Here is a 54,143-nt window from a genome sequence, read left to right as displayed (position 1 = left end):
ACAGTAGTCAGGAGTCAGGATAAGAATTCATAATTATTGGTTATAATACAGAATTGAACGTCGTTAAATAGCTGATTATATTATCCTAAAAAATTGATTTTATCAATGATAATGACTCATGGCTTCTGGCTCGAAGCTCCTTAAATCTACCGACACCTGAGTTCTATCGAAATCACGTTGAATAGTTAAAAGTATGAGACAATTTTAGCCATAAGCAATCCAGGTTTTCTGGTAATAGGAAACTAATTTAAAATCTATCGATCTGTTACATAAGACTGGGGAAGGATCAGCTAAGCAAAGCGATGCCAAATAAAAGCACACCAAATAAAACCACAATCAAACCAGTATCCGTGCAGAAGCAGTTTCCCTTGACTACTGTAGGGGCACTTGTTGTCAATCCTAGTAGAAGAGTGTTAATTGTAAAAACTACTAAGTGGAAGGGTTTATGGGGTGTACCGGGAGGTAAAGTAGAATGGGGCGAAACCCTAGAATCGGCACTTCTAAGGGAGTTTCGAGAAGAAGTTGGTCTAGAGTTAACCCAAGTGAGCTTTGGGTTGTTACAAGAAGCGGTGCTAGACTCTAACTTTGTCCGAGAAGCCCATTTCATTATGGTCAACTACTATGCATTCTCTGCTAGGGAAACGATAACGCCCAACGAAGAAATTGAGGAATGGGTATGGGTTACTCCCCAAAAGGCAATGGAGTATCCCCTCAATACCTATACTCGCGTGTTGATTGAGGATTATCTGCAAAGGCAAATTGATTAAGTCTGCCACATATAGAATTTTTATTTGGCAATATTGCCTCAATTAATCCTAGATAGATTTTACTGATTTTTGTAGGTTTCTCAGAGCGGCAATTACTTGGGAAAACCTACTAGCGAAGTATCAGACAACAACTTAACTCCAGAACAGTCTAGCTTTTGAACCAGTTGAAAAATACTCTGTCCCGAGACTGGTTCTACCCAATCAGGAGCAATTTCTACCAAGGGAACTAGCACAAAAGCTCTCTGTCTCATACGCGGGTGAGGGATTTGGAGCTCAGGTGTCTGTAGAATCAAATCATCAAATAAAAGTAAATCTAGGTCTAGGGTTCGTGGTCCCCAATGTTCCTGACGGACTCTACCAAACTCTTGTTCAATTCCTAGCAGAGTCTCTAGCAATTTCTGGGGACTTAGTTGCACCTCCAAAAGGGCACAACCATTGAGATAATCAGGTTGTGGCGGTCCAACTGGTGCAGTTTTATACCAACTAGAGCACAATTTTACGGTAACGCCTAGGGTTTGGTCGAGTTTTCTGAGGGCAGCTTCTAGGATGGCACGAGAGTCACCCAGGTTACTGCCAAGAGCGATCGCGCTCAATGAAAGCTTTGTGGTTACCAATTTTCCGGAGTTATAGACCATCGACCTTCATCGGTTAACACAGCAGCTTTAGACCACGCCTCAATGGGACTGAGTATCACTTATGTTGCATTCACGAGAAGATTCACCCTTCCCAAAGTGGTTTAACCCATTACCTGTTCTATTGTATGGGGGTTTTTGAGACTCCCCATGCCTAGAAGGCAGGGGATTCTAGTTTCAACCACGTTTCTTGCAACGCCGTTACGCGAAGCGTCTGTTGGTGTGTTCATTCCTTTTTATTGTTACTCAATCATGCTTGGGAGCATAAACTTCACGAGCTTTTTTCGTACCCGATAACCCCTTCTTCTTTTTGTAAATTTTGCGTTGGGAGCCTTTAATATCTTTCTCGGCTGTATTATGACTGTTCAGGTCTTTGGAAAATCCATATTCACTACATAATTGAGTATTGTAAGTGGTGTTGCTTTTTCTTAGGAACACCGGGATGGTCGAGCCAGTATCTAAGTACTTTATTGCGCACAAATTGAGATGTCCGAATAGCTTCATCTATTGCTTTAGCTTGAGTTTTTTTGACTACAGCCTTGTATGCCAGTACCAACATGCTTGCTTTACCTCCTTGTTTGTGTTAACTTACTCATGATATACCTTATGCACTTCACAGTGCGGAAGGTAAATTAGAAACTTGGGGCTTGTGGTCTCCTGTTTTTGGTCAGAAAGCTTGTTTTCTGGTTTGATAATAGAAATCATCTAAGTAACACAATGGACTTAAGGGGAAAAGTGGCCCTTATAACTGGGGGTGGCATTCGGGTAGGGCGTGCTCTTGTTATCGCTCTTGCTAAAGCTGGGTGCGATGTCTTTATTCATTACGGACGCTCTGCTGATGCAGCTGCTGAAGTCAAAGCCGAAGCAGAGTCCTTGGGAGTGCGAGCTATTACCTACTCCGCTAATCTCGCCGACCCCGTGGCCACAGACACTATTATCCCTCAAGCAGTTGAAACCTTTGGAAAAATCGACATCCTGATTAATAGCGCTTCTATCTTCCCAGAAGAAGATCTATTTGCCCAGACTGATGTCGCTTTGTGGGATAAAATTTTTGCCATTAACCTTCGTGCCCCCTTCCAACTCAGTCAAGAGTTTGCCAAGCAACTTCCCCAAAATAGGAATGGCAAAATTATTAATATTAACGATGCTGGTATTGCCAAGCCAGATACTAACCATTTTGCCTATCGAATTACCAAACGGGGCTTGTGGGATATGACAAAAATTATGGCATTGGAATTAGCCCCCCGCATTACAGTAAATGGTTTAGCGCTGGGACAAATTCTCGAACCTCCAGGTGACCCAGACCCTCAAGCCTTTATGGAAAATTATGCCCGTAAGTTTATTCCATTAAAAATCCCTGGAAATACCAAAGTAGTGACGGACAGCGCCCTGTTTTTACTCGAACAAGATTTTCTAACGGGTAGCACGATTACGCTGGATGGTGGTCAATATATTTAGTATATAGCGGTTTTTAAGCTAGTAAGGTACAAGTTTTTGGGTTTATAGGGAGCAGGGAGCAGGGACTTCGGAGCAGTAAAGTCAGAAGAAAGAAAAGGTAAAAAATCCTGTGTACCTCATTAGGCTAAAAACCGCTATATCACGAATCACAAAGCTTCTCTAGGAGCTGAGACATTGCTGTACTTGTGAATTTTGTTTAAAGTTTATATGAAAATTTAATGAAGAGTTGGTAAAGTACTTGTGAAACTATTGATAACTACTAAACTGATTATATGAGTTTAGTAAAAATGTTATGAAAACTTGACAACTCTATCTGGCTGGTTAACTTCAATCTGGCGACTTAACTTCAATAAGATTTTCTAAAATTTTATTGAAGTTCCCTTAAAAACCGTGAATTTATTGTGAAAACAACTTGACAGCACCAATTTACTTCACATAGGATTATTCCGGAGATTGTCCATGGGTTTACTGGTAAGGAATATGTAGAAAAGCTTTGAAGTTTTAAGAAATATGTAAAGATATTGAGTTTTCAGCGGAAAAAACTCATAATTGATTTCACGAGCTTTTCATGAAGTTACCTAAAAAAGGGCGAACAGCCTCCCGGAGCAAGGGTGACCATCAAATTATTACTTATTACCTGGATTAGCTGGGATGGCTTAGGTGGCATAAAACGGCAAACACTTGTTGGATGCCACAGTACTCCTAAGTCAACTCCTAAGTCAACCCCAGGGAACACTACTGGAACTATCACTAGGTCAAAAGGGAGAGCAGAGTCTATGTGAATACCCAGAGTACTGTTTGAACAATCAAGACTCGTGCCAATCAAATGGGGCCGAAGACTCCACCTAACCATGGCGCTAGTCAAGACAAGGTAAAACTAACTAAAGAAGGGGTTCTACCTAATGCATCAGAAAACGGTCGGTTTAGAAAAATCAGGGCAACCACCAGATTACCTTGGCCAATACCCGACCCAGAAATCTTCCGAGGTTATTGAACACCTAATCGCGAACTGGTTGGATAAGACGCTATCAAAGACACTATTACCAGAATTTAGTCAATCCTTCCAAATTCATAACTTTGAGCTAGGTGATAAAATTATATCCTATCATAGACGGGAGTTAAGCCAAGATTCTGTTCAAAATGAACCAAATAAGTATTTTTACGTCGTCTGTGGCGGGCGGGTGCGGCTGCTAAGCTTTGATGGGGAAAAACAGCGGGACGTATCGGTACAGGTTCTTGAAGAGGGGGCAACCTTTGGGGCTGAGGAACTGTTGTGCAACCTATCTTATCCTTACCAAGCGATCGCAGCGAGTTCAGGAAAGATTGCTCGGATCTCCTTAGCTGAACTCCAATCTTGGTTAGAACAGCTACCGGAGTGGCTCGAACACCTACAGCAACAAGCTCAGCACCGGCAACGCTTGATTTTCTTCAAGACCTTGACAGAATTGCGATCGCTTGACAGCATCACCCTACAGCAATTGTTGCCCTACCTGGTAGACACACGGATTTCCGCTGGGGAGTCCTTAGTTGAGTCTGGCCAAGTCGGTCGTTACTGGCTACGTAGTGGTCAGATTGAAAGGGGTGGAGTTGAAGAGAATTGCCCACTAACCATTGCCATTGGCGAAAGTTGGGGCTATCCTCAGCCAGTACCGGAAGATTGGATTGCCCAAAGCGATTTATGGGTAACCTATCTCCCTCAGGAACATTGGGACACTGCCCAAGCCCTGGTACCGGTGCTGGCAAGGTTGAGTCCACAGACGGGTCAAAGCTCTGAAAATGGACACCAGAAATCAGAAGCCACTAGCGCCATAGTTCACCAAATCCGTAATCAGCCGGGTCACAGAGTACCGCTAATTCCATCCAACCCCCCTAGCAATGGAAATGGTGAAACACAAAGTAACTCGACCCAGGCTGAGTCTAAACTGATCCCATTTCCCGTACCGACGAAGCGACCTTTTCTTCAGGGGTTGTGGCAACGCTATCCCTTCATTGAACAGCAATCGTCTTCAGATTGTGGCGCTGCTTGCTTGGCAATGATTGGACGTTACTGGGGCAAACGATTTAGCTTGAATTCCCTACGGAATCTGGCTGGGGTGGGGCGTTCTGGGTCATCCCTGAAAGGGTTAGCCAGAGCATCAGAAACCTTGGGATTTCAAGCTACTCCAGTTAGAGCGTCTTTAGCTCGCCTAGCGGATCGGAGTAACCCCTGGATTGCTCACTGGCAAGGTGATCATTATATAGTTGTCTATTGGGTCAAAGGGGAGAAGGTACTTGTTGCGGATCCAGCTGTGGGAAAGCGATCGCTTTCTCGACAACAATTTCTAGAGGGTTGGACAGGATATGCGCTGCTGTTGAATCCCACTCCCCAGCTAGCAGGGACTCCTAATCAAAAGATTTCTCTGAATCGCTTTTGGGGATTGCTATGGCCCCATCGCATCGTCCTGTTGCAAATTATCCTAGCTTCCCTACTGCTCCAGGTTTTTGGTCTGATTACCCCCCTGTTTACCCAAATCATTTTGGATCAGGTGGTGGTTAACAAAAGTGTTGTTACCCTCAATGTGTTTGCCATTGGTCTAGTCATCTTTGGCCTTTGGAGCATAGGCTTGAGTGTCACCAGACGCTACCTGCTGGATTACTTTTCCAATCGACTCAGTCTTACCTTTGTCAGTGGCTTTATTAAGCATACCCTCACACTACCCCTGAAGTTTTTTGAATCCCGCCAGGTGGGGGACATCCTAACCCGAGTCCAGGAAACTGGTAAAATTCAGGCGTTCCTCACTCAGCAAGCCATTGCCACTTGGCTGGATGTGGTAATGATGTTTGTCTATGTGGGGCTGATGCTCTACTACAACTGGCACCTAACCTTGCTGGTGCTGGCAACGATTGTACCGATTGCGATTTTGACCATACTTGCCAGTCCATTTCTACGCCAAGTGTCCAGGGAAATCTTTAAAGAAGCAGCGGCACAAAACTCCCTGTTAGTAGAAATGATGTCGGGAGTAGCAACTGTCAAAGCAGCAGCCTCTGAACAAGAGGTGCGCTGGCGCTGGGAAGACCGCCTCACGGGTCAGTTGAATATGGTATTCAAAGGACAGAACTTGGCCAACGGCTTAGGGTCAGTCAGTGGCTTGATTAATAACCTCAGCGGCACGGCTTTACTGTGGTTCGGGGCTAGTCTGGTAATTCAGGAACAGCTCACCATTGGTCAGTTTGTGGCATTTAATATGCTCATTGGTCGGGTGATTAGCCCGATTTTGTCTTTGGTGGGACTTTGGGATGAATTCCAGGAAATCTTGGTATCCGTGGAACGGCTCGATGATGTCTTGACCACCCAGCCAGAAGAGAATACCCAAAAACCCCTGATGCCATTGCCTGCGATCGCGGGGCATGTCCAGTTTGACAATGTCAGCTTTCGCTATAGTGAGGATGATGAACAATACACCCTTCAAAACATTTCCTTCGAGGTTGCCCCTGGAAAGACCATAGCCATTGTCGGACGCAGTGGCTCGGGCAAAAGTACCTTGGTAAAGCTGCTCCAAGGACTCTATCACCCAACTACAGGCCGTATTTTGATTGATAGCCACGACATCCGACATGTTTCTCCCCAGTCTTTGCGCTCTCAATTAGGTGTGGTACCCCAAGAATGCTTTTTGTTTTCAGGGACGATCTTAGAGAACATCACCTTATACAAACCTGAGTATAGTCTCGAACAAGGGGTAGAAGTTGCCAAATTGGCTGAAGCTCATGTGTTTATTCAAAACCTGCCCCTGGGATACAACACCAAGGTTGGGGAGAGAGGGTCTAACCTGTCTGGGGGACAACGGCAACGGATTGCGATCGCCCGAGCCTTGCTGGGTAACCCCAAGATTATGATTCTCGATGAAGCGACTAGCTCCCTAGATACAGAATCCGAGCGACGTTTTCAACAAAATTTAGCTCGCATTAGTCGCGATCGCACTACCTTCATCATTGCCCACCGTCTTTCTACGGTGCGCAATGCTGACTCTATACTCGTCCTCGACCAAGGTCTGATCGCAGAGCGCGGTACCCACGAGGAACTCATGGCTGAGAAAGGTCTGTACTACCACCTAGCCCAGCAGCAGCTAGATCTTTAACCCTGACATTTATGAAAGTTTGTAAATGTTTTGCGTAAAAAATCGCTCTCGGGGTGATAAGTCCAGGGACTACTCTCTTCAACATTGACTTTCGCCAAGGTTCGTGTTCTCAGTTCAAATCAATACACACAACACTACCAGTGATTATGGGTGAACTACCATGAACAAACCACAAGAATCTATCCCCTCTAGAGAGGGACTCCCTAAGGGAGAAACCGCTCACCCTAATCTAACCTCAGCTGAGATTAGATCGATCTATGGGGGGACAGCGATATCAGCACCACCACTCCCCCAATCACCTAATAATGTTAGAAATCCGGTTACACCAACATCATCACTAGGAGCTACCAACACTGAAAACTGGTCAACAGCCCTACAAAATCTACTGGATCAGCCACCATCGGTACTGCCCCAGAGACTGCTTTTGGGCGGATTCGCCTTCTGTATGGTCTGTGGAGTTTGGGCAACCTTTGGGCAAATTGACGAAGTGGGTAAAGCCACAGGCAAGTTAGTGCCAAAAGGAGAAGTGTATAAAATTCACCCGATCGAATCCGGCAAGGTGGCCAGGATTGCGGTCAAAGAAGGGGAATCGGTTACCGCTGGGCAAGTCTTGGTGGAACTGGATACAGAACTTGGCGCTACGGAAGTAGAGCGTTTGGAGCAACTGATCAATGCTGACCAAATCAAATTAATTCAGATGCAAGGGCTGATTGAAAACATCCGCCAAGAAGCCCAAACCCGTCAGCAAATTGCCAAAGCGGACATTGACGCACAACAGGCCGCTATCGCTCAGGCACAGACTAAAGTAGCCGCCTTACAAGAACAACTGCTCCAACATCAGGAGGCAAAAGTCGCCAGTCAGGACAGACTAGAACGGCTAAAACGACTCAAGGCGACTACCCAAGCACTGCTCCAGCAACGAGAGGATGATGCATTTGCCCTGAAAGAACGCCTAGAGAATCTCAAACCCCTGTTAGCATCAGGGGCAATCTCAAAAGAACAAGTATTTCAAGCAGAACATAGCCTACGAGCGAGTCAGCGGGTGATTACCCAAACCCAACTGCAAGAAGCAGCCAGTAACCAAGACCAAATTTATCAAGCCCAGCAGAGTATACGCGATCACAACAGCGCGATCACTCTCACTCAGAGCGATTTCAACCAGACCTTAGCAGAAATCCAACGACTTCAAGCAGGTTTAACTCAGAAGCAAGCAGAAGTCCATCGGACTCAGCTCGAGACCAAGCAGAAACTTCAGCAGTTGGAGATCGAACTGACTCAACTAAATGCCAAAATTGCTGAAAACCGCAATCTGCTAACTAGTGCAAAAGCTAGGCTCAAACAAAAGTTTCTCTATGCACCGGTGGATGGAGTAGTTTCCTCCCTCAACGTTGCCAATATTGGTGAAGTCTTTCAACCCGGTCAAACTATTGCCGAAGTAGCGCCCCAAGATGCGCCCCTGGTGTTATCAGCCAGTTTACCTAATCAAGAGGCAGGCTTTATCAAAGAAGGAATGCCGGTGCAAATCAAGCTTGATGCCTATCCCTATCAGGAATACGGCATCATCAAAGGGAAAGTCACCTCCCTTTCTGCCGATGCCAAAACTGATCAACAACTTGGTTCGGTTTATGAGGTGGAAGTTTCCCTAAACCGTGACTACGTTACAGAAGACGATCAAATGATCCGATTTAAACCTGGTCAGACAGCCAAAGCTGACATCATTATCCGCCGACGTCGGATTGTGGATTTCTTGTTAGATCCAATCCGACAGCTGCAAAAAGGTGGTGTCAATCTATAGCAGGACTAACGCAATTTAGCCATCGACATACTGCCTGTAGGGTAATAGGGGTGGTCCTAAATCCAGGTCAATTAACCCTGGTGGCACAACCAGTCAGGGAAGAGGAGTACAAAGGAGGGAAATGGATTGACTGACAAGTCGTGGGCTTTGCCCAGTTATGGAAATTTATGGTCAGAGCTAGCATTGAGTACGGTCATGGAAAAGCTGTGTGAATCCCCTGTGGATAAAGAATTTCACAATCTTTTCACAAAATCTGATCAAAATTTTCACGAAATCTGATCAAAATTTTCATAAAGCTTTGTTCAAAATAGTCTTTACTGAGAGTGTTTCAAGTTTTACAGGTTTGTCAGTCAACTAGGGGCAAGGGGGGAAGAATCTGGTGTTGTTCAAAATTGCGATGATTGATGGAGATTTAGAAGAAGAGAATCCTGATCTATCAATCGTAATTGATTGGTAAAAAAGAACAGGTTGTGAGATTATTCGAGATCACCCAATCACCCGATCACCCGATCACGCCATCTTCGCAGGTTTCACAACTCAAATCAGATGGTTAGATCAGTACTCTAACTCTTCGCTTAATTGACCAACCAGAATCACTGACTATTGAAACTAGAGGTAGAGTTCAAGCGTAAATCCTGCAAATCCAATTCGTTGACCTTCAGATCACAGAGAAATCATCATGAGTTACTCCATGCTTCGTCGTTCTAATCGCCCAGTGGGCAAAACCCTAGATCCTGAAAAGATTAGTTTGATTGAAGAAGCAATTCGCGATCGCAAGTATTCCTGGGCTTGTGTTTTGATGCTGCGTTATTTGGGTCTTAATCCCTTAGAATACATACCGTCGCGAACCTACTGCCGATTGCGACGGGATAACGAGAAAATGGACTCACTCAATCAAGCTACAACCGACAGCCTCAAGCAGGATAGGGAAGATGCTCCTAAGTGCTTAAGGAATATTAAAGATCTCGACTATGCAAAGCCCCTTGACAGGAGAAGCCAACTAGTGCAAGGGGGCTCTCAAGAACAGTGGTTTAACCACAAATTGCAAAAATTCTACTAAACTAATTGCCGACAAAGCAATGCCAAAAGCATTGCGCTAATTTTCTTAATGGAGGCTCTGCTGCCTACTCTCAAACCGCACTGTAACTTCACTCAGTCCATTATTTTACGTCGCTTAACTTACGACCAGCTGCCTTCGCTTTTAGTTCTTCGTTGGGCGGTAGTGTTCCCTTGTTAAACAAGTTACTAACTTATTTCATTATAAAACAGTGGATAATGTTTGACAAGGTTTAGATAGCTATAAGGCTAATAGTTGCACCTCTAAAACCTGCCAATACCCAAGAATCCCATGGCGGGAATTCCCTTATTCCCTCCTTGTCCTAGTGGAGCCGACTGCATTGCTTTATTAAATCAAAAAAAAAGCTGAAACTCTTGTCCGTGTCTTGATGCAAAGCGCGAGTGGGACAAATCCCCCCCCCATAAAGGCCAACCCGTCGCTTCAGCATAGCTGCCAAATGCCTAACAGCTTACTACATCAAAGTAGATTCAAACTCCTACTATAAAACTGATAGGAGTAGAATAGAGGACAGCACAAAAAACGGGGTTGTGGAGGGAAGAACGTTGGATGAGCTGAGAACTGCGTTAGAGTTAGCAACCGTTGAAGAGTTACAACAAGTGACAGACATTCTATTCTGTCGTAGGTTTAATCCCTTAGATTACCTTCAGCTCCCTGAGCCAATCGATATCCAAAGCCAAAACCGTGAAGCTTGGTTGGATTCCCTGGAAGAGCGATTTCGCTTCTTGGCAGCAGATGGAGTAACAGTACTCAAGGGACGGACGAGGGAAGTAACCTACCGACAAGCCCTGATTCAAGTTTGTCGTTACCTCAAAATTCCTTACTCTCAACGTCTGACTACAACTGACTTGGAAGCAGAAATATTTCTTCACCTCATGGAGAAAACCTGGAAACGCTTACCAACCCAAGAGCAGCAATCCCTAACAGTACAGGTACAGAAATGCTTAGCTAAGTCAAAACTCCCTGAACCCTTACCTGTACAAATCCAGCACAACCCTATCGAGTTTTTACTCAAAGGTGGTAGCGCCCTAGCATTGACCTCGATTCTAAAGCCAATAATACTACAACAGGTTGCACGCCAGTTTGCCCTACATTTCGCTCGCTATCAGGTTGCTAAACAAGCCCTAGTGAAGGGAGGTTTGGCAGCAGCAGCTCAGTTTCAGAACTACTTTACACTACAAACAGCACGACAGGGAATGGCACTAAGTGCTGCTCGTTATGGGGTTACTAGGAGTGTTTTTGCCTGCCTAGGTCCGATCATGTGGAGCTATTTCTTTGTTGACTTAGGCTGGAGAGCGATCGCAACCAACTACGGTCGGATTATTCCAACCATCTTAACCTTAGCACAAATTCGCCTGACTCGTGCTGAGTGCTGGGAACCAGTTTAGATTGATAGTAGTGGTTAGTGGTTAATTGGTTCTTGGGAAAGAATAGACATTCAGACAATCACCTAGAAATAGCTTGGAACTGCGCTAAGCTGGGAACTCTTATCTTTCCCCTGTTTCCAGCTTTAGGCGCAGTGGGGTTAGTACTAGCTGTGGGAGATACTTGGCGGCAAAAGTACGCCAGTATGATCTCAAAACCCCTAAACTGGGGCTTGGCTATTTTGAGTATCTGGTTGCTCATTACTGCTAGCTTAGCCTTTAACCCCACAGAAGCGTTCCTAGGTTTAGGGAATTTTATCCCCTTCTTCGCCGTTTTCGCTGCTTTCTCTACCCTCATCAAAACCCCAGCACAGCTGAGGCAATTAGCCTGGATTCTAGTTATTCCTTCCCTAGCAGTAACTATACTGGGTTTTGCTCAGATGGTTTTGGGTTGGACTAGCCCAAAAGTATTATCACTAGTCTTTGGTTCAACCTTGGTAGCTAACGGTAATCCTCCAGATCGGATGGATTCAGTGTTTTCGTATGCCAATATCCTAGCCGCTTATCTACAAATACCATTAATTTTAGGAATAGGGCTGTGGATTGAGAGGTTTCAAGCTAGGGGTTGGAGCTGGCATCGATTCGATTATCCGCTGTTGTTCTTGAGTGTGGTGGTGATCGGTAATGCGATCGCATTAGTTTTGACCAACTCCCGCAATGCTTGGATAATCGCTGTTTTGGCTTGCCTTGCCTTTGCCCTTTACTTAGGTTGGTACTGGCTGGTGACAGCAGTTACTGCTGCTGTTGGTAGTATTCTGTGGGCATCATTTGGTCCAATCCTAGGGCGTCAATGGCTGCGTAGTATTGTCCCAGCATACTTTTGGATGCGATTGTCTGACCAGTTGTATCCCAACCGACCCATCGCTACCTTGAGGACAACCCAGTGGAAATTTACTTGGTCAATGATTCAGGAGCGTCCCTGGTTTGGTTGGGGGTTACGCAATTTCACTCCTCTTTACCAGTCACAAATGGAAGTCTGGCTTGGTCATCCCCATAATCTACCTCTAATGTTGACTGCTGAAACTGGCATCCCAGGCACACTGATGTTGAGTGGCTTAGTTGGCTGGATTATAGTACAAGGTATCCAACTATTAAGGGTTTGGTCAACCGTTGCGACCACTACCACTAGACAAGATGGGCATCAAGACAACTTAATTCTGTTCAGTTATCTGGTGGCTTTTGGCAGCTGTACTCTATTCAATCTGCTGGATGTAACTCTGTTTGATTTTCGGGTTAATACCTTGGGGTGGCTGTTGTTGTCAGCAATTCGTGGCGTGGCGTGTCACATTTAACCTAATTTAGTTCTTGATATTGCAATTAGCTAAACCTTAGTTGAAAAGGAGTCGTCTAAGCACGAGTCAGGATAACCGTTCCCATGTTGCCTAGAATAGGTGAAGTTAAGCTTAGTTTACCGAAATTGTCGGATTTTGTGGGATGATTAAAGGATCAGGCTCCTTCCAAATGTCACAATAATCGAAAGCGTTGTCTAACCAGTTAGGATAAAACTGCAGTGGCACAAGATCGGGTCAGACAAAACATTAGGAATCGCGAAAGCCCAAACTCCACGACTTATTACGAAATACTGGGATTGCACCCTAGTGCATCACCCATAGCTATCCGACGTGCCTATCGGCAACTCAGTAAGCGCTATCATCCTGATACAACCGACTTACCCACTGAAACTGCCACGATTAAATTCCAAAAGCTGAACCAAGCCTATGCTACCCTGAGTAATCCAGAGCGACGAGCAATCTATGACCAAAAAATTGGTTATTCCCGCCTCAATGTGATTCAGCCACCCCCTAGTTTAAACAATCCAGTTAATCAAAAGCCACCAAGCTCCTCGTCCTCAGCTTACCTTGATCCCACTGACCGCCCCCTTTCAGCTGGGGAGATTTTTGTCTTATTCATTTTAGGACTAACCTTTTTAGGCTGCTTACTACTAGCCATAGCGATTGGATTAACCCAAGGTGAATCTGCTCTGCTAATTTCTAAACCCAGTGGCAATGATTTGCTTACCTTACCCGAGATTAATTTTATTCAACAGGCGAAACCTGATAATTTGGATAGTCAAATACCGGTTAATAACCAATCAGCCCAAAATACCCAGATAACCCATCTCTCAGAATAACTGATCAAGAATAACTTATAATATTAAGTCTGTTTAATCCCTTATAATGTTAATCCCTTATAATAGGGTTTATCCCATAAATGTTAATTGTCTTAATTGTTAATTGTCTTAATTGTTAATTGAAAATTGTCACGTGACCATTGACAATGTTCAATTTTATACTGATGTACCACCAAGAATTATAAATAGTTAATCGGACTCGATATGACACTTCCGCCAGGTGATACCCCCTTGTATAACCACCCTCTACCTGAAATAGAGAGGTGGCTGAAAATACTAGGATGTGAACAAGACAGTAATGATCTACATTGCTGGCGTGTTGATCGACCTACCTGGAAAGCAGAACTTTGCCTTGAGGTAGAGGAGTTAATCGTGCGCTACGTCAAGTCTGGGGAAGATGGACAAGATATTCAACGATCTTTCAAGTATTCCCTCAGCCGCAAAGATATAGAAGATGCAGTTTTCTGTGGTCCTTAGTAGGTGAAGGGTCTGCGGTCGTTGAACGTTATAAGGTTGTCCCTTGTAGTGTGGCCTTTTGGCCAAGGTTAGAAGGTTGAAAGTTATAAGGTTGTTCCCTAGGCGAACAACTAAAAAACCTACCCTACAAGGAACGCCAAAAGCGAACAACTAAAAAACCTTTCACCATTCTTATCTTAGACTTTTCCAAACCGACGTTCACGCTGCTGATAAGTAGACAAAGCACGGTGAAACTGTCCACGGTCAAAATCCGGCCATAGGGTATCTGTGATGTAAAGTTCCCCATAAGCCATTTGCCAAAGTAGGAAATTGCTCAAGCGCATTTCCCCACTAGTGCGAATTAGCAAGTCTGGGTCACAGATATTGGCAGTGTAGAGATGGCGTGAAAATAGGGCTTCGTCAATGTCATCTGGTTGGATGTGACCAAGTTGGACCTGAGTAGCAATGGCTCGACAGGCTTGTATAATTTCCTGGCGGGCCCCGTAGTTAGTAGCCACAGTAAACTGAATGCCAGTATTATTGAGAGTTTCATTCATAGAATGCTCAATTTGTGCTTGCAACGATTGCGGTAAGGCGGTCAAATTTCCCACAAACTGAATCCGAACATTCTCCTCCATCATTTCTTGAAGTTCTCTAGCCAAAACCCGCTCAAACAAGGTCATCAGAAACTCCACCTCTTCTAAGGGGCGTCCCCAGTTTTCTGTAGAAAATGCATAGGCGGTAAGGGCTTTGATTCCCCAATCATCACAACAACGAAGTAGTTTTTTGAGAGCCTCCACCCCTTGCCGATGTCCTATAACTCGAGGTAGTCCCCGGCGTTTTGCCCAACGACCATTACCATCCATAATCACTGCCACATGCCTAGGCAAACGGTCTGGTGAAAGGTCGCTTGGTAATTTGTTTAGGATAGTTTGCATAGCAGTTATTTTTTCTCTTGAGACGTTGATGATGGAAGACGGAGGAAACGTGAAACTAGCACCCGTCCCTGGGACTTGAATTGGCGACCTAGGTTGCGTAGACCTGGAGCAACTACCTCACGATCCACGACTGGGGAAAATCGTTCCTCTAGCAATTGTTTGAGTCTCGTGCTAGTTAGTGGTCGGTACAATCCTCCTTTTTCCGCCAAAGAAATTGAACCCGTCTCTTCAGATACAACAATACAAAGGCAATTTTCGACACGTTCTGTAATTCCCATCGCAGCCCGATGGCGGGTCCCCAGCTTCCGAGAGGCTGTGCGCTCAGAAAGAGGCAAAATTACCCCCGCAGCTACAACCCGAGAGCCACGAATTAATACCGCTCCATCGTGTAACAACGTAGTTGTTTGGAAAATGGTTTGCAGTAGTTCTTTAGAAATTTCAGCATTTAGCTGAACACCCGGTACAGAAACATCCCGCTCATCAATTGGACCATTAGTTTCTAAAGTTATCAAAGCGCCAACTCGATTTTGAGACAACTCTTTGACCGCGTCTACGATTTCATTGATTACACTGTCAGGCTTAGGAGTGGGACGTCGTTGTCCTTGAAACAACTGCACAATCTCTCCTCGACCTAACTGTTCAAGAAATCGACGAAACTCTGACTGGAAGATGACAGCCATTGCCACAGCTGAGCCAACCACCAACTTTTCTAGCACAAAACTCAATAGCGTCAACCCTAACCTATTACTTACTGCTGCGGCTAACATCAGGACAATTAGCCCTCGCACCATCCATAAGGTGCGGCGCTCCCCAATGATGAGGAGCACAAGATAAGTAAGGGCTAGAACCAACCCAACATCGATGCTGTGAAGCAACAATGACTGAGCCCAGCTATGGTCAGTAACAGGACCCGGCAACGGAGGCATTGAACGTTCAGGAAAGAATTAAGGATGGAGATGGAGTCGAACTGGCTTGATTTTAGCGTCAGCTAAGTGATTAGCTCTTAAAAAGTTAATGGTTAATGATTGGCGGTTAGCCAAAAGTCAACCACCAACAACCAATAGCTTTTAGCTTTTAGCTTTTAGCTTTTAGCTAATTTCTGCTCTGGGTCTGAGTCGTTCGGGCAAACGATCTAGGCGAATTAAATCTTGGTAAGTTTCCCGCTGCACAATCACCTGGGCTTCTCCGTCCTTGACTAAAACTGCTGCTGGTCTGGGTAACCGATTGTAATTAGATGCCATGCTGTAATTGTAGGCACCAGTAGCCATTACCACCAAAATATCTCCTGGCTGAGTTTGAGGTAAGGTAGCATCTTTAATCAAAATGTCCCCTGATTCACAATGTTTACCAGCAATTGTGATTTTTTCGGTTAGGGGAGCTGACATCCGGTTGGCAATCACAGAGCGATAAACGGATTGGTAGGTAATCGGACGCGGATTATCTGACATACCTCCATCAACTGTCAAGTAAGTCCGGATTTCGGGGATGACTTTAGAACTCCCCAGAGTGTAGGCGGTGACACAGGCTGGACCAACAATGGAACGCCCGGGTTCCGATAGCAGTTTCGGTAGGACGAGTTGCCGAGAAGTGCAAGCAGCAACAACGGAGTCACAGACTCCCTTGACCCAATCATCAATAGTAGGAGGGTCATCGGATTCTAGATAACAAATCCCTAAGCCTCCTCCTACATTGATCTGTTCTACTCGCAAATCGTAGTCAGCCGCTTTAACAATACACTCGACTAGCACTTTCGCCAGATCTTGATGGGGTTGGCTCTCAAAAATCTGAGAGCCAATGTGGGCGTGTAAACCAACAAAGTTGAGGGTTGGGTGTTGGCTGATAAAGGTAAAAACTTCATCCCAGGTATCGGGATCAAAGCCAAACTTACTGTCTAGGTGACCCGTGCGAATGTAATCGTGGGTGTGACACTCGATCCCTGGGGTCAATCGAATCATGATCCGGATACTCTCTTGTGGTAACGAAGCCAGGGCTTTTAACTCCAGCCAGTTATCCACTACGATGGTGCAGCCACTCTCGGTAGCTAGTTCCAGTTCACTAGTAGATTTATTATTGCCATGGAAATAGAGTTTGTCAGCACTAACACCAGCTTGTAGAGCAGTGTAGAGTTCACCACCAGAAACCACATCGATTCCGAGGCTTTCAGAGTTTGCGATCGCACAAATTGCTAAACAATTCCAGGCTTTAGAAGCGTAGAGGACTAGAGATTCTCCGGGGTAGTAGTTAGCAAAGGCTTCCCGATACTGATGACAAGCAGTTCTAAAGGTTACTTCGTCCACAATGTAAAGGGGGGAGCCAAATTGCTCGACTAGAGTCGTCACATCGCAACAACCAATTTCCAAGCAGTCACGGCTGTTAACTTTGGCGGTTAGAGGGAGCAGTTTCTGATTCGGTGAGGGGTTTGACCCACCATTGTTTGGGTCTGGAGTGATAGATGAATTGAGATACTGAAGCCCTGAATTCTGAACCTGAGTGGGTTGAGTCGATAGCATTATGTAATTATTTTCCTGATTTTGCTTTACAGTTGGAACTTGCGTCTCGTTAATCAGTGTACAATTGAAGGCTGTGACTGTCTTAAAACTTAAACCCCTCAAAGCAGAGCACCTAAGTGCTGCAGTGGCACTGGATCAGCTGTGTTTTGGTGGACTTTGGACTCGGTCGGGTTACGAGCGAGAGTTGGATAGCCCCAACAGTCAGTTGTTGGCTTTGGAAGCTCCTCCAAAAGGGGACAAAAAAGAAACTTTGCTTGAAGGCACAGGTGTTCCCATCACCTCATTACCCAATTGCCTGGTAGGCTTAGGTTGTTTTTGGTCAATTTTGGAGGAAGCCCATATTATTATTCTGGCAGTGCATCCTGACTACCAACGTCAAGGTTTGGGTCAATTACTGCTTTATTCATTGCTACAGGATGCTAAACAGCGTAATTTAGAGTGGGCAACCTTAGAGGTGAAACCATCTAATCAAGCAGCACTAGCTCTTTACCAAAAGTTCGGCTTCACTGAAGCTGGACGACGTAGAAACTATTACAAAGACACTGGGGAGGATGCTCTGATTCTATGGCGAGGGGGTCTGAAAAGCCCTGAATTTGAGAAAACAATGGCCGATTGTTACCAGGAAATTAAACAGCGCTTGGCAGCTATTGACCTGGAAATTGGTTAATGGCTAATAACTAGAAATGGCATCGGAAGTAAGTAAATAACTGTTTCAATTGCTGGGAGTTGTGTAAAAATAAACGGTGGGCTGATTTACCTGTGCTAGAATCAGCTTACACGGGCATGCAACAGGTGATGGGAATACGCCATGTTTGAACGCTTTACAGAAAAAGCCATTAAGGTGATCATGCTGGCTCAGGAAGAAGCACGTCGCCTAGGTCATAATTTCGTAGGCACAGAGCAAATCCTCCTGGGTCTGATCGGAGAAGGAACTGGCGTAGCTGCCAAGGTCCTCAAATCTATGGGCGTAAATCTCAAAGACGCTCGGATTGAAGTTGAGAAAATTATTGGCAGGGGTTCCGGCTTCGTTGCTGTCGAAATCCCCTTTACCCCCAGAGCAAAGCGGGTTCTGGAGCTATCCCTAGAAGAAGCTCGCCAGCTAGGCCATAACTACATTGGTACAGAACATCTGCTACTAGGGCTAATACGGGAGGGAGAAGGCGTAGCGGCTAGGGTTTTGGAAAACCTAGGAGTAGACCTGTCTAAAGTCAGAACCCAAGTTATCCGAATGTTGGGTGAAACGGCGGAAGTCACAGCAGGAGCCTCTCAAGGTCGTACAAAGACTCCTACTCTCGATGAGTTTGGCTCGAACCTAACCCAGATGGCTAGTGAAGGCAAGCTAGATCCAGTAGTAGGACGGGAAAAGGAAATAGAACGGGTAATCCAGATATTGGGACGCCGTACCAAGAATAACCCAGTATTGATCGGAGAACCAGGGGTAGGAAAAACGGCGATCGCAGAAGGCTTAGCCCAACGAATCGCTAACAATGATGTTCCAGACATTTTGGAAGAAAAGCGAGTCGTTACCCTCGATATTGGCTTACTGGTCGCTGGAACCAAATACCGGGGTGAGTTTGAAGAACGCCTGAAAAAAATTATGGATGAGATTCGTCAGGCATCTAACGTAATCCTGGTGATTGACGAGGTTCATACCCTGATTGGTGCAGGTGCAGCTGAAGGCGCAATTGATGCGGCAAATATCCTCAAACCAGCCTTAGCAAGGGGAGAATTGCAGTGCATTGGAGCGACAACTTTGGATGAGTACCGCAAACACATTGAGCGGGATGCAGCCCTAGAACGTCGTTTCCAACCAGTAATGGTCGGTGAACCGTCAGTAGAAGAAACTATTGAGATTCTATACGGCTTGCGGGAGCGCTACGAGCAACACCACAAATTGAAAATTTCCGATGAGGCTCTCGAAGCAGCAGCAAACCTCTCAGACCGTTATATTTCCGACCGTTACCTGCCAGATAAGGCCATTGACCTGATCGATGAAGCAGGAAGCCGAGTGCGTTTGATTAACTCCCAGTTGCCCCCAGCAGCAAAAGAGCTAGATAAAGAACTGCGTCAGGTCCTAAAAGAAAAAGATGATGCGGTACGCTCCCAGGACTTTGATCGAGCTGGGGAACTACGCGATCGCGAAATGGAAATAAAGGCGGAAATTCGCTCAATTGCCCAAAGCAAGAAGAGCGAGTCTCGGGGTACTGATGACAGCCCAGTTGTAGATGAAGAGGACATTGCTCACATTGTTGCTTCTTGGACTGGTGTGCCGGTACAAAAACTGACTGAATCAGAGTCAGAGAAACTACTGCACATGGAAGATACCCTGCATCAACGCCTGATTGGTCAGGAAGATGCGGTTAAAGCCGTTTCCCGAGCAATTCGTCGAGCTAGGGTAGGCTTAAAGAATCCCAACCGTCCGATTGCCAGTTTTGTCTTCTCTGGACCTACAGGGGTCGGTAAGACAGAATTAGCTAAGTCATTGGCAGCTTACTTCTTCGGGTCTGAAGAAGCCATGGTGCGCCTAGATATGTCCGAATACATGGAGCGCCATACCGTTAGTAAGTTGGTAGGTTCGCCTCCTGGATATGTGGGCTACAACGAAGGTGGTCAACTAACTGAGGCAGTGCGTCGTCGTCCTTACACAGTAGTGCTGTTCGATGAAATTGAAAAGGCACACCCAGATGTGTTCAATATGCTGCTGCAAATCCTAGAGGATGGGCGGTTGACTGACTCCAAGGGTCGGACGGTAGACTTTAAAAACACCCTGCTGATCATGACCTCGAATATCGGTTCCAAGGTTATTGAAAAGGGTGGCGGACAACTGGGCTTCGAGTTCAGCGATAATCAAGCGGAATCCCAATATAATCGAATTCGGAATCTAGTGAACGAAGAACTTAAACAGTACTTCCGCCCAGAGTTTCTGAATCGTTTAGATGAGATTATCGTCTTCCGTCAGTTGACCAAAGAAGAAGTCAAGGACATTGCCAAGATTCTGTTAAAAGAAGTGTTTGGTCGTTTGTACGAACAAGGCATTACTCTAGAAGTCAGCGAGAAATTCAAAGACCGTTTGATCGAAGAGGGTTACAACCCCAGCTACGGGGCCAGACCATTACGCCGAGCAATCATGCGGTTGTTGGAGGATGTGCTGGCAGAAGAAATTCTCTCCAGTCGCATTAAGGAAGGAGATATTGCCTATGTTGATGTCAATGAAGAGGGTAAGGTGCAAGTCAGTCGTAAGGAAAACCGAGAGCTTTTGCCTCAAGGAGTTGAGTAAGTGATTGTAGGGTAAAGCCCCTACTTATCCTGTGCTAACTCCCCTTAATCCCCCCTTACTAAGAGGGGGGAAATTTTTGGCATTGTTTATGACAAATTACCAGAATAAGTACGGAAGAAGCTAAAAAAGTGCTACCAGTATTAAAAATGGCACTATAAGAGTTTATAGGATAATGGAAGACTTTTTTAAAAATGTATCTCGTTACCCACGCTATCTAATCAGTATTACTCTAGGGATATTCTATTCCGTGTTTTTGCTGGTAAAACCACTACTGAACCGCCCCCTAACTGCGATCGCATTAATTGGCATAGCCGTAGGAGTTTCTCTATTCATGGTTTTCACCCTACGTGGGATGCTCGGCTTCAGTCCGGTTTAGACTAGGTTTAGACTAGGTTTAGACTGGGTGCGCGCAGCTTTCGATGATGCCCATACTTTAACAAAGGGAACGTCATGACTACAAATCGCCGTGTTTTTCGGGTTTCCTCCCTAATTCAGCAGGAGGTTAGTCAAATGTTGCTTAACGATATCAAAGATGACCGGGTCGGTAGTGGAATGGTTAGCATTACCAACGTTGATGTCTCTGGTGACTTGCAGCACGCTAAGATCTATGTCAGCATCTATGGAACTGATGAGGCAAGATCTAAAACAATGGCTGGATTAAAATCAGCTACAGGTTATGTCCGCCGAGAACTAGGTCGGCGGATTCGCCTGCGCCGCACACCAGAGGTCATGTTTATTGAAGACCGTGGTCTCGAAGGAGGCGATCAGATGCTGAACTTACTGAATCAGCTTTCTCAAGAACGCCAGAGCAAGCAACTCGAAGACGATATTTCTGGAGCACAAGCTTGAATTCTCTCCCAAAGTCACTGCCTGATCTAAAAAACCTTTCCCTAGCAGAACAGGTAGCGCAAATGGTAGTGGTTCGAGCATCCGGCTACCTATTTGATCACCAAATTCAGTATCCGATTTGGGAACCCCCAGCTGAACAATTGCAGCGTTGGTTGCAAGAGTTAGGTATTGGGGGTGTTATTTTACTAGGCGGGAGTGCTGTGGAACTCGCCCTCAGGTCGAAACAACTCCAAGAGTGGGCAAAAATTCCCTTACTCATAGCTGCTGATATTGAAGAAGGTGTGGGTCAAAGGTTTGCCGGTGCCACTTGGTTTCCTCCACCGATGGCACTGGGAGCGATTGCCCAAAACGATCCTGAGCCAGCTTTGCAGTATGTCCGTACCATGGGAGAAATCACGGCTACTGAAGCGTTGGCCATTGGGATTAACTGGATCCTGGCACCAGTTGTTGATGTCAACAACAATTCCCAAAATCCTGTTATCAATGTCCGGTCGTTTGGTGATAACCCTCAAATCGTTAGCCAATTGGCTTCTGCCTTTATCCAAGGAACCCGACAGTATCCAGTCTTAACCACTGCCAAGCATTTTCCCGGTCATGGGGATACCGCGACAGATTCCCATCTGGATTTACCAGTCTTGCCCCACTCACCCCCCCGACTAGCTACGGTTGAATTGCCTCCCTTTACCAATGCGATCGCTGCTGGGGTAGATGCCATCATGACCGCTCACCTCCTAATTACAGCTTGGGATGACCAACACCCAGCCACCCTGTCATCAGCGATTTTGACTCAACTGTTGCGCACAGACTTGGGATTTGAAGGATTGATTGTGACCGATGCTCTAGTGATGGGGGCAATTGCTAATCGCTATGGTGCCGATGAAGCCACAGTCATGGCTGTAGAAGCCGGTGCTGATATTCTCTTGATGCCCGTTAATCCCGAGACAGCAATTGAGGCAGTCTGTCAAGCAGTCGAACAAGGACGGATCTCACGGGAGCGGATTCAGGCATCAGTAGAGCGCATCAGTCGTGCAAAACGTAAAGTGGGCTATCACTGTCAAAGAGAGGGTTTAGACGAACACTCCGCTGCACAACAAATACCATCTCTACAAAACCCACCCTCACAACCTGTCCTGGAGTCGGGCTTAGACGATGATCCAGCTCAACAACCGATAACATTTCAACCCAACCCCAATTGGCTCTCGCAACTAGCTCAACCAACCACCCTAACGACTGTAGCCGATATTCTCCAGGCTTCCCAGATAACTAGAGGTTTTCTAGCTTTATCATCAATACCCAGCAGCAGTAATCAACCGTTACGTAATCTAATTTTGGTCGATGATCTCTTAGCTTGTGACTTTTTGGGACAGCACACACCAGCAGTCACTTTACCAAGAAGGCTGGGTTACAAACTCCAACTGGTTGATAGTCACACGACCCTACCTTCGGAAGTAGTCGATAATCCTGTTGGTGCTAAATCTACTCTGCTACAGCTATTTATCCGAGGTAACCCGTTTCGGGGTAGTGCTGGATTGACAGCAGTAGCTAGGGCATGGTTTAAGATGTTGTTAAAAACTGGGGATTTACAAGCTCTGGTGATTTACGGTAGTCCTTATGTGTTAGAGCAGTTCCTGCCAGAGTTGCCACCGGAAACACCATATGTATTTTCTTACGGGCAGATGCCAGCAGCTCAAGCGATCGCTCTTGAAGCATTGTTACCCGAAAGTTCAACAATAGATACTTTTGTGAGATTTATTTAATTTTTATGGATTTTTAAGGGAATTTCTGCTAATTTGCCCCTCTACAGCTTGATCAGAGGAGAAGATGGATATGAACTACTGCAAGACCTATAGTAAATATTTTTTTTAATAAAACCGATATTATAACAGAAGCATATACCTCTGGTCAATTAATAGGAGTTGACAAAATACCCAATCCAATCTCAAAAAACACCGAGAATTCCAGCTTTACTCCTATCCCCTATTCCCTGATTATTGAGAGAGGAGCAACTATTAACCGAATAGCTTAGTAAACCTTATCAATCCTGTCTAAAAGTGCTACTCTAAATTTAGAGAGGATTAGAGCTATGAAGAAATATGTCACTCCAAAGGAGGCAGCCAAAAACTACGGCGTCTCAATCTCAACCCTTAGGCGATGGGATCGGGAAGGAAAACTCGACAGTATCAGAACCCAAGGAAACCAAAGACGGTTCTGTGTCGAAGAAGAAGCTCCGCAAAGTAAGCCTGTTATCGCTTATGCAAGAGTCTCTACCCATTCCCAACGAGATGACCTCGATCGGCAAGCTCAATTTCTACGGTCAAAATATCCAAACGCAGAAATTGTTAAAGAAGTTGGATCGGGACTCAATTTTAAACGGAGAAAGTTCCTCAAAATATTGGAACGGATATACAGCTCTGATATCTCAGCATTTGTTGTCGCCTACCCAGACAGAGCAGTCAGGTTTGGTTTCCCATTACTTGAATGGTTATGTCAAAAAGGTGGAGTCAAGCTCGTGGTTCTCAATGAACGCAAGTTATCCCCAGAGCAGGAATTGGTCGAAGATATCCTGTCCATCCTCCACTGTTTCTCTGCTAGGCTTTACGGACTCCGGAAATACCAAAGACAAGTCAGCAAAGCGGTACAAGAAAAAACCTCGGAACAAGACTTCGAAGTTGACACCCAACAGTGTCTCGAAGATCAGGGTGTTTCCGTCTAAAGAACTCCATAAAGTTTGGAAAACTTGGCTTAATGCATATCGTTGGATCTACAACTGGTCAATAGCTACAATCAAAAACGGCTACCAAGGTAGTACCTATGATTTACAGAAATTAGCCAGGAATGCTGATAGACCCGAGTGGGTGAAAACATTACCTGGTCATCAGTTACAAGAAGCCGTAGCAGACGCGATGGACGCGGCTAAGCAGGCTTTGGCGTCGGGAGGTTTTGCTAAATTCAAGTCTTGCCGACAGACAAGTCAGGTGATTAAGTTCAAAGCCGGAGATTTTAAAAAAGGCTTCTGGTATCCAACAAAAGTAAAAGGCTTTTCTTATCGTTCACCTCAAGGTTTTCCTGAGGAGTGCATCTACGGTACTCAGTTGGTTTGGATTAAAGGTAAATGGTACGGAATTTTTCCTAAATACATTGAGCCGATTCCTACCACTGTTGACAAGGTAATAGCCTTAATATCCTTACAGTTGGTATAGGATGATCGTGCTTAATGCCATTAAACGTTTCATAATTATTCTCCTTGTGAGCTATTTGTTAGATAATTTTTCCAAAAACGAGTTTTTATTCCGTATTCTAACCAGTCTCCTTTTATTTGATCATGTAGATCTGGTGCAATATCTTTAGCTAAACAAGCCATTCGACTAGCATTGAGTTGAAGTTGTCCGTAGTTATCTGCAATTTGCTGCACAGTCAATGTATGTCCACGCTGATTGATAATTTTGTTAATTTCACACTCAGATACACGGTAAAAATATATATCACTGCCTTCTTGGTATACCTGACGCATTTCTTTTTCACAAGAGGTACGACGACGAAATATGGAAAAAGGTAGGGTGCTGCGAGCCTTTTCAATTATTTTATTAAAGCTAATTCGTAAATCTTCAATAGTGCCTGCCCTAGAGCAATTAAGTGTTTTTACAAGTTCATCTAACTTAATGAAAATATCTCGCTCAAGGTTCTCCAATCTTGTAATTGTAGGGTCAAACAGTTCTTTGTAAAAAGTACCTGGCGTTTTTTGCACAATCTTATCAACTTGAGCAAGAAGCGTCATCATCTCTAAAGCAATTTGGTTGATTCGCGCTTCTAGGGATTGATCAACAGTACCAAGAGTATAGCGGACATCAATAAGAGTCTCTGCACGAGCACGATTAATCTCTAAGAAGGTTTCCCGCATTGCGCCACGATAGCGCTCATCTACTCTTTCCAAGATATGATCAATATCCTCAACCACTTGATTTTCAATAGCTAGGATATTGTCTTTACTATGGTCTAAAAGTCTCTGAGCAGCTTCCTCAGTGCGGAGAATGTTATTTGCTGCTACCCGATCAACTTTATTGATTACATCATCACTAAAGGGGCGTATTGAACTATTAAAAAATTCCTCAAATTCTTTTAATGCTTTATCGCTTGCACCTTCAGCAACACCTTCAGCAACAATTTTAAATGGTCTTTTAAGAGCGTCTTCGACGCTATCGAATAATTTGCTAAGAGCTAAAGCTCTAGGTTGCATTGAAGCAAGGATCACGCATACAAAAGGTAATAATTTCAGAGTCTTCATTATTTGAGTTTTTAGGCGTTGCTTAATAATGGAATGATTTTAATAGTTTTGTGGAATGGGCATCTTGCCCGTTCCTAATCTTTTCGGTCGTGCAGGATGCCCACCCTACTTATATTCATTCCTTGATTCAGCAACGCCGGATAATTACCCTTAATACAAATCTGCCCCATCTTCCCATCTCCCCATCAATCTTCTTGATGACTGAAGTTAACTAATACATTTATTTTATTAATTTATAAAAGCTTGACTGTGCTGACATTATAGTAAAGTCTTGATTTAATGACAATCGCTGACGAAAGAAAGAGGCTTTGGGAAGGCGGTTTCGGGAGCAAAGCCCTCACGGATCCCTTCACCCTTGACTAGCGGACAATAATGTCCCATAGTTTTATCATGAAAGGAAGTGAGTTCATTAGGAGGGTAAAAAAGTTAGCCAGAGAGCGTGGTCTCGAAGCTCGTGTTGACAAAAAGCGCGGGAAAGGAAGCCACGTCACACTCTATTTTGGTGACCGATTTACTATTGTCCGCAATCCCAAAGATGAACTCAAGACTGGGACATTGAAGGCAATGCTACGTCAGCTTGGTCTACAGGAAGATGAGATTTAACCATGCCATTACTATGAGTCGATTTTCATTCCCAGCTACATTTACCCCTGACGAGTCGGATGGCGGGTTTGTGGTAACTTTTCAGGATCTGCCAGAAGCTATTACTCAGGGAGATTCCATGGAACAAGGCTTGGCTGAAGCAGCGGACTGTTTGGAAGAAGCGATCGCTGCGAGGATTGATGACCAACTCGACATCCCCAACCCCTCACCCCCGGCAGGCGGAGACTATTTAGTCCCAGTGCCAATTCAGACTGCCTTAAAAGCTGCCCTTTACCTGGCCATGTCCGAGGCAGGGATCACATCACTCCAATTAGCCCATACTCTCAATACCGATGAACAGGAAGTCAGGCGCATTCTCAACCCCGATCACGGGACGAAACTTCCTACACTGGAACGGGCACTAGCTGCTTTAGGTAAGCGGATTGAACTTCGCCTTTTTTAGGGGAATGTGGTCAATATCATCAAGACGGGAATACCCACAATGCACCCTCAATACACCTCATCGTGGGTGCCAATATCGAGTAAAATAATTACTTCATCTTGAATCTGTTGGTCTGTCTCAATGGAAAACACAATCCGGCAATCGTATCCACAGGAGCAGGCTTTGAGGCCCAATAACTCTCCTTTCAGAGAATGGGTACCTAGTTTTGGGTCAAAAACATCTTCTTCCATTTGCCTCAGGGTGTTTTCAATGCGTTTCTGGAGTTTGGCGTTGCGAGAGACAAACTTACGATAAGCCCGCTTAAATTTTGGGGTAAGTACCAGTTGCCTCATGGGTTTTCGTCAAGAGCCTTTTGCAATTGAGAAATTACAGTCTCTGCTGACTGAGGTCGTAACTTGCCCTGTTTAAATCTAGCAATCGATTCTTTGGCATCCTCAGCAATTTCTTTACGACGGGATTCGATCAGACGGTTTTGGATGATTTCAACCAGCATAGCCTGCTGTTCAGGAGGCAGTTGACTAACCGTGTTGAGGGCTTCTTCAAGGGAAGTTGTCATTGGCTTAACAGAGAGGTTTGGTCGCTAGATTCAATTCTATCGGGTTGAATACTTACACGCTTGCGCCGAATCGAAGATCGAAGTTGGAGCCGCTACGCGATCGCATTCTCTTGTAGCTTGGTTTGAAGCAAGGAAACCCAACACTATCTTTTGGCTTAGAAATCGCTACCATTTCCAATCCTCTTCATCCCAATAATTTTCAATCCGATCATCAATTAATAATTCATCATCACCATTTTCGGCCATTTCTTTAAACGCTTCTTCCCATCCTTGACGAGAGTGGGATACTGGCGAAATTATCACCTTCCCATCTTCTACTGTTATTTCAACTACATTGGCTAAACCACATTCTTCAATAATTGCTTTAGGAATTCTAATTCCTTGGGAATCTCCAATACGTACAATTGCCGCTTTCATCAGCTTAATTAATATATAAATTTATTGGTAATTAACATCTTAGCATAATTAATAATCTCTCTATAGTCTACCTAAATGAATTGTGAGTGATAATTTTTGTCCCCTGTTCCCTGTTCCCTGTTCCCTACTCCCTGTTCCCTGTTCCCTTTGCTCTACGAGTGTCCCGATCAGATAGATTTCCCACCGAAAGCAAATGTTTAGGCACTCCTCCCATTCGTTCTAAAACCGATTTTTGGGATTGAAAATTTTGGCGATAATCCCGCAGCAATTTTTTGATCAACTCACTGCTAGTTGTTTTTTCCTGACTTAAAATTTCCACTAAATACTGTTCTGCCTCTTGATCCAGACTGACATTCAACATCACGTTTTACTCCATGGTACTGTTGCCTTCTTTCAATCTTACAATTTTCTAGACCTTCTGACTTTTCACAGCAAGTTCTGAACTCACCAAATAGCCAGGTTTTTTATCAAAATTAAATTATCAATAGTTTACAGTTTATTTCTACTACTATACCATGTGGTGAGCATTATCAACAAGACTGTATGCAGTAACAATAAGTGATATGCTCCTTGGCCTTTGGGCCACGCTACGCGAATGGAGCCGCTACGCGAACGGATTCTCTTGTACCTTGGCTTAAGGCAACCAAACCCAACATCTTTTCTGTCTTCTGTTACCTTGATTGATTAGGTTTCAGTTTCCTTCAACCCCACCTACACCTAGTCACTCCTGACTTGAGACTCCTAAATTTTAGAGCTTTACCAATCCTAAATGAATTGTGAGTGATAATTTTTGTCCCCTACTCCCTACTCCCTACTCCCTACTCCCTACTCCCTACTCCCTACTCCCTACTCCCTACTCCCTACTCCCTACTCCCTACTCCCTATTCCCTTTACTATTTTAATTGAAAGTCCAAGATCCCACTTAAACATGCTCCTCAACCCAACTGCGGTCAAAGATAGATTCATAAATCCGGTTATTGACTCTCAGATATCCCTGTTGCTTGACCACTAACCCAGACAACAGCAATTCCTTTTCCTCTGGACTGTCAACAGCCACCACTTCTCCCTGCTCCACAATTTGTCGATAGATTTCCAGTAGCCCAACAGATTGTTTACTCTCCAGGATGCGATCGCGTATAGTTCTCAAATGCTCTGGTTCATCCTGGGATTCCCAATTTTCTATCACCTTGGTTCGCACCAAATTTTCAATCCATTCAGCTTCGTCGTTGGTAGGGATAGCAGATGAAGTACTGCGGATGAATTGACAGATCTTTTGGGTCAAAAAAGGCTGACCACTCGTCCATGCTAACAGTTCTTTGAGCAGTGTTTGAGGATTGCTCACTTTCTCTGCTAATCCTTGAAGCAAAGGTTGGGCTTCATGCTCCTTAAAGCCCTCCAGTTGAATGGCCTGACCAATATTAAAAGGAGTTCTTTGGTGGTCAGTAATTAAGCCAGAGGGGGTAGCAACCCCAAACAGAGCAAAGGTTAAATTGCCATAGTCTCGATTGATAGTACGCTGATTATAGCAGGAGCGAATCAGAGCAAAAAAGTCATTAACTGGAAAATTCAAGCCCAAGACGCTATCAACTTCATCGATAAAAACTACCCGTTTATTGGGTAAACTGTTATCTGGTTGATCAACCTCACCCAGCAAGACTTCTTCAATAAATTGACTCAACCGCTGAACCGTAGAAATATCTGCTCGTTCATTCCACCACTTTTTTAAATTCACCTTTCTTAGTAAACCAAAACTTCGCCATAGCTCTACTGCCAATCCCTTATACCATTGGTCAGGGGTAACATTTTCGCTGCCAATCCGAGTCAAGTCGATGGCCGCGCAGCTAATCCCCTCATTGTTGAGGTGGTTAATCATACGTACCATCAGGCTTGACTTACCCATCTGGCGGGGATTGAGAATGTAACAAAACTTCCCTTGCTTTAATGATTTATAGAGAGTTCTGTCAGCAGAACGCACCACATAAGTGGGAGCATCCATCGGTAAACTTCCCCCCACTTGATAATCAAAATTCGACGCTTGTTCGTCACTCTTGAGTAACTCGTTTTCAAATATTAGTTCCGCTTGAGTAGCTTTGAGAACGTCCAAAGTTTGAGATAGTTCTTGAGTGCGCTCTTCTACTTTAAGTTCTAGATTGCGGTTATAGTCTTCTAACTGTCCATACAGACGAGCATTTTCAATAGAGATAGCAGCTTGAGCAGAAAGCATTCTTAAAACTTCAATGCGATCGCTGGTAAATGCGTCTGTGGTTAAATTATTTTCTAAATATAAAATACCGCTTAGTTTACCTTGATTTAATAAAGGACTACAGATAATCGATTTGGGTTGAGTGGCAACAATGTAGGGGTCACGAGTAAATTGTCCTTGATTAGCCGCATCACTTAAAACTAAATTTTCCTGGGTGCGAGCCACATAATTGACGATAGAGACTGACAATATCGGGGTTTGACTAGCAGCATCCACAGAGTCTACTGGCAGGTATTGCAATGTAGTCACCTGATCAGAATCCACTTTTCCTTCAGCTTCAATTACCCAGTCACCTTCTTTATCCAGTATCAGAAAACCTTTTTGAGCCCCAGCATTCTCAATCAGGATTTTCATTAACTTTTCCAGCAACTTGTCTGGGATGATTTCCCCAGAAATAGTTTGGGAGGCTTTGAGAATGCTATTGATATCCAAAACACCGGATGTAGTTTTATCTGAGTCGGTAATTGACGGATTTAAGCTAGTTTTAATACTATCTGTTGAAACTGTAGCTAAAAATTGTGGGTATCGAGCTTCCAAATCCTTTACCTTAGCCACAGCTCCCCAGCCTTGATAAGTATAGTGGGCATCTTGTAGGTAGTGGCGAGCAACGTGGTTTTGGTTTCTGGCTAAATAGAATTTACCTGCTAGTTCATAAGCTAGGGCTTCGTCGTTGAGATAGTCGTTTTTATGGGCTAAAGTAATAGCGCGGTCGTAATAGTCTCTAGCTTCGCTATCTCTGCCTAAAACTCGGGATCGTTCAGCTTCGACTAGATAAAATTTGTGTAGAAAATTCATCGGAGCTTGCTTTGCCCAGAGTTCCATTTTTTCTTGTTTAGCAGCAACCTTGGTCAAAATTTCTGCTCTTTCAGTCTCTGAAGCATCAGGATAAAATGCTAGCCGAGCCAGGGCATCATAGAAGTAGGCAGTGGTAAGGATGAATGATGAGCCAGCATTAGCAGCATAGTCTTCAAACTGGTCGGCATTTTCAACCGCTTCCTGAAATTCCTCGAAAAGATAACACAGAGTGAGTTTATGTGAATAAGCGTGCATCAGTGCCGTGCGATCTCCACTGGCAAGATGGACTGCTATCATCTTTTCTTCATCGTACGCTTCACCAATCAAACGGCAGGGATTATCGGCTTCTCCCATCAAGTTAAGGATAGCCTGCATATAAGTTTGAGTCCAATGAAGGTAAGCTTCCTGCTGAATTTGAATAGTAGCTGCAATTGCTTTTGCCGTCTCTTTTTTAGCATCCGTCAGTTCCACGCCACTTAGGTAAAAAGCGTAGGCATAGGTAACCATAGCACTAGCAGCATATTCAATATCTCCAGTTTCTATGCCACTTTGATAAGCTTCCATGGAAACAGATGATGTCTCCCTGAGCGGTTCCTTCCAATGCTTGAGCTGCAACTTATATGCTGTATAAGTTCTTGCTTTAAATGTTTTATCTTTGAATCGTTCTATTAACTTCAAAGCCAGTTGACCAAACTGATAGCCAGCCTCAAGCTCTCCTCTTAAGCAGAGGATAAGCCCGTAACCGGCATAGGGAAAAGCGGAATCAGCTGAATGACCATACTGAATCGATAAATTCACCTGTCGGCACCAAATTACCAAGCTGAGTTGATTCATTGCTATGTAGGCAGGGCTCAACAAGTAGTTCATAACCCGCATAGCTGCTAGTTTATGGGGATCGGTCATTTGGGGTAAGTCGATTAGCTGCTGGGCTTGCCTGCCCCCCAAGGCAGACTTGATCTGCTCTATCTCTCCCGTCAGATCAGATTGGCTGGATTGTTCAGGTAATTCGACCCCAAGTAACTTCAGAACTTCTAGCCCAGTTTTGATTGCTTCTATAAATTTTATTTGAGCACAATAGGCTTGCATTTTGACTTCATAGACTTTGACTTTGTCTAGCAATGTTTGGGCTTTTTGCAAGACTATCTCAGTCAAGGGCTCCATTTCATCGTAGTTGGCAATTGTATAAGCTGCTTCTGCTGCCTCCACATACAAATCTAAGCTGAGGTTATACTGGTGCGACCAACTCTGGTTACCTAATAAACTTAAGCCGGTCTGGAGATAATTGAAACCAGGTTGATGAGCAGCTGAAGATTTGGCTTTTTTGCCTGCCCGCAGATTTAATCGAGCTAACTCATCTCGCTCTGTTTGTTGCTCAATTAGCTCCCGACCTTTGTTCAACTGGTTAACAATCTCAAACAGCTTCTGTTCAGATTCTTCAGAGGATGTATTTTGCAGTAACAACTTGCCAATGCCCAGATGTACTGCCTGTGTATCTGCTTTGGAAATGAGGGAGTAAACTGCTTGTTGGATACGGTCGTGGGCAAATTTATATTCTGCAACTAACTGATTTGACAACCCTTCGATATCAAGTTCCACTAACTGGTAGGCATAGCTAAGGGGTATCATTAGACCAGATTGGAGTGCTGACCGTAAATCCGTTGCAGTTTCCCCTATAGATTTTTCATATATCACTGCCAGTGTTTTCAGGTCAAACTGGTTTCCTATGCAAGCTGCTAATTTTAATAATGTTTGAGTTTTTGTGGGTAATGCTTTGACTTTTTTAGTCATCAAATCCACCACATTATCTGTAATTGGTTGCGCTTTTATTTTGTCTATATCCCACTGCCATTTTTCAAAGCTGTAGTTAAAATACAACCAGCCTTCAGAATACATATATTTTAAGAACTCATTGATGAAAAACGGATTTCCACCCGTTTTTTCCTGTATCAATTGGGTAAGCTGCTTGGCAGTTATTGAATCTACAAAAAGCGTATCAACTATAAGTTTTGTAACATCGGTTAAGGCTAAGGGGGGAAGTAGTATTATATTAATAATTACCCTGGCTTTTTCAAGCTGTTCCAAGGTTTGAGTCAACGGATGTGCTTCGTTTACTTCATTATCCCGATATGCCCCAATTATAAACAAATATTTATTGTCTCCTGCTGTCATCAGCCGTTGAATTAATTCCAACGAAGCTCTATCTACCCACTGTAAATCGTCAAGGAAAATGACTAACGGATGTTCCGGTTGAGTAAATATTTTAATAAATTTTTGAAAAACAAAATTAAAGCGATTCTGGAGTTCTGTTGGAGGAAGCTCTGGGACAGGTGGTTGTGGACCAATAATCAGTTCGACTTCAGGAATAAATTCAATGATTACCTGTCCATTTTTCCCTAATTCCCTTTGCAGCTTTTCTCGCCAATTGTTAATCTCTTGCTCACTTTCTGTGATTAACTGTTGTACTAATGACCGAAATGCCTGAATTAAGGAAGCGTAGGGAATATCTCTTTGAAACTGGTCAAACTTACCATAAATACAATAGCCATGTTGGCGAGTCAGTGGCTTATATACCTCCTGTATTAATACGGACTTGCCAATACCGGAATACCCCGAAACCAGCATGATTTCACTAGCTCCTTGGCTGACTCTATCAAAGGCAGCTAATAGGGTATAAATCTCCTGTTCTCGCCCATACAGTTTTTGTGGTATTTGAAGTTGATCGGAAACATTGTGCTGATCGATTAGCAAAGCATCAATTTGCCCTTTGGTTTGCCACTGTCTGAGACAGTCTTCTAAATCTGCCTTGATCCGATAGGCTGATAGATAGCGTTCCTCAGCATTTTTTGCCATCAATTTCAACAGGAGCGCCGAAAGAATTGGTGGAATGTCTGGTTTTAGTTCCTGTGGTGGTGTCGGTTGTTTAGCAATATGACAATGGACTAATTCCAAAACATCATTGCTGGGGAAGGGTAACTGTCCCGTCAGCAATTCATAAAAGGTCACCCCCAGGGAGTAAAAATCAGTGCGGTAATCGATGGCTCGATTCATGCGACCCGTTTGTTCTGGGGAAATATAAGCTAGGGTTCCTTCTAATACATTTGGGTTGCGAAAGGTTGATATTTCTCGCGACAGTGTGGTTGAAATACCAAAATCAATTAGCTTAAGCTTACCAGTATTCTGATTTAAGATAATATTTGATGGGTTAATATCTTTGTGAATAATATGCTGCTGGTGAACCTGACCGAGAATGTCAACAATCTCAATGGCCAGGTGGAGAAACTCAGCAATGGTGAATTCCTGCTTCGGAATGATCCGATTGAGAGATTCGCCGCCAAAATCTTCTAACACCATTACCCAGTTAGTTTCTAGGTTTTCCCAGCTGTAAACATCGATTACACCAGGTAGGTTAATAGTTTGGGTTGTTTCATACTCTCGCTTGAACCAAGCAATGCTTTCCGGGGAAGGATAAGCCTGTTTGAGCATTTTAAGGATAACAGGTTGGTGATCTGCCCGCCGATGTCCCCGATAGACTAGGGAGTTGGTGCTTTCATGGAGTTTTTCCGTAACTTGGTAACCTGATAAATCGCGCATAAGTACCTGGACAAAAATAAACCTAACTTCTTGATGCAAAGCGCGAGTGGGGGAAACCACGGCAGTCGCTCATGGGGAGGGGCTGTGTGCGGAACTTATTTCCGCACCTTGTAAGCCCCGTGGAGACCCCCAAGACCGCGCTGCCTCCCCAAGACCGCGCTGCATCGCTGTATTAATTTGTGTAAAGTTGCCAAAAGTTGGGTAGTGGCGTGGCACAGCTAATTTGGTGCAATAAGCGTTTGTTGGGTTGAAGAATGAAACCCAACACCAGTAACGCTTTGTTGGGTTTCCCTACCGCTCAACCCAACAAACGTTTTTAGGTGTGCCACGCCAGTAGGGTGCGTTAGGGACGAACTCGCCCTGATTTTATCAGTAGCCAGTATTGGGACAGTCCGTCCCGTAACGCACCACAGGTTCAAACAGCATGCATTGAGATGCACCCTGAGTGATTTAAAATTAACAACCCCACCTAACCTAACGGTTAAGTGGGGTGCATTTCCTAAAAGCTGTTTGACCCGGTGGGTGGAATGGGCACCTTTACAAAAGCAACGCCGCTTCTTCTTCTTCTTCTGATGGAGAAGGCTCTGGATCTGGCATCGGAAAAGGGTCTGGATCTGGCAAGGGATCGGGACCAGGATCGCCCATAGTAAGGGCAAGGGGAACTTGTTTGTCTGCAAATAACCCTGCAATTTTAGCAGGTTCTTTGCTGATCATCGCCGTCTGCTCTGCTTCAGATAAACCCACCTTGTCCATTACGGAACTGGGGTTATTGATGAAAACACTTTGTTTCTTGGGGTCAAGGGCCAAATCGGTTAATAAATCAAATAGTTTACTCATGAGATATCCTCCTAATTTTTAATCTAGTCACGAATCAAGAATCTAAGCTAATGGTAGTGGTTTTATCCACGGCAACAATTTATTAAATGCGTTTTCCCGTTCTTCTTCTGACAATGTTGGAGTTTGAATAAACCTTTCCAGTGCGTATTGATTATAGATTATCAAGGCAAGCTCTCGATAAGGCAATGCTTCACCAGTCATCTGATGATAGATTCCATCATCAGATTTCAGAATATTACTTAAATCAGCAAGGAAGGAAAGAGCACTGGCAGATAATTCGACCAATGCGAAGTTTTTCCACAGCCATAATTGTGCCTCTGGTTGAATAGCTTTAATATCAGGATTGTTGAGGACATCCTCAACAAGCTTCTTTAATTTATGTTCTGACGTACCTTCTGACGAAGCCAGCTTCTCCAACAGCTTCTCCAACTTCTCCTTGGTTTCAGGCTCAGCCTTTATCATGTATCTCAATACTGCTTTACATATCTCAGGAAGGTTGGCATCTATTTTGTGAATAAGTATACGGCATTCTTTTATAAAATCAGAATCCTTATCAAGTTTGCCTTTTTCCTTCTTTTGTGTACCTTCAATTATCTTGAGAATGAGTTGACCTATCAAATCCCCTGGCTTCAGGATCAAGACTTGTTGGGCACAAGCGATCGCTCCACTATAGTATCTCTCTTTCTTTTCTGAGTTATCTTCACTCTTCGTTAAATAAAAAAACAGAAATGCATGTTCATAAAGACTTACCCTCCTGCTTACTAAACTTGAAACAGGATAATAAGAGTGTTGTAAAGTCTCCATGTCTGGAGATATTTGTGTTTCTACTCCCAAATCCCACAATGACTCCTCGTATTCTTGAGCTAATCTGTGAACTGTCGATCGCATACCCCAAGCCCAGGCATATGTGGGCATAAGTTCAATCGCTCTGTTAAGACAAGCCAATGCTTTTTTTTGAATGTCTTTATCTATTATTTTTACTATCAGAGATTTCACATCGCCTTTTTTTAATTCTCCTTCTAGTTCTGGTGAAACCTTAAAAATATTCAGGCGGTAGGTTGCTCCCAAGTGAGCTAATGCCCACCCATAGTTGCTGTTTTCTGGTGCTTTATTATCAAGCGCTTTTTCAAAATGTTTTATAGCTGAGTTAATAGATTCCTTTTTCTGCTCTTTATCATTTTCTGTCATTGCTCGTAGACGGTAGGTTTCACCTAGTTGTGCATGAGCCCAGAAATAGTTATCATTATTTTTGACGGCTTTTTTCAAGTACTTTTTGGCATTCCTATAATCCATCAACTGGCAGTAAGTTGTTCCTAGGTGGGCATTTAGCCAAGCATTGTCCGAGTCACTGTTTTGAAGTTCTTCAAATTTCTCTATCGCCTGTTCATAGGCTCCTGACAAGCGAAGAGTTTCTGCTTTTTGAGCAAGAGCCCAAGTGTTATTATCCATCTGGATCAAATTCCTCCTTGACTGTTATTAGAAACTTAATTGATTGAGCTTTGTTGTCTGAAACGCTTTATAGCGGTTTTCAATTGGGTGAGGTAGATGTTTTTAGGGAGCAGGGAGCAGGGAGCAGGGAGCAGTGAACTTAGAACCTCTAAGAGGTAAGATGTAAAAAGCTAAAAAGACTGTGTACCTTAATTAGACTAAAAACTGCTCTATAGCAATCCCTGTAAGAATTGTGATAATTGTTGATTCCATATTCCCTACTCCCTACTCCCTACTCCCTACTCCCTTTTCTATAGCGAGTAATGCCTGAGTTTTCGGGTGATATCGCCACTCCATCCAAGCTGGGTCGTGACCGACTAACTCAATGGCTTCATCATTAATAGGAATAGCGTCTTGTAGATATTCCCATGCTTGTTCGCAGTTACCTACCAAGATGGCTAAGCCACTCAGTCGGTACAGAATATCTCCTCGATCCCCTGTCTGCCATTGAGACAGCAATACTGTCCGCGTAAGCTCAATGTCGCTTTTGGCCTGGGTCAATCCCTGCCAGCGAGCCTTCGCTACTGCAATACAGTATAAAGCTGTAGTGTCATCAGGAACTTCCTCTAACCTCTGCTGGCAACAAGCGATCGCTTCAGCATATCTATTGGCATAGTTGAGTAGTAACCCCCGTTCAATCCGCCAATTTTTCCCAAATATGGTTTTGTCAAAGGCGATAGCACGGTCAAAATCAGTCAGGGATTTCTGGTAGCACTTCATCAGCTCATAAACTCGGCAACGATAGGCAATTGCCCAAACGTAATCTGGCTTCAGCTCAATGGCTCGATCCAAGTCAGCCACTGCCATTGTGTAATATGCTTCCCCCATAAAGCGGTAGGTTACGCCCCGGTGAGCGAGGGCCCAAAGGTAGTTAGGGTTGAGATCAATAGCGCGGCTAAAATCTGTTCGGGCTTCCTGATAACGTTTGATCTGATAGTAGGTTTCTCCACGGTGAGCGAGAGCCCAAGGGTTGTTAGAATTTAGCTCAAGGGCATGGGTGAACTTAGCGAGGGCAGCTTCAAAATCTCCCATCAGCCGATCAGCCTCACCTTGCTGAGCTAGAGTTTTAGCTTTCTCAGGGTTCTGTGCGATCGCTAACTTGAGGTTGGACACAGTTTGTTGATAAGCTGTCATCAGATCTGTTTCTCCCCTGTAGCTTCTTTAACAAAAGACATACCTAAGCGCGCCATCATGTCTTTGTCCACAGGTGCTAACCCTTGAGGCGGAATATAAAGGGTTGAAACCTCAGTAACACTGCTCTGTGGTAGCTTGGACAGAGGAATACGCTGGATAACTGGTTTGCAAACTGGATAATAAACAGCTGCTTCGTAAACAATCACTTCATGGTCACCTCCATAATGTGTTTTTAAGACCTCGGTCAATATAGTTAGAGGACGAAACTGTTCCTCCGGTTTGTAAAAACCGAGATTGCCAACCATGGCAATCTGCCACAAAATCAAGGGGCTAGTGGGGTCAAATTTACGCCGTCGAATCAAAAAGTCCGTTGCTTCAAAACTTTGACACCCGTTTCGACCAGGATCGAGACCAAGGTCAGCAAATAAGCAATCTTCCGCAGAAATCCCAGGTAGCATCTGTGCTGTGAAGCCTTCACGATGTGCCTGTTTAATAGCTGCCTGCACTGGATTGGCAAAAACCCCAGGATGACCGTAAAACACAGCACAGACATTCAGCCCCTTACGAACTTCTGTCAATATTTTTTCGGTCATTTCTTGATAAGTGTCTCTGCGCCATTGATTGTTCCGGTTATATGGCAAAGCTTCTGCTGTGGCATTCAATTCTTTGAGCCATTTAGCCGTTACTGGGTCAGCCAAAGCATATAAAACCTTGTCCGCTTGTTCTATCCAGGCTTTCGCCCCCAAGGTCAGATGACTTACCAATTGAATCCCCGTACCAACAATTGTTAAGGAGCCAGTTTCCAAATTCAATTTACTCTTCAGCTTAGAATCGGAGTTTTTCATCAGACTAACAGACACAAGACACAGACATTGAACTGGGATTTATGGAGCATTGTTTTAGTTCGTAGGGTGCGTTAGGGGCGGACTTGCCCTTATTTTTCGCCTCGAGCGCCAGCGTTGGGATAGTCCGCACCGTAACGCACCACCCAAGGGCTCGCCCTCATTTTCCGTCTCGAGCGCCAGGGTTGGGACAGCCCGCCCGAAAATTGTAACGGGCAAGATGCCCATTCCACCCACTAGGTCAAACAGCTTTCATGAGATGCACCCGACATTGAACTAGGATTTATGGAGCATTGATTGTTTTAGTTTTTTTATTAAAATTCACCCTCAATTTTTTAATAAACTAAAGCATGTTTCATAGCTAGGGTGCATCTCAATGCATGCTGTTTGATCCGGTGGTGCGTTACAGGGCGGGCTGTCCCAAGAAGGAGCGAAGAGGTTGAACATGAGGGCAAGCCCGCCCCTAACGCACCCTACGCACTACCAAAAGTTTATTTTAAGCATTAAGCTGACCGCTGACCGCTGACCGCTGAATACTTACTATATTAGTTTGACTTTTGACCTACTAAACTCATAAAACTCATCTCATAACTCATATAAAATCTCATGAAAAAACTAATAAACAAAACATTGAATCGTGAACGGAGCATTAAAAACTGATCGTAAGCATTCAGCTATCAGCTAATGCGCTAGATCACAGGCTAGAAGCCTGTGCCACAAAGCACCTCAAGTCGCGAATGGCTGACCGCTGACCGCTGACCGCTGACCGCTGACCGCTGATCAATCATGATTAGGCTACGAGACAGATGCTGTATACATAAACTGTTGCTCTCCCTTGTTCGTAAAAAACTGCCGATACAATTCACAAGCTGCGATCGCTTGAGCACCTGAAAGTTTAATCAACCCCATACTGCTTAACTTGTGAGTTAGGATGGGGTCTAAGGGCACAGGTTCAGTGGCCTTGAGAACCGTATCAAGAGCTTGTGCTAATTCCGGCTGTTTTGCCAATGTTGCCCAATGACGCTGCAAGTGATTAGCATAAATTCCGGTAGCAGTGGGAGCACTTGCTAGCAGTTGGGAAAGAGTTATATCCTTGCGACTAAGATGATAGAGCGTTAAGTTTACCAGTGCCGGATGTCCCCCCAGCATTACCATTAATTGTTTAGCTTCTTCGGGACCTATCCAGTCAAGTCCGTAGCGTTGAGCTAACTGCTGCACCTCGTCCTGGCTGAAGTTGTTTAACTGAACCGGCAGCCCCACATTGAAAGGAGACTGGTTAAGCTCGAGGGGAACGTAAATTTCCGTGGAGTGAACCACTACCAGGCGAAGCTTTTGCCAGATGGGCAGTCTTTTGCCTTCTTCGTACCAAGAACGCAACAGAGGTAAAAAATCCTTCGCGACTTGGGGATGCTCGAAAATCTGGCTCACCTCATCCAATGCCAAGATTAGGGGAGTATCAATTAAATCTAGTAGATAGTCTTGGAAGTAGAGGGTGCAGCTAATTTTACTGCCCAGGTCTTCATCCCAATACTCATCTAGCATCGGTTTACGCTGAAGCTGGTGAGCGATGTTGGCACACAGCCAGCGCAAAAATTGATTCAAATTGCTCAAAATTACCTGCTCGACTTGCTCTAGGTTCAAGCTGACAGTATGGTAGCCCAGGCGGTTGCCATGGTCAAGAATCCTCAGCAGCAGAGAGGTTTTGCCCATTTCTCTGGGAGCTTTAATCCTGATTAACGCTCCCGGTTTCTTGATTTCTTGATAAACTTGCTCCTCAAGGGAAGAGCGTTCTAGGTAAAAGGGAGAGTTGATAGGGATTGAGCCACTGGGATAGCAAGGTAGTATCTCATGGGTTTCATTGGCAGCATTTCCCGTCAGCTCTGGCTTCACCAGATCTGGGTTCAAAGGGTTTGTCTCTGGGGATGCTTGGGTGGTGGCATAAGACTCCAGCAGCACCCGACAGTTTTTCTTGTTTACCCGCTGGCCAATCACCTGGGAGAGTCGCTGATACAAATCTGGAGCAACGACATTAGTAAGGTAGCCTGCACTATAACCTGCTTCGAGGGCAATTTGGTTATAAGTTCTATACTGCCAAATCCCACCCAGCATAATTACTTCTGTGGATGTAAGGGGTCGATGTTGACTCTCTTTTAGTTGACGGTCAACAATTTCCAGAATACAATCAATATTCATCTAAAATGTCACCGCAATTTATCAATAAGCACCTTTTAAGTGCTCGAGCAAACGTGACACACCGAAACGAGCTATCGAAGTTTTGCCGTCCCATTTTGGTAACTAAAAGCTATAGTGTTTATTTAATTTAAAAAACACTATAGGTATATAGGAATCAGCAAATTATATGGGTTTACCCTGAATGAGCCACCAATTTTAGAGCTGATCACTGGGCAATGGCACCCCAGTTAACCAGCAGTTAACCAGAGCAGGTTTAATAACTAGTATTAATAACTCGTTATTACTAGTTATTTACTATGATACCTAGTCTTGGTGGGGAGTCTTGGTGGGGCTCAATCATACCCATAAATCAGAATTTACGAATAGATAGCTAGTCTTGATTGACACTCCCCGCCCGCTTATGAGCGGGGATTCTTAGTTCTTCGACATGCCTTAAAGCTAGTTATCCGCCAAAGGCAATACTTAAGCCGAGTATCCGTTTAAAAACAAAATACCTAGCCTAACTTAACTAACCCCAGTGGGCTTATCTCCCTAAGCGTTGAGCTTCCTCAGTTTCCGTGGGGCACACGGTACTTTTTAGTTTTTAAGGAAAGCTTTACTGGTTTTCGGTATCTGGCACGGATCCATACGTTTTTAATGAGGTTTTTCGCGACTCACGTGCTAACATCGCAAAACGCTCGTGGGGTTTATGACAGTACCGACGAATCCTGTCTGTGTTAGGCCACTCTTTGATTATAACTAATCAGATAAAAGCCCTCTAACCAAGGACGGGGCTTGAAACCCAATTTTTTTCAGCTACCAGTCGATTAAAGGGATAATAGCACTCCTCTCGGTGGAACGGGCATCTTGCCCGTTTCTTGCGAGTAGGGAGCTTACCGATATGGCAGGCATTCAAGGCTTACTTTCCTCCTTTGATTTATTCTCCTGACCTTAAATTATCATACCTTATATAATTTCCAGCTGACTATTAAATATTGTTAACTATTTTTATTGCTGGGACTCCCTGACAGGGGAGTGTAATAATAGCAGATAATAGCAGATAATAGCAGATAATAGCAGATAATAGCATATAAGCGGCAAAATATGGGTGTTGCTCCCCTCACAGCCATTGATTTTGTTTGTATAAACGCGATTTCGTCAGATTTTTATAAGCGGCAAATGGGTATATAGGGATAATTATCCCCATTTACCGCTTCTGTTGACTCCCGACTTTCGACTGTATATAGGGTTTTTATTTGAGATGTAAACGTGTATGGTCTTTTTTGATTGGACAATAAAACTTTGAATCTCTTTCCCCTCTTGCGTTTTGCATCTTGCCTCTTGATTTTTTGAGCAATAATTTTGTTGACAACCTATATAAAAACCATATATATGAGTTTTTACATGAGTTTTTACATGAGTTTTTACATGAGTTTTTACATGAGTTTTATGAGATTAACAGACTAAAAACCGCTATACTCTCAAATGGTGATCGGGTATCGAGGTCAAAAATGTGGAGTACAAATCGTAAGCATATGCGCTACTTGAGGTGCTACTTGAGGTGCCGTCAGCCGTCAGCCGTCAGCCTAAGGCTCACGGCTGATAGCTGATAGCTGATAGCTGAATGCTTACTACAACAAATCAGCCCTGGACTCCAGTGGAGACCATACACCATTGTGTTGATCAATCAATTATGATGTCAAATATTCAATTAGAAGCCAGTTCTACTGCATTCGGCCAATCCCATCACTTTTCACAGAAAGAGTTTTGGCAGCAATGGCGGCAATATCAAGATTATCTCTATCATCGCTGTCTCAGGTGGATGGGTGGAAACCCTACCGATGCTGAAGATGCCCTGAGTCGAGCGATGCTCAAGGCATGGGAGAAGGTGCAAAAATTTGCCGGGAAAATTGCTAATTTTAAGGCTTGGCTGACAAAGCTGACTCATAATCTCTGCGTGGATATTCATCGAGAACATTGTCGCAGCGCGAACCACGTTGAGGATATAGAAGGGATTCCAGAGGAAAAAGGATTGGTTTCCTGTGACGATACCCCAGAAAGGGTTTTGGAAACAGACGAGAAAAAGATTGCTATCGGCAGTGCCATTGATAACTTACCTGCTCGGCTGCACCAGACCTTTATCCTGCACTTTTATCAAGAACTGTCTTATCGAGAGATAGCCCAACAGCAAGAGATTTCTTACCAGAATGTCTGTAAGCGCATCTCCCAGGCGCGAGCGATTCTGCGAGAGGAGTTGAGGGGATATTTTATCGGTGAGGATGAGACTGATCAGGATTTATCGGTTACACCAACTAATCAGGCAACTGAGTCAGCAATTGGGGAAATGTCCCAGCCGAATGCGGAAGTTGAACCGATTGTGGGCGAGACGGTGACATCATCTGTTGCGGTGGAAGAACTGGACAGTGGTGTTGGTGAGGAAGTGCAGGAGGTAGTGCGATTGGTGCAGGAGTCTGAGTCGGTTCCTGTTGCAGCTACTTCTGATCAGAAGTTAGAAGTCAACAATGAGGCATTGCTGAGGGGCGGGATAAATATCAGTGGGGTGGGCATCTTGCCTGCCCGGAAATTGAAACAGGCAAGATGCCCGTTCCACCAAGATGGCCATTCCACAGCCAGATGCCTGTTCCAGCAAGATGGCCATTCCACAGCCAGATGCCTGTTCCAGCAAGATGGCCATTCCACAGCCAGATGCCTGTTCCAGCAAGATGGCCATTCTACAAAACTCTTAAAATCATCCCCCATTTATGCAACCCTAAACATGGTTGTCTGTGTGTTGAAGCAGCGGTGTGTGAAAGGCAGCCTGCACCAATTAATAAAAATCTCCTCCATCTTCCCATTCTTCCCACACTCCCCACCTCCCCATATCCCCATAGTCCCCAACAGTTATAGATTTACAACAAAAAGATGCACCCATCGTGTAGGTTGGACTCAAGGCAATGAAATCCAACATTATCTCTCCCTTTTGTTACCTTGAGAGAGTTAGATTTCAGAAAGTTCAACCCAACCTACGGCTACTGCTATAAAGTTCGATAAAGTGCCTTCCCGTAGCGGCTTGTACCGATAATCCCGTAGCGGCTCTTTCAGAGAATCGCTTTTTGGACGAGGTACAAATTTCTGGGTTTTAGAGAGCTAAGGCCGTAGCCCACGTTTTGGCCTACGGCCTCCGCTGCGCGTTCGCGTAGCGTGGCCCACGGCCAAACGCGAACAGAGCAGGAAATAGGAAACTTCAAAATTGGGAACAGGGAAGAAATTCTGTGTACCTCGAAAAACCCTGTCTTGAGACTTATTTATAAAAAAAGCCAACTAAAAAAATTCAGAAAAGGCTCTCTGGAATCGTCTTTAAAGTGTAGAGACTGAAGACAAAAAGTAAAATTTGTCCATCGGTTTATCCAAATTTAGAGGTTAAATCTACATGAAACTTAACAAGATTTTGAAGAGCTTCCTCATTGTTTTTGCTGGGTTCCTTATTACACTCAACTTCATGGCTGGTTCTGCGTTGGCGGATGCGCCTATCAAACTCGACCTGGCTGGACAATTTAAGGTGTATGCCAATAACGAACAAGGTGTTAAAGTTTTCTACCCCGCCACTAAATTTTCTGACTATGGAGATTACTTTTTTCACGCAGACGGTATATGGAAAGGAGGACCGGATATAGATAAATGTGGACCTGAAGGGGATCCAGATTACTGGAATCGAGGACAAATGATGGATCCTCAGTATGATCCATTTTCTCTGATTATAAACTGTGACATACCCTTAGAAGAATATCAATATACCAGGAATCCCGAAATACCACTGTATAAAGATCAAACCTGTGCCTTTTTGATGAATGATGCAAACTATCCCGACAACACAGGTTATCTAACTGTTGAGTACGTACGTATGAACTAACAGTTTAGGTGATATATGTATTTGTTGAATGTAGTAGACGTGTCCGAAAATTTGAAAGCAAGTCTAAGACAACCTTTGAATTCTGTTGAATGAGTTTGAATAAAAAACTCATACGCAACGATATTTAGGTACTCAGAAGCTTTTAATTTCAATAAAAGTGCGATCGCGAAGCGTAGCCCTTTGGGCTAATCGCCGATCTTGTCGGGTGCGTTAACAAAGTGTAACGCACCTGTTTAAATTATCAGTAATGGAATGGCTTATCCTAGGATTAATACTCCCATGGTAGAATCTACAACTAGTCGATTTTCATTCCCGGCTACATTTACCCCTGACCAGTCTGATGGCGGGTTTGTGGTAACTTTCAGGATTTGCCAGAAGCTATTACTCAGGGAGATTCCATGGAAGAAGCCTTAGCTGAAGCAGCTGACTGTTTGGAAGAAGCGATGCGCGCGCATTGAGCCGCTACGCGATCGCACTCGAGAATTGATGACCAACTCGACATCCCCAATCCCTCACCCGGTGGCAGGCGGAGACTATTTAGTCCCGGTGCCAATTCAGACTGCCTTAAAAGCTGCCTTTACCTGGGGATAACTGAGGCAGGGATCACATCACTGCTACTGGCCGATACTCTACAATTAGAATAGGAAGTTCTTGAGGAAGAAAGCCAATGACATGGCAAGAATTGCAAAACCAAGCATTGCAATTACCAATAAGCGTACGCTGGCGTTTAGTCCAGTCCCTTTTGGCCTCAATTGAACAAGAAACCCTGTTATCTAGGTCTTATAGCTCAAGTTCAACACCAATGACTGGTCTTGATCCTTGGACTCAAAGCCTACTTGGTGTGGTTGAGCTAAGTCCAGAGGATTCCAAAGAGTCGTACATCGATTATCTTGAGGCAAAATACAAGTGAGACGGGTGTTGTTTGATAGCGACGTATTACTTGATGTTCTAGCTCAACGCCAACCATTTGTGGTTGCTTCGGCACAAGCATTAAATACAGTAACCCAGGAAGACGTTGAAGGATATGTTTCAGGCCATGCCATAACCAATATTTTCTATATTTTGCGTCGTCAGGTGGGCAGTGAGGTTGCACTGAGACTACTATCAACTTTATTAGAACGTATTGAAGTTGCCAGCATAACCGATCAGGTGATTCGAGCTGCTCTGCAAAGCTCCATGACGGATTTTGAGGATGCAGTGAGCAGTGAAGCTGCACTTGCCTTAGGTCTCGACCTGATCGTTACACGCAATATATCTGATTTTGTGTCATCTTCAGTTCCCGTAATGCTACCGGAGGAATTCTTGGCAGCGCGATCAGAATCAACTTAAGTGCAGGGTTTTCGAGCGATGCAGCGCGGTCTTGGGGGTTTCCCCCATGAGCGACTGCATCAAGACAGAGAGCGATCGCATTTCTATTTTCAATCCCACACCCGACGCAAATCCAACACAAAACCCGGTAACACCTCTTCACCGGACAACTCACTTGGATTCTCCAACACTTCCACTGCCAAACCCGGTCGATAAATTTCCACCAGTCGCTGCTGTGGATCGATTAACCAGCCCAGTCTCGCGCCATTGTCGATATACTCCGTCATTTTAGCTTCCAGAGACTGAACCCGATCTGAGCTAGACCGTAACTCAAGCACAAAATCCGGGCAGATATTAGCAAACGTGCCTTTTTGTTCTGGAGTAAGTGCCTGCCAACGTTCTCGGCTCACCCAACAGGCATCGGGAGAACAAGTCGCACCATTAGGTAAAATGAAGCCAGTAGAAGAGTCAAAGGCTTTACCCGGTTCCCCTGCATTACGCCACCACAAATACAACTCTCCAGAAATACTCCAATTTAGCTTTCCAGTTTTCCAGCCTGTTGGTGGGTTCACAATTAACTCTCCAAGTGCCGTTCTTTCCAGTCTCAAGTCGCGGTTAGCTGCTGCTAGGGCTGTAAACTGTTCCTGGGTGACGTACAACCCAATTGTCCTAGGCAACTCAATCAATAGAGTTTCGGTTTCTGGACTGGCAGGTGTTTGTATCATCTTGACCTATATTTATAAGACCCGGTGGGAAGGAAATCCTCGTGTCAATATTCAAAAGGGAAAGAGTGGAAAGGCTATTGATAAGTTGGAGTACAGTAATGAAAGTTAATCAACAACACTACACTTATAGCATCACATGGTTAAAAGAAGACGAGGAGTTTGTAGGATTATGTGCCGAATTTCCCAGTCTATCTCACCTTGACACATCTCTGGTAGCTGCTTTAGAAGGCATTAGTAATTTAGTCGCAGAAGTTCTCGAAGACATGGAAACCTCTGGAGAACCTATGCCACAACCTCTTGCCGAGAAAAAATATACCGGTCAGTCTTATGAAGATGAAAGGATGATTCAAGCTATCCTTCAAGAGGGAGAAGGTGGAGAGCGTGAGGTGGAGTCACCAGTCGGCTACGTTGATTTGTTAACTGATGAGTATGTAATCGAGGTCAAACACGTTAAAGTCTGGAAGGACGGCACTAAAGTGCTTCTGTATGCTCCCTACTTTCCAGGTCGAAAACCACGAGTTCATCTGTTTGGTGGCTATAGTAAGGATTTCCGAACTCTGCTAGAAAATTCCTTTGAGACGTTGGGTATTACTACAACTTGGGAGCGTGAACCCTTTTAGGGTGTATCCACTGATGAAAAAGCGATCGCAACTCTTTGTGATTGGCCGTAGGCCACGCTACGCGAACGAAAAATTGCGATCGCCCTTGACTTTACCCTTAGAAAAGGAAAGTGCTTGAGGCAGAGAGCCAATGACATGGTAAGAATTGCCAAACCAAGCCTTGCAATTACCTATAGGGTTTATCCTACTTATGAGGTATAATAATACAGAGATTAACTAGTGAGTTATAACAATCTGGGATAAAACCTTACTCAATTGACTTTCGGCCAAAAATTCTAGAAGTCCATAAAAACTAAAATCTATTAATATGAGTAAGAAAAAAAAGAAAAAACATCCTGGGGGACATAAGTTTTATGAACCTAGCGACTATAGGCCGGTAAACTGTAAAAACGTCCCAGGAGAACGAGCTAGGAAAAAGTGTAAAAAATGGAACAAATTTGTTGCAGAAAGAGCTAAGCTGAAGAAACAAGGTCTGTTTGAAGAGATGAAAAAACTAGAGCAAGAGTATCACGGAATAGACTTAACAGAAGAGACGACTGTGGATACTCCAGATTGCCTTGAATAAGAAGAATTGTACTACGACGGTTATTTAGATGAATACAGAACTTGGTTTTAATTCACTGGTTTGACCTAGCCTATGAATGCTTCCCATTTAATCAGCTCTCCAAACTTTTCTGATAATCTAAGTTAAGAAATAGAAGTATATTACCAATGGTAATCCCGATGACGATAAATTGAGGGAAAACTACTGAAAGTAAATCACCCCAAATATTTTTCATAAAGGAAGACTAGTTAAGACACTATTCAAGATAAATTGTAAGCATAAAACACTCAATACACTTAGAAAAATGAAGAAGAATACTTTCCACCAATTCCCTTCAACGATAGAGCGACTGTAATCGAAAGCATCTTTTCCCCTTTGGTCTCGGAGAATAAAAGCCAGCCCATAGTATTGATTATTTACCGCATAAACTATCCCTGGGATTATAAGTAGTATAAATCTGATCAAATAGTTAATACTAAATATCAAAGATAGCCCAACTAGAGGAATGAAACTCGTAACTATTTTTTGGACTATAGTCTGATAAGTGGTATGTCTTCCATGAAGAGAATTTTCTGTAATCAGCGATAGGGCTATGTAATAGTCAAACTTGCTAAACCTATAACAATAGAAACAACTACAAAAAAAGCCAGAAACAATCCTTAAGTCTTATTTGTATTTTCCGGGTTCAAAGCTGACAAAATTATCAGCAAAGGGAAATAGATTGTACAAAACAACAGTAGGATAGGCTTCAAATTTTTCAGATAAACACCAAATCCCATTGAGATTAATTCAATTAATCCAAGTTTTCGGCTTTTAAGTTCAGATAGACTACTCATAGTTACGGCTCCATCAACGGGTATTTATATAGTAGTTATCAACTAGGTGAGGGTGAGGTTACTTTTTGATTTTAGGTAATAGGTAAAAGGTAACCGAAAAAAAATATGTTTACCTTATTACTATGATAAACGCTATCAAATAAACAAGGGTTTAATTCTATGTGATTTAATCTAAATTTCCTACTGGTATAGAAAAAAGGACTCGAAAGGCGATTGTCAGAAGTTTGATCACCAGAAGGAACGCCCTTGGGATAGCTAGAACGACACAAGTTGGGAGTCTCAAGCCAACAGCCACCCCATATGCCTCAATGTGACGCTCTATAGTTAGTTGTCCTAGCGGTTTCGCCTACAGTTTTATTAGTATAATTAATTGTAATTATAAATTATAGTTATAGCAGTTTTCGTAGTAATGAGGTAAACAGGATTTTTTCCCACTTTCGTTCCCCCCTTATTAAGTTCCCCCCTTATTAAGGGGGGTTAGGAGGGATCCCTTTTCTGACTTCCCGACTCCCGACTCCCGACTCCCGACTCCCATTAACCCTGCAACTGTCTACCTGACTTATTTGAGAAATGCTAGATCATACCGGTGGTCGGCACACCACTCCCAGACAAAACCCATGCCAATCATCTAGTCCAATGGCATGAGCTGCTTCTTGATTGACCTTTGTAGGTTTCTGCTGAACACTTAACTTTCTAAACTTGATATAAGCCAACAATTAACAGCCGACAACCAAAGAGAGGTCTTCTGTCTGATGGAGTTATACAAACCTGGGCTTGTCCCTGACGATCCCTTGACAAAGAGAAAACGGTTTAACCAAGCCTCCCTAGGTTTAGTCTCTACTCTAAGTTTTCCAGTAATTGTTAGTACTGCTGACGCCATGCTCAAGTCAGCAGAAGTTACCCTTGTGGGTTATGAAAAAACTGGTAGTGGTCACTGCACTGCCATTGTGCGGGGAGCGATCGCTGAGGTGCGAATTGCTGTCGAATCGGGTAAGGATTATGCTCAACGAGAGGGTGAGTTGCTCTCCTCGACAATCATTGCGCGACCACTTCCCAACCTGGAAGTGATATTTCCCATCGGTGTTCACCTACTCGATCAAGTTAACCAAAATCATCGTAGCCGGGTCAGTAATCATGCCCTAGGTCTTTTAGAAACCAGGGGATTGCCAGCAATGGTTGGTGCCTCGGATGCCATGCTCAAAGCTGCCAATGTACAGCTTACTGCCTACGAAACCATTGGGGCGGGTTTATGTACTGCCATTATTCGGGGTCGTGTGGCAGATGTAGCAGTTGCTTTACAAGTTGGAATGGCTGAAGCCCAGCGTATTGGTGAACTAACCGCTGTGACAGTGATTCCTAGACCTCTTGAAGATTTAGAGAAAAGCTTGCCAGTAGCGAGTTGCCTGATCGAGGAGCAACCACAACCGTTGAGAATACCAGTTAAGGTAAAGGAAGCAGAAAAAGAGCTTGTAGAACTACCAGATTTAAGAAACTTACCCATACGTACCAAAGATTCATAATAGCTACCATGGAAAAAAGTCCACCATGAACACCATGAAATTCCCTTTTCCCCATTTCCCACTCCCTACTCCTGACTTTCAAGACTGTCAAAGACTAAGATCTATATCCTCATAGGAGTAATATCATTGAAGCAAGCCACATTGCATCAGTTAAGGGTCTTTGAAGCAGTCGCTCGGCACCACAGCTTTACACGAGCTGCAGAAGAACTGTTTCTCACCCAACCCACTGTCTCTATGCAGGTGAAGCAGCTAACCAAAGTTGTTGGTATGCCTCTGTTTGACCAGGTAGGTAAGCGAATCTACCTGACCCAGGTTGGTGAGGCACTAGTTAAAACCTGCCGCGATATCTTTGAGAATTTAGACCAGTTTGAGATGAAAGTGGCAGATCTCAAAGGTTTAAAACAGGGGCGTCTGCGCTTAGCAGTGATTACAACTGCGAAATATTTTATTCCTCGTTTACTAGGTCCGTTTTGCCAGCGTTATCCAGGCATTGATATTTCTCTCCAAGTCACCAACCACGAATACATCCTTGGTCGTCTCAGTGAGAATCTAGATGACTTATACATTATGAGTCAGCTTCCGGAAAACCAGGAGACCTGCTATAAACCAGTGCAAGAAAACCCCCTGGTTGTGATCGCACGGGTCGATCATCCTCTAGCTCAGGAAAAAAATATCCCCCTTAAACGTCTAGCTCAAGAAACCTTTATTATGAGGGAGCCTGGTTCGGGAACACGCAAAGCTGTACAAAAACTATTCGATTACCACCAGATTTCACCAAAGGTGCGGCTGGATTTGGGGAGTAATGAGGCAATTAAGCAAGCGATCGCAGGGGGTTTAGGAATTTCTGTATTATCTCGTCATACCTTAGTTATGGAAGGGGTTAACTCTGAGCTGGTGGTTTTGGATGTAGAACACTTTCCCATCGAGCGTTACTGGTATGCTGTCTATCCGCGTAGCAAACAACTATCGATTGTTGCTGGTACTTTTCTAGATTATCTATTGAGTTCAGAGCCACTGATTTGCCACAAATAAGATTGGTCAATAGCTCAAGCAAACCAGCTGTATCCTCCTTTTGACGGAACAGCTGGCTATTGTGCTTTTGCGCAAAGGTGCTATCGCTTAATTGGTTGACGCGGGATTTATTGAGATTTATTCAAATAATTTTGAGCTTGTTTGAGAGCGATCGCACCAATATTGTAAGCTACCCAGCCTAGTGCTAGGAGTAAAGGCAATAAGACTATTAATAGACGTAAATCCATGGTTCTAGTATCCTCCCTATAATGCTTGAAGTATTTTTACCCTCCCACCCCTAGAAGAAGTGGGGTTATTGGTTGAACAAGTTGCCGTGACTCAGTAATCAAATAACTCTTACCAAGCTAGATGGGTAACCTCCCTCAGCTTGATATGCCTTGTACCGGACGGTACTTAGTTGTTTATATATATAGTCGCACCTAATGGGTCAATTTTTTTTAGTTAATTTTTCAGTAAGCTGATCACCCATTTGTTCAAGACGTTGCACGCTTCTTGGGAAAAACTTAATCAAAGTCAATCAAAGTTACCCACAGTTTACTAATTGGGAAGGAATCGGTAAAACGCGATGCAGCGCTGTTCTGATGGTGTTTTTCTCAATTATTGTCCACTGTTCCGGGATCGGAAGTTCCCTGTTCCGGGTTCCGGGCAACGGCAGCGAAGTATTATGTTAGACTAAACCCTAAATCTGTGCCTTTACCTGCATGAACTAGAGCCAACTTTTCATAGTGCCGTGCATGTTCAATCAGTTCAGCGGCTTGAGCCTCCGAAACATCCCGTAATTTTTTGGCAGGTACACCGACTACCAGGGACAGGGGAGGAACGTCTTTACTAACCACAGCTCCAGCGCCCACGATACTACCATGACCGACACGAACCCCATCGATTACCACTGCTCCAATACCAATCAAGCTACCCTGTTCAATATATGCTGAATGAATGACAGCGCGATGACCAACAGTGACATGGTCTTCTAAAACTGTTGGCTTGCCGGGATCTCCGTGTAAAATTGCGCCATCTTGAATATTAGTGCGATCGCCAATCTCGATGCGCTCCACATCACCTCTGACTACAGCACCATACCAAATGCTAACTCCTGCAGCTACGGACACCTGACCCATAACTACAGCATTAGGGGCGACAAAGGCAGCAAGAGAAAGATCTGGGGGAGGCCAAAAAGATGTCAGTATTGGGGTTTGAGGTAAGGGATAATCCACAATTAATCACAATAGGGAGATAATGGTAATTAATACCTTAGGTTTTACATAGGTTTTACAGTGGGGTCACTGAGACCAACACCACTAAATACCCAGTTATAATGATGGAGCCATTAGGTAATAGCATATACCTCTAAGGCACTCCCTAGCATTTAATGATTGATTCTAGCTTGCAGTACCCGATATTCGGTTCAGAAATTAAATGTCCTCACTGCCGTCAGATAATTCCGGCATTGACGTTGACTGACACTTACTTGTGTCCACGTCATGGTGCGTTTGAAGCCAACCCAAAAACTGGGGAACTGATTCATTTACAATCTGGGCGTCACTGGCGTCTATGGCAAGATAAATGGTACCGACAGCACACTCATCCTGATGGAATTCGCTTTGAGATTCACGAAGCCCTAGACAAGCTATACACTGAAGGATATCGGGCAACACGGGTAATTATTGCCAGTCGTTATCGGGATTTAGTGAGTGCCTACCTAGAGCGCAGTACCCCCTGGCGAGGGAACTCAGAGTCAGGCCAACCCAGGTTGTATGGCTTGCCGGTAGAATTTAGCCCAGAACCTGAGGAAGAACCTTGTTGGGAAGTGATCAATTTTGATTTGGAAAAAGAACCTGGAGTACCTGTGCGCTACCCTTATTTCCGATTGTTTTAGTTATTGGTGATTGGTGATTAGTGATTGGTGATTGGTGATTGGTGATTTCACTACACCTGTTGTTGGTTAGAAAGGAAAAAGGGTAAAGGAAAAAGGCCAAAGGACAAAACCCATGCATCATGCTTCGATTCGCACAGCCAATATTCATCGCGCGATCGCATTTTATGAGAAGTTGGGATTCACGGTATCTGAACGCTTCACTACTGGCATGACTCTAGCGTGTTGGATGAAGGGACTGGGTGGACGCTTGGAACTAATCCAAATTCCTGAACCATTACCAGCACCGGATGCCTTTGGGGATGAGCATTATGTGGGGTATTACCACGTGTCTTTTGACCTAACGGATAGGGCTACTGACTTGCCAAGTTGGTTAGAGTCCTTGAAAGAAAGTTTTAAAGAGGCTTCTGAGCAGAACCCAGAGCAGTTTCAGCCCTTGAAGGTTCTGTTGGAACCTACCCAACAGATGATCGGTAATCATGTTTATGAGGTAGCCTTTATCGCTGATACTGATGGTTTACCGTTGGAGTTTTTGTATCTCATAAAAACCTAGACATAGCTAGACATAGGTGTTAGGAAGTCGGGAGCGGTGCGACCCGAAGGTGCGACCCAAGGGCGCGAGCAATCCCTCGCGCCCTTGGAGGCGCGCACCTTGAGCGAATTTAATTACGGGTCAAGCGCACCGAGGGAGTCGGAATGCCCTGAAAAAAAAATTACTGGTCTGTATAGCGGTTTTTCCCCTAATGAGGTAGACAGAATTTTTGCCCTGTTCTCTGTTCCCTGTTCCCTGTTCCCTGTTCCCTGTTCCCTGTTCCCTGTTCCCTGTTCCCTGTTCCCTGTTCCCTGTTCCCTGTTCCCTGTTCCCTGTTCTCTGTTCCCTGTTCCCTGTTCCCCGTTCCCTTTTCCCTGTTCTCTGTTCTTTGTTC

General features: G+C 44.2%; 52 protein-coding genes. 33 read left to right on the top strand and 19 right to left on the bottom strand.

Annotation, left to right across the window (positions count from 1 at the left end; translation table 11 throughout):
• The first annotated feature begins 302 nt into the window (after nucleotides 1–302).
• Nucleotides 303–767: an NUDIX domain-containing protein gene (locus tag F6J94_RS00460; RefSeq protein ID WP_293035806.1), complete on the top strand. Its 465-nt coding sequence runs from the start codon at nucleotides 303–305 to the stop codon at nucleotides 765–767.
• 92 nt (nucleotides 768–859) lie between these two features.
• On the opposite strand, the gene folK is transcribed toward F6J94_RS00460, so the two are convergent.
• Together folK and F6J94_RS00450 are read right to left on the bottom strand one after the other, a co-directional pair.
• A complete protein-coding gene (gene folK, locus F6J94_RS00455; protein ID WP_293035804.1) occupies nucleotides 860–1,402 on the bottom strand; it encodes a 2-amino-4-hydroxy-6-hydroxymethyldihydropteridine diphosphokinase in 543 nt (180 codons plus the stop codon).
• A gap of 388 nt (nucleotides 1,403–1,790) precedes the next feature.
• The gene (locus F6J94_RS00450; RefSeq protein ID WP_293035802.1) at nucleotides 1,791–1,958 is read right to left on the bottom strand and encodes a transposase; all 168 of its coding nucleotides are present in this window, start codon (nucleotides 1,956–1,958) and stop codon (nucleotides 1,791–1,793) included.
• A gap of 176 nt (nucleotides 1,959–2,134) precedes the next feature.
• Here F6J94_RS00450 and F6J94_RS00445 point away from each other — a divergent pair, with 176 nt between their 5' ends.
• The 8 genes from F6J94_RS00445 to F6J94_RS00410 all read left to right on the top strand — a co-directional run bounded on the left by F6J94_RS00445 (nucleotide 2,135) and on the right by F6J94_RS00410 (nucleotide 13,874).
• On the top strand, nucleotides 2,135–2,857 hold the full coding sequence (locus tag F6J94_RS00445; RefSeq protein ID WP_293035800.1) for an SDR family NAD(P)-dependent oxidoreductase: 723 nt from the start codon (nucleotides 2,135–2,137) through the stop codon (nucleotides 2,855–2,857).
• A gap of 902 nt (nucleotides 2,858–3,759) precedes the next feature.
• Nucleotides 3,760–6,972 carry a peptidase domain-containing ABC transporter gene (locus tag F6J94_RS00440; RefSeq protein ID WP_293035798.1) on the top strand — a complete coding sequence of 1,071 codons (3,213 nt, stop codon included), beginning with the start codon at nucleotides 3,760–3,762 and terminating at the stop codon, nucleotides 6,970–6,972.
• Nucleotides 6,973–7,132: 160 nt separating this feature from the next.
• Complete coding sequence (locus F6J94_RS00435) at nucleotides 7,133–8,767, top strand: HlyD family efflux transporter periplasmic adaptor subunit (protein ID WP_293035796.1); 1,635 nt, start codon at nucleotides 7,133–7,135, stop codon at nucleotides 8,765–8,767.
• A gap of 679 nt (nucleotides 8,768–9,446) precedes the next feature.
• On the top strand, nucleotides 9,447–9,827 hold the full coding sequence (locus F6J94_RS00430; protein WP_293035794.1) for a HetP family heterocyst commitment protein: 381 nt from the start codon (nucleotides 9,447–9,449) through the stop codon (nucleotides 9,825–9,827).
• Nucleotides 9,828–10,387: 560 nt separating this feature from the next.
• Nucleotides 10,388–11,230 carry a YaaW family protein gene (locus F6J94_RS00425; protein ID WP_293017931.1) on the top strand — a complete coding sequence of 281 codons (843 nt, stop codon included), beginning with the start codon at nucleotides 10,388–10,390 and terminating at the stop codon, nucleotides 11,228–11,230.
• 17 nt (nucleotides 11,231–11,247) lie between these two features.
• Nucleotides 11,248–12,558 carry an O-antigen ligase gene (locus F6J94_RS00420; protein ID WP_293035792.1) on the top strand — a complete coding sequence of 437 codons (1,311 nt, stop codon included), beginning with the start codon at nucleotides 11,248–11,250 and terminating at the stop codon, nucleotides 12,556–12,558.
• 218 nt (nucleotides 12,559–12,776) lie between these two features.
• Nucleotides 12,777–13,397 carry a DnaJ domain-containing protein gene (locus F6J94_RS00415; RefSeq protein WP_075903979.1) on the top strand — a complete coding sequence of 207 codons (621 nt, stop codon included), beginning with the start codon at nucleotides 12,777–12,779 and terminating at the stop codon, nucleotides 13,395–13,397.
• Nucleotides 13,398–13,601: 204 nt separating this feature from the next.
• The gene (locus F6J94_RS00410) at nucleotides 13,602–13,874 is read left to right on the top strand and encodes a DUF3143 domain-containing protein (RefSeq protein WP_070395455.1); all 273 of its coding nucleotides are present in this window, start codon (nucleotides 13,602–13,604) and stop codon (nucleotides 13,872–13,874) included.
• A gap of 176 nt (nucleotides 13,875–14,050) precedes the next feature.
• Here the strand turns inward: F6J94_RS00410 and F6J94_RS00405 are convergent, their stop codons facing one another.
• The 3 genes from F6J94_RS00405 to lysA form a co-directional block, all read right to left on the bottom strand.
• The gene (locus F6J94_RS00405; RefSeq protein ID WP_293017925.1) at nucleotides 14,051–14,791 is read right to left on the bottom strand and encodes an isoprenyl transferase; all 741 of its coding nucleotides are present in this window, start codon (nucleotides 14,789–14,791) and stop codon (nucleotides 14,051–14,053) included.
• A 5-nt stretch (nucleotides 14,792–14,796) separates the two neighbouring features.
• Complete coding sequence (gene cdaA, locus F6J94_RS00400) at nucleotides 14,797–15,717, bottom strand: diadenylate cyclase CdaA (RefSeq protein WP_293017924.1); 921 nt, start codon at nucleotides 15,715–15,717, stop codon at nucleotides 14,797–14,799.
• Between the two features lie 162 nt (nucleotides 15,718–15,879).
• Nucleotides 15,880–17,301, bottom strand: coding sequence for a diaminopimelate decarboxylase (gene lysA, locus F6J94_RS00395; RefSeq protein ID WP_293035789.1), 1,422 nt, complete (start codon nucleotides 17,299–17,301; stop codon nucleotides 15,880–15,882).
• Nucleotides 17,302–17,374: 73 nt separating this feature from the next.
• Between lysA and rimI the strand changes: the two genes are divergently transcribed.
• The 7 genes from rimI to F6J94_RS00360 all read left to right on the top strand — a co-directional run bounded on the left by rimI (nucleotide 17,375) and on the right by F6J94_RS00360 (nucleotide 24,627).
• A complete protein-coding gene (rimI, locus tag F6J94_RS00390) occupies nucleotides 17,375–17,968 on the top strand; it encodes a ribosomal protein S18-alanine N-acetyltransferase (RefSeq protein WP_293035787.1) in 594 nt (197 codons plus the stop codon).
• A 141-nt stretch (nucleotides 17,969–18,109) separates the two neighbouring features.
• A complete protein-coding gene (locus F6J94_RS00385) occupies nucleotides 18,110–20,578 on the top strand; it encodes an ATP-dependent Clp protease ATP-binding subunit (protein WP_075903969.1) in 2,469 nt (822 codons plus the stop codon).
• A gap of 172 nt (nucleotides 20,579–20,750) precedes the next feature.
• The gene (locus F6J94_RS00380; protein WP_075903966.1) at nucleotides 20,751–20,954 is read left to right on the top strand and encodes a DUF751 family protein; all 204 of its coding nucleotides are present in this window, start codon (nucleotides 20,751–20,753) and stop codon (nucleotides 20,952–20,954) included.
• 74 nt (nucleotides 20,955–21,028) lie between these two features.
• A complete protein-coding gene (gene rbfA, locus F6J94_RS00375) occupies nucleotides 21,029–21,427 on the top strand; it encodes a 30S ribosome-binding factor RbfA (RefSeq protein ID WP_008179934.1) in 399 nt (132 codons plus the stop codon).
• The gene (locus tag F6J94_RS00370; protein WP_293035776.1) at nucleotides 21,424–23,184 is read left to right on the top strand and encodes a glycoside hydrolase family 3 N-terminal domain-containing protein; all 1,761 of its coding nucleotides are present in this window, start codon (nucleotides 21,424–21,426) and stop codon (nucleotides 23,182–23,184) included. Before rbfA ends, F6J94_RS00370 begins: the two co-directional genes overlap by 4 nt.
• A gap of 326 nt (nucleotides 23,185–23,510) precedes the next feature.
• Nucleotides 23,511–24,140, top strand: a complete 630-nt coding sequence (locus F6J94_RS00365) for an IS607 family transposase (RefSeq protein WP_293035773.1) — start codon at nucleotides 23,511–23,513, stop codon at nucleotides 24,138–24,140.
• Nucleotides 24,127–24,627, top strand: a complete 501-nt coding sequence (locus tag F6J94_RS00360; protein WP_293035770.1) for a transposase — start codon at nucleotides 24,127–24,129, stop codon at nucleotides 24,625–24,627. Before F6J94_RS00365 ends, F6J94_RS00360 begins: the two co-directional genes overlap by 14 nt.
• 35 nt (nucleotides 24,628–24,662) lie before the next feature.
• Here the strand turns inward: F6J94_RS00360 and F6J94_RS00355 are convergent, their stop codons facing one another.
• Nucleotides 24,663–25,709, bottom strand: a complete 1,047-nt coding sequence (locus tag F6J94_RS00355; RefSeq protein WP_293035767.1) for a hypothetical protein — start codon at nucleotides 25,707–25,709, stop codon at nucleotides 24,663–24,665.
• A gap of 50 nt (nucleotides 25,710–25,759) precedes the next feature.
• Here F6J94_RS00355 and F6J94_RS00350 point away from each other — a divergent pair, with 50 nt between their 5' ends.
• The 3 genes from F6J94_RS00350 (at nucleotide 25,760) to F6J94_RS00340 (ending at nucleotide 26,754) form a co-directional block, all read left to right on the top strand.
• Nucleotides 25,760–25,924, top strand: a complete 165-nt coding sequence (locus F6J94_RS00350; RefSeq protein ID WP_293035764.1) for a hypothetical protein — start codon at nucleotides 25,760–25,762, stop codon at nucleotides 25,922–25,924.
• 175 nt (nucleotides 25,925–26,099) lie between these two features.
• Nucleotides 26,100–26,312, top strand: a complete 213-nt coding sequence (locus F6J94_RS00345; RefSeq protein WP_293035761.1) for a type II toxin-antitoxin system HicA family toxin — start codon at nucleotides 26,100–26,102, stop codon at nucleotides 26,310–26,312.
• 13 nt (nucleotides 26,313–26,325) lie between these two features.
• Nucleotides 26,326–26,754 (top strand): hypothetical protein, encoded by a 429-nt coding sequence (locus F6J94_RS00340; RefSeq protein ID WP_293018900.1) that lies wholly within the window; start codon nucleotides 26,326–26,328, stop codon nucleotides 26,752–26,754.
• 47 nt (nucleotides 26,755–26,801) lie between these two features.
• On the opposite strand, the gene F6J94_RS00335 is transcribed toward F6J94_RS00340, so the two are convergent.
• From F6J94_RS00335 to F6J94_RS00325, 3 genes are all read right to left on the bottom strand, one after another.
• Nucleotides 26,802–27,086 carry a type II toxin-antitoxin system mRNA interferase toxin, RelE/StbE family gene (locus F6J94_RS00335; RefSeq protein ID WP_293018899.1) on the bottom strand — a complete coding sequence of 95 codons (285 nt, stop codon included), beginning with the start codon at nucleotides 27,084–27,086 and terminating at the stop codon, nucleotides 26,802–26,804.
• Nucleotides 27,083–27,310, bottom strand: a complete 228-nt coding sequence (locus F6J94_RS00330) for a hypothetical protein (protein ID WP_293018897.1) — start codon at nucleotides 27,308–27,310, stop codon at nucleotides 27,083–27,085. Before F6J94_RS00330 ends, F6J94_RS00335 begins: the two co-directional genes overlap by 4 nt.
• A 165-nt stretch (nucleotides 27,311–27,475) precedes the next feature.
• Complete coding sequence (locus F6J94_RS00325) at nucleotides 27,476–27,727, bottom strand: AbrB/MazE/SpoVT family DNA-binding domain-containing protein (protein WP_293035758.1); 252 nt, start codon at nucleotides 27,725–27,727, stop codon at nucleotides 27,476–27,478.
• Between the two features lie 86 nt (nucleotides 27,728–27,813).
• Between F6J94_RS00325 and F6J94_RS00320 the strand changes: the two genes are divergently transcribed.
• The 3 genes from F6J94_RS00320 (at nucleotide 27,814) to F6J94_RS00310 (ending at nucleotide 28,629) form a co-directional block, all read left to right on the top strand.
• Nucleotides 27,814–27,969 carry a hypothetical protein gene (locus F6J94_RS00320; protein WP_293035755.1) on the top strand — a complete coding sequence of 52 codons (156 nt, stop codon included), beginning with the start codon at nucleotides 27,814–27,816 and terminating at the stop codon, nucleotides 27,967–27,969.
• A gap of 316 nt (nucleotides 27,970–28,285) precedes the next feature.
• Nucleotides 28,286–28,411, top strand: a complete 126-nt coding sequence (locus F6J94_RS00315; protein ID WP_293035752.1) for a hypothetical protein — start codon at nucleotides 28,286–28,288, stop codon at nucleotides 28,409–28,411.
• Between the two features lie 92 nt (nucleotides 28,412–28,503).
• A complete protein-coding gene (locus tag F6J94_RS00310) occupies nucleotides 28,504–28,629 on the top strand; it encodes a hypothetical protein (RefSeq protein ID WP_293035749.1) in 126 nt (41 codons plus the stop codon).
• A gap of 20 nt (nucleotides 28,630–28,649) precedes the next feature.
• On the opposite strand, the gene F6J94_RS00305 is transcribed toward F6J94_RS00310, so the two are convergent.
• The 7 genes from F6J94_RS00305 to F6J94_RS00275 all read right to left on the bottom strand — a co-directional run bounded on the left by F6J94_RS00305 (nucleotide 28,650) and on the right by F6J94_RS00275 (nucleotide 41,765).
• A complete protein-coding gene (locus F6J94_RS00305; RefSeq protein ID WP_293035746.1) occupies nucleotides 28,650–34,376 on the bottom strand; it encodes an AAA family ATPase in 5,727 nt (1,908 codons plus the stop codon).
• 537 nt (nucleotides 34,377–34,913) lie between these two features.
• Nucleotides 34,914–35,213: a hypothetical protein gene (locus tag F6J94_RS00300; protein ID WP_293035743.1), complete on the bottom strand. Its 300-nt coding sequence runs from the start codon at nucleotides 35,211–35,213 to the stop codon at nucleotides 34,914–34,916.
• Between the two features lie 42 nt (nucleotides 35,214–35,255).
• Nucleotides 35,256–36,662 carry a hypothetical protein gene (locus F6J94_RS00295; protein ID WP_293035740.1) on the bottom strand — a complete coding sequence of 469 codons (1,407 nt, stop codon included), beginning with the start codon at nucleotides 36,660–36,662 and terminating at the stop codon, nucleotides 35,256–35,258.
• A gap of 264 nt (nucleotides 36,663–36,926) precedes the next feature.
• On the bottom strand, nucleotides 36,927–37,835 hold the full coding sequence (locus tag F6J94_RS00290; protein ID WP_293035737.1) for a tetratricopeptide repeat protein: 909 nt from the start codon (nucleotides 37,833–37,835) through the stop codon (nucleotides 36,927–36,929).
• Complete coding sequence (locus tag F6J94_RS00285; protein ID WP_293035734.1) at nucleotides 37,835–38,680, bottom strand: SAM-dependent methyltransferase; 846 nt, start codon at nucleotides 38,678–38,680, stop codon at nucleotides 37,835–37,837. The genes F6J94_RS00290 and F6J94_RS00285 overlap by 1 nt, the downstream gene beginning before the upstream one ends.
• A gap of 792 nt (nucleotides 38,681–39,472) precedes the next feature.
• Entirely contained in the window at nucleotides 39,473–40,870 is a 1,398-nt protein-coding gene (locus F6J94_RS00280; RefSeq protein WP_293035731.1) for an AAA-like domain-containing protein, read from the bottom strand.
• A 757-nt stretch (nucleotides 40,871–41,627) separates the two neighbouring features.
• Nucleotides 41,628–41,765 carry a hypothetical protein gene (locus F6J94_RS00275; RefSeq protein ID WP_293018879.1) on the bottom strand — a complete coding sequence of 46 codons (138 nt, stop codon included), beginning with the start codon at nucleotides 41,763–41,765 and terminating at the stop codon, nucleotides 41,628–41,630.
• Between the two features lie 777 nt (nucleotides 41,766–42,542).
• On the opposite strand from F6J94_RS00275, the gene F6J94_RS00270 reads away from it, so the two are divergent.
• The 4 genes from F6J94_RS00270 to F6J94_RS00255 all read left to right on the top strand — a co-directional run bounded on the left by F6J94_RS00270 (nucleotide 42,543) and on the right by F6J94_RS00255 (nucleotide 46,088).
• On the top strand, nucleotides 42,543–43,841 hold the full coding sequence (locus F6J94_RS00270; RefSeq protein ID WP_293035728.1) for a sigma-70 family RNA polymerase sigma factor: 1,299 nt from the start codon (nucleotides 42,543–42,545) through the stop codon (nucleotides 43,839–43,841).
• Nucleotides 43,842–44,279: 438 nt separating this feature from the next.
• Nucleotides 44,280–44,759, top strand: coding sequence for a hypothetical protein (locus tag F6J94_RS00265; RefSeq protein ID WP_293018877.1), 480 nt, complete (start codon nucleotides 44,280–44,282; stop codon nucleotides 44,757–44,759).
• A gap of 667 nt (nucleotides 44,760–45,426) precedes the next feature.
• Nucleotides 45,427–45,669 carry a hypothetical protein gene (locus F6J94_RS00260; RefSeq protein WP_293018875.1) on the top strand — a complete coding sequence of 81 codons (243 nt, stop codon included), beginning with the start codon at nucleotides 45,427–45,429 and terminating at the stop codon, nucleotides 45,667–45,669.
• The gene (locus F6J94_RS00255) at nucleotides 45,666–46,088 is read left to right on the top strand and encodes a PIN domain-containing protein (protein ID WP_293018873.1); all 423 of its coding nucleotides are present in this window, start codon (nucleotides 45,666–45,668) and stop codon (nucleotides 46,086–46,088) included. The genes F6J94_RS00260 and F6J94_RS00255 overlap by 4 nt, the downstream gene beginning before the upstream one ends.
• Before the next feature lie 89 nt (nucleotides 46,089–46,177).
• Here the strand turns inward: F6J94_RS00255 and F6J94_RS00250 are convergent, their stop codons facing one another.
• Nucleotides 46,178–46,792, bottom strand: coding sequence for a Uma2 family endonuclease (locus F6J94_RS00250; RefSeq protein WP_293035725.1), 615 nt, complete (start codon nucleotides 46,790–46,792; stop codon nucleotides 46,178–46,180).
• Nucleotides 46,793–46,890: 98 nt separating this feature from the next.
• Here F6J94_RS00250 and F6J94_RS00245 point away from each other — a divergent pair, with 98 nt between their 5' ends.
• The 4 genes from F6J94_RS00245 (at nucleotide 46,891) to F6J94_RS00230 (ending at nucleotide 51,344) form a co-directional block, all read left to right on the top strand.
• The gene (locus F6J94_RS00245; RefSeq protein ID WP_293035722.1) at nucleotides 46,891–47,412 is read left to right on the top strand and encodes a hypothetical protein; all 522 of its coding nucleotides are present in this window, start codon (nucleotides 46,891–46,893) and stop codon (nucleotides 47,410–47,412) included.
• Nucleotides 47,413–47,719: 307 nt separating this feature from the next.
• Nucleotides 47,720–47,977, top strand: coding sequence for a hypothetical protein (locus F6J94_RS00240; RefSeq protein WP_293035719.1), 258 nt, complete (start codon nucleotides 47,720–47,722; stop codon nucleotides 47,975–47,977).
• 1,567 nt (nucleotides 47,978–49,544) lie between these two features.
• On the top strand, nucleotides 49,545–50,312 hold the full coding sequence (locus F6J94_RS00235) for a BMC domain-containing protein (RefSeq protein WP_075896843.1): 768 nt from the start codon (nucleotides 49,545–49,547) through the stop codon (nucleotides 50,310–50,312).
• A gap of 126 nt (nucleotides 50,313–50,438) precedes the next feature.
• Nucleotides 50,439–51,344, top strand: coding sequence for a LysR family transcriptional regulator (locus F6J94_RS00230; protein ID WP_293035716.1), 906 nt, complete (start codon nucleotides 50,439–50,441; stop codon nucleotides 51,342–51,344).
• Between the two features lie 107 nt (nucleotides 51,345–51,451).
• Here F6J94_RS00230 and F6J94_RS00225 read toward each other — a convergent pair whose 3' ends face one another.
• A complete protein-coding gene (locus tag F6J94_RS00225; RefSeq protein WP_293035713.1) occupies nucleotides 51,452–51,571 on the bottom strand; it encodes a photosystem II protein Y in 120 nt (39 codons plus the stop codon).
• 435 nt (nucleotides 51,572–52,006) lie between these two features.
• Nucleotides 52,007–52,558: a gamma carbonic anhydrase family protein gene (locus tag F6J94_RS00220; RefSeq protein ID WP_293035710.1), complete on the bottom strand. Its 552-nt coding sequence runs from the start codon at nucleotides 52,556–52,558 to the stop codon at nucleotides 52,007–52,009.
• 155 nt (nucleotides 52,559–52,713) lie between these two features.
• Here F6J94_RS00220 and F6J94_RS00215 point away from each other — a divergent pair, with 155 nt between their 5' ends.
• The 3 genes from F6J94_RS00215 to F6J94_RS00205 form a co-directional block, all read left to right on the top strand.
• On the top strand, nucleotides 52,714–53,220 hold the full coding sequence (locus tag F6J94_RS00215; RefSeq protein ID WP_293035708.1) for a TIGR02652 family protein: 507 nt from the start codon (nucleotides 52,714–52,716) through the stop codon (nucleotides 53,218–53,220).
• Between the two features lie 112 nt (nucleotides 53,221–53,332).
• Entirely contained in the window at nucleotides 53,333–53,770 is a 438-nt protein-coding gene (locus F6J94_RS00210; RefSeq protein WP_293035706.1) for a VOC family protein, read from the top strand.
• Nucleotides 53,771–53,869: 99 nt separating this feature from the next.
• The coding region (locus tag F6J94_RS00205) for a hypothetical protein (protein ID WP_293035704.1) at nucleotides 53,870–54,143 on the top strand (274 nt) is incomplete at its 3' end.

Origin of the sequence: Moorena sp. SIO1F2 (genome assembly GCF_010672755.1) — a bacterium.
In the GTDB taxonomy this organism is placed as follows: domain Bacteria; phylum Cyanobacteriota; class Cyanobacteriia; order Cyanobacteriales; family Coleofasciculaceae; genus Moorena.
The sequence above is the reverse complement of the archived record's forward strand: the minus strand, read 5'-3'. Positions and strand labels throughout refer to the sequence as shown.

Bases quoted from the DNA above. Each gene is read 5' to 3' on its own strand.
- F6J94_RS00460 (WP_293035806.1), top strand. From the start codon at position 303: ATGCCAAATAAAAGCACACCAAATAAAACCACAATCAAACCAGTATCC.
- folK (WP_293035804.1), bottom strand. From the start codon at position 1,402: ATGGTCTATAACTCCGGAAAATTGGTAACCACAAAGCTTTCATTGAGC.
- F6J94_RS00450 (WP_293035802.1), bottom strand. From the start codon at position 1,958: ATGTTGGTACTGGCATACAAGGCTGTAGTCAAAAAAACTCAAGCTAAA.
- F6J94_RS00440 (WP_293035798.1), top strand. From the start codon at position 3,760: ATGCATCAGAAAACGGTCGGTTTAGAAAAATCAGGGCAACCACCAGAT.
- F6J94_RS00435 (WP_293035796.1), top strand. From the start codon at position 7,133: ATGAACAAACCACAAGAATCTATCCCCTCTAGAGAGGGACTCCCTAAG.
- F6J94_RS00430 (WP_293035794.1), top strand. From the start codon at position 9,447: ATGAGTTACTCCATGCTTCGTCGTTCTAATCGCCCAGTGGGCAAAACC.
- F6J94_RS00410 (WP_070395455.1), top strand. From the start codon at position 13,602: ATGACACTTCCGCCAGGTGATACCCCCTTGTATAACCACCCTCTACCT.
- F6J94_RS00405 (WP_293017925.1), bottom strand. From the start codon at position 14,791: ATGCAAACTATCCTAAACAAATTACCAAGCGACCTTTCACCAGACCGT.
- cdaA (WP_293017924.1), bottom strand. From the start codon at position 15,717: ATGCCTCCGTTGCCGGGTCCTGTTACTGACCATAGCTGGGCTCAGTCA.
- lysA (WP_293035789.1), bottom strand. From the start codon at position 17,301: ATGCTATCGACTCAACCCACTCAGGTTCAGAATTCAGGGCTTCAGTAT.
- F6J94_RS00385 (WP_075903969.1), top strand. From the start codon at position 18,110: ATGTTTGAACGCTTTACAGAAAAAGCCATTAAGGTGATCATGCTGGCT.
- F6J94_RS00380 (WP_075903966.1), top strand. From the start codon at position 20,751: ATGGAAGACTTTTTTAAAAATGTATCTCGTTACCCACGCTATCTAATC.
- rbfA (WP_008179934.1), top strand. From the start codon at position 21,029: ATGACTACAAATCGCCGTGTTTTTCGGGTTTCCTCCCTAATTCAGCAG.
- F6J94_RS00365 (WP_293035773.1), top strand. From the start codon at position 23,511: ATGAAGAAATATGTCACTCCAAAGGAGGCAGCCAAAAACTACGGCGTC.
- F6J94_RS00355 (WP_293035767.1), bottom strand. From the start codon at position 25,709: ATGAAGACTCTGAAATTATTACCTTTTGTATGCGTGATCCTTGCTTCA.
- F6J94_RS00345 (WP_293035761.1), top strand. From the start codon at position 26,100: ATGAAAGGAAGTGAGTTCATTAGGAGGGTAAAAAAGTTAGCCAGAGAG.
- F6J94_RS00340 (WP_293018900.1), top strand. From the start codon at position 26,326: ATGAGTCGATTTTCATTCCCAGCTACATTTACCCCTGACGAGTCGGAT.
- F6J94_RS00335 (WP_293018899.1), bottom strand. From the start codon at position 27,086: ATGAGGCAACTGGTACTTACCCCAAAATTTAAGCGGGCTTATCGTAAG.
- F6J94_RS00330 (WP_293018897.1), bottom strand. From the start codon at position 27,310: ATGACAACTTCCCTTGAAGAAGCCCTCAACACGGTTAGTCAACTGCCT.
- F6J94_RS00325 (WP_293035758.1), bottom strand. From the start codon at position 27,727: ATGAAAGCGGCAATTGTACGTATTGGAGATTCCCAAGGAATTAGAATT.
- F6J94_RS00305 (WP_293035746.1), bottom strand. From the start codon at position 34,376: ATGCGCGATTTATCAGGTTACCAAGTTACGGAAAAACTCCATGAAAGC.
- F6J94_RS00300 (WP_293035743.1), bottom strand. From the start codon at position 35,213: ATGAGTAAACTATTTGATTTATTAACCGATTTGGCCCTTGACCCCAAG.
- F6J94_RS00295 (WP_293035740.1), bottom strand. From the start codon at position 36,662: ATGGATAATAACACTTGGGCTCTTGCTCAAAAAGCAGAAACTCTTCGC.
- F6J94_RS00290 (WP_293035737.1), bottom strand. From the start codon at position 37,835: ATGACAGCTTATCAACAAACTGTGTCCAACCTCAAGTTAGCGATCGCA.
- F6J94_RS00285 (WP_293035734.1), bottom strand. From the start codon at position 38,680: ATGAAAAACTCCGATTCTAAGCTGAAGAGTAAATTGAATTTGGAAACT.
- F6J94_RS00280 (WP_293035731.1), bottom strand. From the start codon at position 40,870: ATGAATATTGATTGTATTCTGGAAATTGTTGACCGTCAACTAAAAGAG.
- F6J94_RS00270 (WP_293035728.1), top strand. From the start codon at position 42,543: ATGATGTCAAATATTCAATTAGAAGCCAGTTCTACTGCATTCGGCCAA.
- F6J94_RS00265 (WP_293018877.1), top strand. From the start codon at position 44,280: ATGAAACTTAACAAGATTTTGAAGAGCTTCCTCATTGTTTTTGCTGGG.
- F6J94_RS00260 (WP_293018875.1), top strand. From the start codon at position 45,427: ATGACATGGCAAGAATTGCAAAACCAAGCATTGCAATTACCAATAAGC.
- F6J94_RS00250 (WP_293035725.1), bottom strand. From the start codon at position 46,792: ATGATACAAACACCTGCCAGTCCAGAAACCGAAACTCTATTGATTGAG.
- F6J94_RS00245 (WP_293035722.1), top strand. From the start codon at position 46,891: ATGAAAGTTAATCAACAACACTACACTTATAGCATCACATGGTTAAAA.
- F6J94_RS00240 (WP_293035719.1), top strand. From the start codon at position 47,720: ATGAGTAAGAAAAAAAAGAAAAAACATCCTGGGGGACATAAGTTTTAT.
- F6J94_RS00235 (WP_075896843.1), top strand. From the start codon at position 49,545: ATGGAGTTATACAAACCTGGGCTTGTCCCTGACGATCCCTTGACAAAG.
- F6J94_RS00225 (WP_293035713.1), bottom strand. From the start codon at position 51,571: ATGGATTTACGTCTATTAATAGTCTTATTGCCTTTACTCCTAGCACTA.
- F6J94_RS00215 (WP_293035708.1), top strand. From the start codon at position 52,714: ATGATTGATTCTAGCTTGCAGTACCCGATATTCGGTTCAGAAATTAAA.
- F6J94_RS00210 (WP_293035706.1), top strand. From the start codon at position 53,333: ATGCATCATGCTTCGATTCGCACAGCCAATATTCATCGCGCGATCGCA.